Origin of the sequence: Microbacterium sp. B35-30 (assembly GCF_010634855.1) — a bacterium.
Taxonomy (GTDB): Bacteria; Actinomycetota; Actinomycetes; order Actinomycetales; family Microbacteriaceae; genus Microbacterium.
In genome coordinates, this window is record NZ_MWLQ01000012.1 from 1 (window position 1) to 57,105 (window position 57,105).

Consider the following 57,105-nt stretch of genomic DNA (forward strand, 5'->3'; position numbering starts at 1 on the left):
AAGAGGAGGCGTTCGCCGGCGTCGCTCCTCGCAAAGACCCGGATGCCCCGGCCCACCTGTCCACACAGGGCCGGGGCATCCGCTGTTCCATGAGCCGCCCGCACAGTGCTGCTGCGCGGAATGCGTCAGACCTGCGCGACCGAGACCGCGTGGGCGAGCGGATGCCGCGCCTCGAGGCCCGCGAGAGCGACGGCGCCGTCGATGCCGAGGCCGAGGGGCTCGACGAGCGTGACGTCGAGTTCGCTCGCCCGGATGTGCGAGGCGAACGCCTCGTACAGCTGCGGGGAGCGGAACACGCCGCCGATCGCGCACGCCGCGAAGTGCTCGTCAGGGTCGTCGGAGCGCACCCGCCGCAACGCCGTCTCGACGCTGTGCGCGAGCTCGCCACCGGCGCGCACAGTGATGTGCTGCGACACGGCGTCGCCGTCGGACGCCAGCCGGGCGACCTGCTCGGCGAACGAGGCGACGACGCTCACCCGGTCGTCGGCGGACTGCAGATGGATGTACGCCTGCCCGAGGTCGGGCCACCGCTCCTGCGCCACGGCGCGCAGTCGCGTCGTCGGCCCGCGCCCGTCGAACTCGCGCATCACGGCGTCGAGCGCTTCGCGCCCGATCCAGTAGCCGCTGCCCGCATCGCCCATGAGGTAGCCCCATCCGTCGACGCGGGCCACGCGCTCGGCGCCGACGGCGAGGGTCACGACCCCGGTGCCTGCGGCGACGACCGCTCCGCGGGTATCTCCGAGCGCGCCGAGGAACGACGTCGTCGAGTCGTGGGCGAGGATGACCTCGCGCACCGCGGGATCGTCGATGCGGGCGAGGAACTCGGCGGCATCCGCTTCCTGGGTGGTGAGCCCCGACACCCCGGCGCTCACGACGGACACCTCGGCGCCCGTGCGCTCGATCGCGGCGCGCGCGACCGCCGTGAGCTGCGGCAGCAGCGGCTCGTGGGTGCGGATGCCCGGGAAGACCATGTCATGCCCCCGGAGGCGCACCTTGATGCCGGTCTGCCCGGCATCGATCGCCAGTACTGTGCTCATGCGGCTGTCGCCCCTTCTTCCCGCAGAGTCGGTCGTGCCCGTGGACACCGCTGTCACCGTGTGCTCGGTCATGGCAGCTGCGGCATCCTTGCCTGGCCCGCGCGGAGACGGTACGCCTCGCGGAGGAACTCACCGGCCGGCTTGCCGTAGGGGCAGTAGTCGTCGTTGCCCGCCGCGGCATCGGCGCCGTAGAGCCGGGGCGGCCAGTCCCACAGCATGAAGCCGGCCACCCAGGGGCGCCCGTCGCACGCGGCGAACATCGCCTCGTAGTAGCGCAGCTGCTCGTCGCCCGAAGGGGCACCGGGCAGCGACCAGTCGTTCGGGCGGTCGGGCGACCCCTCGCGCGACGGACATCCGGCCTCCATGAAGAAGAACGGCTTGCCCGTCGCGGCCACGGCCCGCTCGATCCGGTCGAGCTCGGCATCCCAGCGGCCGATCGGGTAGTAGCCGCTGGACGTGACGACGTCCACCGCGTCCCACCAGCCGAGGCGGTCCTCCTGATACTTGTCGCAGTTGTACGTCACGATTCCCGAGTAGACGGTGCGCACGGCGGCGACGAGCTCGCGCCACTCCGCCTCGCGGGCGTCGGCGCGCACCATCTCGCAGCCGATGCAGAGCATCTCGCAGCCCTCGGCCTCGGCGATGCGGGCCGCGTGCAGGATGAACTCGCGGTACGAGGCGAACCACTCGCCCCAGGTCGGCTCACCCGGCACGTCCTGGTCGAAGAACCCGATGTGGGCGCGCCATGTTCCGTCGGCCACGTTGACGACCGGCTTGAGGCACACCTTCAGCCCGAGCGCCTGCGCTTGCCGGATCGCCCACACGATCTCGTCGTCGGTGACCGTCGGCTCGTCGCGGAACCGCACCTCGGTCGACTGCGCGGTCTCCTGCAGGGCGGAGTACGCGATCGCCGTCCAGTTCACACCGTGGTCGGCCATCGCACGGAGGGAGTCGGATGCCTCGGCCGTCGCCCAGGTGCCGCGCACGCCCGTCCATCCCCAGGTCATTCCGGCCACGTAGGGCTCGAGGGCATGGGCGGCCTCGGCGGTCACGAGGCGACCAGTTCGTTGGCGGTGCGCAGGACCCGCGGATCCGAGAGCGCGGATGCCGCGAGCGGATCGCCGTCGTGGCGCACGAGCACCGTCGTGCTCTCGCCGGGCAGCAGGGTCATGAGCGCATCGGAGGCCACGGCGTCGGGGTCGACCTTGTCGACGAGCAGGGTGAGGTCGCGCACCAGGGAGCCGGCGGTGAGCGAGACGAGCGTGCCGTCCGCGGCCGGCTCCGTGCGGACCTCCACCTGCGCCGCGCCGAGTGCCGATTCGCGAGGCTCCGCGAAGAACCAGTGGCCACGCACCTCGTCGACGCCGGCGACGACGAGCTCGCTCGCCGCGGCGTCCGCCGCAGCGACCTCGGCGGGAAGGGGCACGGTGATCGTCTCCCGCGGTGCGAGCGAGACCGGTGAGGTGAACCGGGCGAGCTCGTCGCCCGCGAAGCCGACGCGGCGCGCCACGAACTCGCCGTCCCAGGTGTCGGCGGTGTCGTTCACGAGCACGGCGGCGAGACCGCCCTCACGGGGCTGGATGGTCACCAGTCGCGGGGCGAACGCGTTCTTCAGCCCGTAGTACAGCGGCTTCGGGCGCTCGTCTCCGTCGATGGCCGCCCAGGAGGTGACCGGCCAGCAGTCGTTGAGCTGCCAGACGATGGCGCCCTGCGTGTGCGGCGCCCACGAGCGGAAATGCTCGAGCGCGGTGCGCACGGCCACCGCCTGGTTGAGCTGCATCGCCCAGTGCCAGTCCTCCATGGCCTCCGGCATCCGGAAATGCGGGATCAGCCCGTTCGTGAGCTTGGTGTTGCCCTCCATCGCCTTCTGGTGCACGATCATGCCGGGCGATTCGGGGGTGAGCGGGGCGTCCGAGACGGAGCGGACGAGGGTGCTCCACGCGGGCGGTCCCTGCCAGCCGAACTCGGCGACGAACCGCGGCCGGTGGTCGCGGTAGGTCGGCCAGTCGAGCCGGTTCCACTGCTCCCAGAGGTGCATCGAGCCGTGCTGCTCGTCGTTGGGGTGGGGGCCGGTCTGCCCCTCGCCGTCCCAGCCGGCACCGGGGCTGAACGGGCTGCCGGGGGCGTATGGCACGTGCGGTGCGAGCTCGGCCACGAGGGCCGGGAACAGCTCGTAGTAGTAGTGCGCACCCCACGTCTTGCCGTCCAGGCGCAGCTTCCAACCCCAGTCCTCGTAGCCCCACAGGTTCTCGTTGTTCCCCGTGAGCAGCACGAGCGAGGCGTGGTGGCCGAGTCGCACGATGTTCTCGCGCGCCTCGGCCTCGATCTCGGAGCGCAGCGGCTCCTCCTCGGCGTACGCGGCGCACGCGAACAGGAAGTCCTGCCACACCAGCAGGCCCATCTCGTCGGCAAGCTCGTAGAAGTCGTCCGATTCGTACAGTCCGCCGCCCCACACGCGGATGAGGTTGAGGTTCGCGTCGAGCGCCTGTTCGAACCGGCGGCGCAGCCGGTCGCGTGTGACGCGGACCGTGAGGGCGTCGTCGGGGATCCAGTTCACGCCCTTCACGAAGACCGGCTGGTCGTTGACGACGAGCGTGAACGGCGTGCCGGCCTCGTCGGGCGTCATGTCCCAGCGCACGTCGCGGAAGCCGACCTTGCGGGTCGCACGGTCGAGGACGGAACCGTCGGATGCCGCGAGCTCGACCTCGACCTCGTACAGCGGCTGCGAGCCATAGCCGACAGGCCACCAGCGCTCGACGTTCGCGAGCGACACCACGAGCGTCGCGGTCGTGTCCCCGGCGGCGACATCGACCGCCCCCACGACCCCGCCCGCGCGCACCGTCAGCGTCACTGCGTCCTCGCGTGCGCGTTCGAGTTCCACATCGACGGTGATCGTGCCCCCGCCGCCCGCCGCCGTCGCAACCACGTGCGTCTGCTCGAGGCGAGTGGCCGACCACGACTCGAGCCCGACGGGCTTGACGATGCCGCTGGTGTAGGTCGCAATGCCCCAGTCCCACCCGAAGCTGCACGCCGACTTGCGGATGGCGTCGTAGGGGAGGGGGTAGGGGCGCTGGCGTGCGCCCAGCGCGACGCTCTGCTCGTTGGCGTACTTGACGGGAGAGCGGAACCGCACCACGAGCTCGTTCTCGCCGTTGACGAGCGCATCACGCACATCGAACCGGTACGAGCGGTGCTGGTTCGCCGTCGCGCCGATCTCGCTCCCGTTGAGGAGGATCGTGGTCACCGTGTCGAGGCCCTCGAACACCAGGTCGGTGCGATCGGTGTCATCCGGTGCCCAGGTGAACGAGGTCGTGTAGGTCCAGTCCACGAGGCCGATCCACGCCAGCGCCGACTCGTTGTCGTCGAGGAACGGGTCGGGGATGAGGCCGGCGGCGAGAAGGTCGGTGTGCACGCAGCCGGGGACGACGGCATCCATCGGCGCGTCGAAGCCGTCCGGCGCGGGCCCGGCTGCAGCCCGGAGGGTCCAGCCCGAGTCGAGGGGACGGAACGAGAGGGCGGTGGTCACTTGACGGCTCCTGCGGTGAGGCCCTTGTAGATCCATCGCTGCAGCAGCAGGAAGGCGACGAGGGTCGGGATGATGACGAGGACGGTGCCGGCCGAGATGACCTCCCACTGCGCGCCGAACGGTCCCTTGAACCGGAACAGCGACGTGGAGATGAGTCCTTCGGACGGCAGATAGAGGAACGGGGCGTAGAACTCGTTGTACACCGCGATGCCCTTGATGATGACGACGGTCGCGATCGCGGGTCGCAGCAGCGGCAGCACGATGCGCCAGTAGATCGTCCAGCGGTTCGCGCCGTCGATCATGGCCGCCTCGTCGAGGGAGACCGGGATCGACTGCATGAACTGGATGAACAGGTAGATCGCGATGATGTCCGTGCCCATGAACAGCAGGATCAGCGCGGCCTTCGTGTCGTACAGCCCCAGCCCGTTGATGAGCTGGAAGGTCGCGACCTGGCTCGTGACGCTCGGGATGAGCGTCGCCACGAGGAAGAGCGCGAACACGAGCTTCTTGCCACGGAACGCGAACCGGTCGAGCGCGTACGCGGCCATCGTGCCGATGAAGATCGTGCCGGCGAGCGACACGACGAGCACGATGGAGGTGTTGACGAAGCCCTCGAGCATCTTGCCGCTCGTGAACGCGGTCACGAAGTTGTCGAAGTTGAACCAGTTCTCGGGCGGGTCGAACGGTCCGGTCTGCGCGTACTCGGGTGCGGTCTTCAGGCTCGCGAACAGGAGCACCGACAGCGGGAGCAGGGTGAGGATCGACGCGATGATCAGGCTGAGGTACTTCGCGGTCGTCGCACTGACGCCTCGGAGGCGCTCGCGTGCCGTCCGGCCCCGGATCGTGCGCGGCGGGGTCGTGCGCAACGGCATCGTCTGCAGCGGTTCGGTGGTGGTCATGTCAGGTCGACCTTCTCGTCGGGGAACACCTTGCGCTGGATCCACGTGATCACCAGCACGATCGCCAGCAGCACCACGGCCATGGCGGACGCGAGACCCACTTGCCGGAAGGTGAACGCGGTCTGCAGCGTCTGGATGACGAACGTGGCGGATCCGTTGGCGCCGCCGGTCATGATGAACGGGATCTCGAAGACGCTGAGGCTGCCGGCGATCGCCAGGATGAACGACAGGCCCACTACGCGGCGGATGCCCGGGAAGATGATCGCCCAGAACTGCTGCCAGCGGCTCGCGCCGTCCAGGTCCGCCGCTTCGTAGAGCTCGTGCGGGATCGACTGGATCGCGCCGAGGAAGAGCACGAAGTTCATGCCGGTGTAGCGCCAGACCGACGTGCCCGCGAGCGACCAGTTGACGACGTCGGGGTTGCCGAGCCACTGCGGGGGATCCGCGACGCCGAACCAGCTCAGCACCGTGTCGAGCGTGCCGCCGGGCTGGAAGAGGTAGAGGAACACGAACCCGATCGCGACCCCGTTGATGAGATAGGGGAAGAACAGGATGCCGCGGAACAGGTTCGAGAAGCGCGTCGAGAAGCTGAGCAGCGTGGCGAAGTACAGCGCGATCGCCATCTGCGCGAACGACGCGAAGAAGTAGTAGAGGCTGACGCCGAACACCGAGAAGATCCGCGGGTCGGTGAAGACCTGCACGTAGTTGTCGAGGCCGACGAAGTTCTTCTCGAGGTCGATGCCGTCCCAGTCGGTGACGCTGAAGTAGAACAGGTTCAGCGCCGGCCAGTAGGTGAACAGCAGCAGCAGTCCCACTGCCGCGGCCAGGAAGAACCAGGGGGTGAGGTGCTGCAGGACATTGCGTCCCGCGGAGCCGCCCCGCCGGCGGTCGGTCCGGCGGGACGACCCGCCGAACCGACGCGCCCGCGCGGGGGCCGAGAGGACGGCAGGGGCATCCGCCGGTGCCGCACCCGGAGTTGCGATGGCCATGTCTCTGCCGTCCTCCCGGTCAGCCTGCGAGCTTCTCGACCGAGGCGCCCCAGCGCTCGTTCAGCTCGGCGAAGTAGCTCTCCTTGTCGCCGTCGGCGGCGCCGCGCGCGATGTCGACGAGCTTCTGGCGGTAGATCGGGCCGTACAGGTCGATTTGCGAGTCATCGGCGATGTTGTTGATGAGGCCTTCCTTGCCCGCGGGGGCAGGGTTCATCTCCATCAGCTCGACGCCCGCCTCTTCGAAGCCCTGCAGGTTCTCGGGAAGCGGCTTGTCGAGCACCGGCGAGATCATGCCCTGCGCCTCGGTGTAGCCCGAGTCCTCGGCGACCCACTGGATCCACGCCCACGCGGCGGCCTTGGCCTTGGAGTGCTTGCTCACGGCCAGGTTGTAGTCGCCGCCGATGACGGCGAGCTGCGTGCCGTCCACGTTGGCGGGGAACGCCATGTAGCCGATGTCGTCCGCCGATGCGCCGTTCTCCTCGGCGGCGGCCTGCATCTGCGAGATGGCCCACGAACCGAGCGGCATGGTGGCGATCTTGCCGGTGCCGAGGTCGACCTTCGACTGCTCCCAGTTGGTGGTGAGCGGGTCGTCCTCGGTCAAGCCGGCCGCGACCGTGTCGTACAGCAGACCGTCGATCGCGTAGACGTCCGTACCCTCAGTCCAGGGGGCCGGGTCTTCCGCCATCGTGATCGGCGCGTCGGGATCGTCGGTGATGGCGCCGAGGTTGCCGAAGCTCTGCGTGAGCGGCCAGCCGTCCTTGTAGTTGGTGTACATCGGGATGGCGTCGGTGTTGTCCTTGACCTTCTGCAGGGCGTCCAGCCACTGCTCGGGGGAGGTGGGAAGCTCCGTGACACCCGCCTCGTCGAAGATCTTCTTGTTGTAGACGACGCCGTTCGCGTTGCCGCCCCATGCGATGCCGTACTGCGTGCCGTCGTAGCTTGCGGCCGGAAGGAAGCGGTACGTGTCCTCGAAGTCGGCCGTCTCGCCGAGCGGCTCGAGGAACTGCTCGTACTGGTCGGGCTTGATGGCCGGGATGCCGATGACGTCCCCGTAGTTCGTCGTGCTCATGCGGGTGAGCATCTCGCCCGCGTAGTCGGTGATGCCCTCGAACGTGACCTTGACGTCGGGGTACTCCTTGTTGAACTCCTCGGCGTACTTCTCGAACGTGCCGTCCTCGACGAGGTCGGTGCGCCAGGTGACGACCTTGATGTCGCCCTTGACCTCGCCGTCGATCGTGTTGTCCGCGTCGTTCGCGCCGCCGCCGGCGCAGCCGCTGATCGCGACCGCGGCCGTGGCCAGCAGCGCGATGCCCGCGAATGCCTTCTTCGCCATGTGATGTCTCCTTGTCAGGTTCGCCCTTGAACTGCCGGTGCGCGTCGTCGCACCGTTGCGTGGTTCGTCGCGCCGTCAGATTAGACACACTCGAAACGGTTCCGCAAGCGTTCGATGTCAGCGCTGTCTTGTCGTGTCCGATTCGAATCCATGAACCGTAAAGGCCGCACAACCAGGTCTAAATATGACGCTGTGAACGGCTAGCGCGTGGCAATGTCCGCTGAATGTCCCACGTGGACATTGCGGGCGATCCAGTGCTACCGTGAACCCCGGCACGGCAAGGAGGCCCACCGATGACGGTTCAGCAGCGCGCGACACTCGAAGACGTCGCCCGGCTCGCCGGCGTGAGCTCGAAGACGGTATCCCGCGTCTTCACGCACCGAGACCTCGTCGCGCCCGACACCGTAGACCGGGTGCTCGCGGCGGCCAAGCGGCTCCGCTTCCGGCCCAACCCGCTCGCGCGGAACCTGCGCCGCGGGGGGCCGACGAACACGATCGGCTTCATCATGGGCGAGCTGAGCAACCCGTTCTACTACAAGCTCGCCGCCGGCATCGAGCGCGAGCTGGCGGCGAGCGGGTACTCGCTCGTCGTCGCGACCACCGACGACACGGCGGAGGGCGAGGAGCGTGTCGCCGACGCGCTCCTCAGTCAGCGCCTGGGGGCGCTCCTGCTGATCCCCGTGGCCGAGGACCAGTCCTACCTCGAGGGCGAGCGGCATCTCGGCACGCCGATCATCGCGATCGACCGTCCGGCGCGCAACCTCGTCGCCGACTCGATCGTCCTCGAGAACCACAAGGGCGTCTTCGAGGCGACGACGCGCCTGCTCGAGCGGGGCCATCGCCGTATCGGCTACGTCTGCAACCCGGCATCCGTCTACACGCAGGCCGAGCGTCTGCGTGGCTACCGCGACGCGCTCGCCGCCTACGGCATCGCCGACTCGTCGAGGTGGGAGCGGCTCGCCGACGATCTCGCGCGGCCTGCCGACGGCTTCATCGCCGACCTGCTCGACCAGCACGACGCGCCGACGGCGATCATCACCGGCAACAACCGGGTGACCGTCGCCGCGCTCCGAGTGCTGCGGGATCGGCACGACGCCGAGACGGCACTGATCGGCTTCGATGACTTCGACACCGCCGATGTGCTCGGCGTGACCGTCATCAACTACGACCCGCTGGCGCTCGGTCGCGCCGCTGCGACGCTCGCCATCGAGCGTATGCAGGACCCGGCCGGCTTCACGCGTCAGCTCGAGATGCCGACGTGGCTGGTGCCGCGCGGCACCGGCGAACGACCGCCCGCTGAGAGGACCACCGCATGACTTCCGGCTTCATCCGTCTCGAGAAGGAGGGCATCAGCGTGATCGTCGACGCCCGCGGTGCGGGTCTGCCGCGCGTGCTGCACTGGGGCGCGCCGGTCGGTGCGATCACGTATGCCGATGCCGAGGCGCTCGCCCACGCGCTGAGCCGGCAGACCTCGCCGGGCAGCCTGGATGGCGCGTGGCAGCTGTCGCTCTCGCCGCAGGAGGGCGACGGATGGACCGGCCGCCCGGGCATGCAGCTGCGCCATGACGGCGTTCTGCACCACGCGCGCTGGAGCGTCGACGGGATCGACGCCGACGACGCCGCGCTGACGATCAGGGCGCGGGATGAGGCATCCGCTCTGCGTCTGTCGATCACGATCGGCATCGAAGCGGGCGGGGTCGTGTGGGTGGGACACACGCTGGCTCACCAGGGTGGAGCCGAGGCTGCGCCCATCGACGTCGACTGGCTCGAGGCGACACTGCCGGTGCCGTCGACGACCGACACGCTGCTGACCTTCGACGGTCGCTGGACGCGCGAGAAGCGCCCGGTCGCGACCCCGATGCCCGCCGGCGCCACGGTGCGGCAGTCACGGCGGGGTCGCCCGGGGCACGACAGCCCCGTCGCCGCGATCGCCGCCATCGGGGCGCCGCGCTGGCAGGACGGCGCCCTGTGGGGCGTGCACCTCGCATGGTCGAGCGATCTCACGACCCGCGTCGACCGCGTCACCGATGCGGTGACCCTGATCGGCGCCGGCGAGCTGCTGCGTCCGGGAGAGGTCCGGCTCGCTCCGGGCGACGAGTACCGCGCGCCGCGAGCGGCGTTCGTGCACAGCAGCGCCGGGCTCGACGGTTTCGCGCACCGCGTCCACACGTGGCTGCGGGCCCGGCCGCAGCATCCGTCGTCTCCGCGGCCCCTCGTGCTCAACACCTGGGAGGCCGTGTACTTCGGCCACGATCCCGCCCGTCTCGCCGCGCTCGCCGACCGCGCGGCCGAGGTGGGGATCGAGCGGTTCGTGCTCGACGACGGCTGGTTCCAGGGGCGCCGTGACGACTCGACCAGTCTCGGCGACTGGACCGTCGACCGATCTGTCTGGCCGGATGGCCTGGGCCCGCTCGCCGAGCGGGTGCACGGGCACGGCATGCAGTTCGGGCTGTGGTTCGAGCCCGAGATGATCAGCCTCGACTCGGACGTCGCCCGCGCGCACCCCGACTGGCTGCTCCACGACCCCGGCCATCTCGCTCACGACGAGCAGGTGTCGTGGCGGGGGCAGTACGTCATGGATCTGGCGAACCCGGATGCCTACGCCCACGTCTTCGGCCAGATCGACGCGCTCGTGACCGAGCTCGGCATCGACTTCATCAAATGGGACCACAACCGAGATCTCGTCGAGAGCGTCCACGCCGGACGCCCCGGCGGGCACGCGCAGATGACGGCGGTGTACGCGCTGCTGGCAGAGCTGAAGGCGGCGCACCCGGCGCTCGAGATCGAGTCCTGCTCCAGCGGCGGCGCGCGCACCGACCTCGGGATCCTCGACGTCACCGACCGCGTGTGGGCGAGCGACTCCAACGACCCGGTGGAGCGGCAGGACATCCAGCGGTGGACGGGCCTGCTGCTGCCGCCCGAACTCGTCGGCGCCCACGTGGGCCCGACGACCTCGCACTCGTCGGGCCGCACCACGGCGCTGTCCTACCGCATGGCCACGAGCCTCATGGGATCCGCGGGCTTCGAGTGGGACATCCTGTCGTGCGACGAGACGGAGACCGAGGCGATCGCGCGCTTCGCGGCGCTCTACAAAGAGCTGCGGCTCGTCGTCCACGGCGGGCGCGTGCTGCACCCGGAACTGCGGGATCCGGCCTGGCGCGCGACGGCGTTCGTGGGCGCAACGGCAGCCGTCGTCGTCGTGGCGACGGTGGCCAGTCTCGAGGACGCCCGGGCCGAGCGGCTGCGGCTACCCGGCCTCGACCCCGACCGCCGCTACCGCGTGCGGGTGCGGCGGGAGATCGGCGCGGCCGAGTACGGGTGGATCGCACCCGAGTGGTTCACCGTCGGCGAGATCGAGCTGCCGGGGTCGCTCCTCGCCGAGGTAGGCCTGCAGCTGCCGACGCTCTGGCCCGTGCAGGCCTTCGTCCTCCACCTCGAGGCGGTGTGACGCAGCGCGCCGCTCGGAAACGTACCCTTTCGCGAATCCGCTGACCGGGAATCGCGAAAGGGTACGTTTCCGCTCGCGTCAGGCGAGCGATGCGAGGAAGGCGGCCTGCTTCGGGAACTGGAACGCCTGGCCGCCCTCGTGGCCGTTGTGGGTGTAGACCTCGATGCGCTTGTCGGCCGTCTCGTGGCGGTTGAACGCGGCGTAGACGGTCGACGGCGGGCAGATGGTGTCCATGAGCGCGACGGAGTACAGGGCTGCGGCATCCGCCCGCTTCGCCATGTTCACGCCGTCGAAGTACGACAGGGTCTCGAACACCCGCTCGTCGGCGCCGCGGTGCACCGCCAGGTAGCGCACGACCTCCTGGTAGGGGTCGTCGCCGGTAAGGCCGACCGCGCGCTCGAAGTGGCAGAGGAACGGCACATCGGGCATGACGGCCACGAGACCGTCGGAGAGACCCGCCGCCGCGATCGCGATGCCGCCGCCCTGGCTGGCGCCGCAGACGGCCACACGGTCGGCGTCGACCTGCGGGAGCGTGCGGACGGCGTCGACCGCGCGCACGGCGTCCGTGAAGACCCGGCGGTAGTAGTACGTCGCGGGGTCCTCAATACCGCGGGTCATGAAGCCGGACGACGACGGGCCGGTGCCGTGCGGGTCGAGCGTGTCGCCGCCCGAACCCCACATCGATCCCTGGCCGCGCGTGTCCATGAAGAGGTGGGCGTAGCCGGCGGCGGCCCAGCCGATCCGCTCGCCGGGAAGGCCGCGGCCGCCACCGTAGCCCTGGAACTCGACGACGGCCGGCAGCGGACCCTCGGCGCCGGCGGGCAGGGTGAGCCACGCCTTGACCGGGTCGCCGTCGAAGCCGGGGAACGTGACGTCGAAGACGTCGATCAGCGTGTACGGCGTGTCGAGGAGCGTGACCTCGGGTGCGGAATCCCACTGTCGCGACATGGCGATCGTGGCGGTCCAGAAGTCGTCGAAATCAGCGGGCTCGCGGACCTCGGGAGCGTAGGTCGCGAGGTCGGCGGGGGACAGGTCGAATCTCGGCACGGCCTCACACTAGCGGTTCACCCGCAAGCGTTTCGACGACGGAACGAGAAGGCGACGAGGCCTCGATGGGGGAGGGGTATTCGAGGCCCCGCCGCCGGTCTCTGGGGCGCCCGAGGGCGCTGCGTGGGGAAAGCTGTCGGTAATGGTGCGGGTAGGCGTCAGAGACGGATCTCTGCGATGACTTCACCGTACTCGGTCTCGCCGACCGGTGTGAAGCCTACGCGCTCGAAGAACTGCTGCGGGCCGCCTTCTCCGGCTTCGTAGATGACGCAGAGGTGGTCCATCCCACGGTTGCGCGCCTCTTCGATGAGCCCCTTCACGGCGAAGCGGCCGACGCCGCGGCCCTGGTCATCGGCGTCGACGTTGATGCGCCACAGCACCGAGCGGAAATGATCCACCGGGTTGTCGGGGTCGAAGTTGGCGCTGACGAAGGCGACCACCTCCTCGCCGTCGAGCACGACGCGCTGCCACGTCGTCTGCGGGTTGACCACGGTCGCCGCGATGCCGTAGCTGACGGGGGAGAGGTACTCCTCCTGGCCGGGCTTGAGCGACAGATTGTTGACCGCCACGATGGTCGCGGCGGACAGTTCGACGAGTCGCAGATCACCCATGGGGCCCAGGCTAGCCCGGATGACGACATCCAGCACTCTGCGGGTTCGGGATTTACACGGTGTTCACGCGTGACGTCGTCTCGATCTCGCGTGGTGACATCGGGCAGGAACCGCAGAAACACGGCCCTACCAGGAGCAGAGATCTCTTGACGTCGAGATATCTCGGGTGCTTGCGATAGGCTGATGGCCGACCCGCAAGAAGGACGTGACAGGTGACCGACTCCACCATCATCTACACCTACACCGACGAGGCTCCGGCCCTCGCGACCGCATCGTTCCTGCCGATCGTGCAGGCCGTGACCCGCCAGGCGGGGGTGGATGTCGAGACACGAGACATCTCGCTCGCCGGCCGCATCCTCGCGGCGTTCCCGCAGAACCTGACGCCTGAGCAGCAGGTCGGCGACGCGCTCGCCGAGCTCGGCGGCCTGGCGACGCTGCCCGAGGCGAACATCATCAAGCTGCCGAACATCTCGGCATCGATCCCCCAGCTGAAGGCCGCGATCGCCGAGCTGCAGTCGCAGGGCTACGACATCCCGGACTATCCGGACGAAGCGCAGTCCCTCGAAGACAAGGACGTCCGCGCGCGGTACGACCGCATCAAGGGCTCGGCTGTCAACCCCGTGCTGCGCGAGGGCAACAGCGACCGTCGTGCGCCGCTCTCGGTGAAGAACTACGCCCGCAAGCACCCGCACCGCAACAAGCCGTTCCCGCAGGGGTCGAAGACCCGTGTCGCGACCATGGGGCACGACGACTTCCGCTCGAACGAGAAGTCCTTCGTCTCCTCCGGCGACGACGTGCTCACCATCCAGCACGTGGGCGCCGACGGCACGGTCACCGAGCTCAAGACCGGCCTGAAGGTGCTGCCTGGCGAGATCATCGACGCGACCTTCCTCTCGGCCGCCGAGCTCGACGCGTTCCTGGCGCAGACGCTGAAGGATGCCGCGGCCGACGACGTGCTCTACTCGGTGCACCTCAAGGCGACCATGATGAAGGTCAGCGACCCGATCATCTTCGGCCACGTCGTCAAGGCGTACTTCGCCGACGTGTTCGAGAAGTACGGCGACAAGATCGCCGAGGCGGGCCTGACCCCCAACGACGGCCTCGGCGCGATCCTCGCCGGTCTTGCGTCGATCGAGGGCGGCGAAGAGATCGCGGCGGCCATCACGGCCGACCTCGAGCGCGGGCCCCGCCTCTCGTACACGAACTCCGACAAGGGCCTCACGAACCTGCACGTGCCGTCCGACGTGATCGTGGATGCCTCGATGCCGGCGCTCATCCGCAACGGCGGCAAGCTCTGGGGCGTCGACGGCGGCGAGGACGACACCCTTGCCGTCATCCCGGACTCCTCGTACGCGAGCGTCTTCCAGACGGTCATCGACGACGTCAACGCGCACGGTCCGCTGGACCCCGCGACGATCGGCTCGGTGCCGAACGTCGGCCTCATGGCCCAGGCGGCCGAGGAGTACGGCAGCCACGACAAGACGTTCGAGATCGCCGCCCCCGGCGTCGTGCAGGTGCGCAACGCCGCCGGCGACGTGCTGCTCGAGCACGACGTGCAGCCGGGTGACATCTGGCGCGCCACGCAGACCAAGGACGTCGCCATCCGCGACTGGGTGAAGCTCGCCGTCACGCGCGCCCGCGCGAGCGGCGCCCCTGCGGTGTTCTGGCTCGACGAGACGCGCGCGCATGACGCGGAGCTCATCGCCAAGGTGAAGACCTACCTCGCCGACCACGACACCGAGGGCCTCACGATCGAGATCCTCGCCCCGGCGGCGGCGACGCAGTACTCGCTCGATCGCCTGCGCAAGGGCGAGGACACGATCTCGGTGACCGGCAACGTGCTGCGCGACTACAACACCGACCTCTTCCCGATCCTCGAGGTGGGCACGAGCGCCAAGATGCTCTCAATCGTCCCGCTGCTGTCCGGCGGTGGACTGTTCGAGACCGGCGCCGGGGGATCGGCGCCGAAGCACGTCCAGCAGCTCGTCGCCGAGAACTACCTGCGCTGGGACTCGCTCGGCGAGTTCTTCGCGCTCGCCGCCTCGCTCGAGCATCTCGCCGACGACACCGGCAACGTCAAGGCGCAGGTGCTGGCCGACACGCTGGATGCCGCGACCGGCACGTTCCTCGAGAACGACAAGTCGCCGGGGCGCGCGCTCGGCACGATCGACAACCGCGGCAGCCACTTCTACCTGACCCTGTACTGGACCCAGGAGCTGGCCAAGCAGCAGGCCGACCCCGAGCTCGCGGCGGCCTTCGCCCCCGTGGCCGAGGCGCTGGCCGCGGCCGAGGAGCAGATCGTCCAGGAGCTCGTCGCGGTGCAGGGCGCGCCCGTCGACATCGGCGGGTACTACCGCCCCGATGCCGAGCTCGTGACCGGCGTGATGCGTCCGTCTGCCACGTTCAACGCGGTGATCGACGGTCTCTGACCCGCACGCAGATGAGAAGAGCGGATGCCCCGTCCCGGGGCATCCGCTCTTCTCATCTGTTCAGGGTGTGGGTCAGTTATGCACCGACACCTCCGTGCCGACGCGCGACCAGTCGTAGATGAACTTCGCGGCGTCGTCCCACATGTTGACGCAACCGTGGCTCTGCGGGAATCCGAGGGAGGAACGGAAGGCGCTGGCTCCGTGGAAGGCGATGTCCGGATAGAACCAGGTGACCCACGGCACGTCCTCGGTGCAGTAGCTGTTCACCGCGTTCGGGTTGTAGCACAGGGCGCCCATGTCGGTGATGGACGTGTACGCGTAGACGGTGAAGTTCCCGGTCGGGGTCCCGGTGCTGGCGGCCCCCGACGAGATCACGAACGACTGGACGACCTGATCGTTCTCGAAGAGCGTCGCCCGCTGCGTGCTGAGGTTGACATCGATCCGCCGGGCGAGGTTCGTCGTCGTGAACGGGGTCGCGGTGACCGGCAGCTGGTAGACGCCGTCACCGCCGGCGAGCTGGTCGGCGAACGCGGCCGCGATGCCGTCGGTGCTGTCGAGGCTGCGGCCCTCGACGCCGCTGGAAACCGGGTTGGGCAGCGCCTTGCCTGCGCTGTTCGTCACGACTGTCGCGTTGACGGCGTCGCGGTTCACGAGGCCAGGCAGGGTGTCGACGACGCTCTGGATCTTCTGCTCGTCGACATCGACGATGATCGCGCCGTCGTCGCCCTGGTCGAGCGTGATCCACGATGCCGCCACCGCGGGATCCACGGGCACGGTGCGCTCGTCGCCGACGTAGAAGCCGATGTTCGAGAGCACGCCGTTGAGCTTCGTCGCCGTGTCGGCGGCGGTCTCGGTCGAGATCGCCGCAGGGATCTCAGCGATGACAGGGTCGACGTTCACGCTCGCCTTGCCGGCTTCGAACGCGGCCTGAAGCGCCTGCTGCACGGTGGCGACATCGACGCCGCTGCCGGACGCGGCGGGCGTCGAGACATACGACGTCGACGCGGTGTCGAATGCGACCGTCGCGTCGATCGGGTCCGTGAAGAGGTCGGGCGCGGCATTCTGCAATGACTCGACCGCGGTGGGCGTGTCGATCTCGACCTCGGCGCCGGTCTGAGCGAACCACGCCGTCGGGTTCCACATCGGGTGCTCGGCGAAGGCCGCGTCGGCGAGGGCCTGGGCGTCGACCGACGCTCCCAGCTCGGCGCCTGTGAGCTCGACGTCGCCGCCGTCGCCGGTGAGCACCACCGTGGTCTCGGCCAGCCGCTGCTCGATCGCGCCGGCGGCGGCACCGGGTGTCATCCAGCCGACCGCGACGCCGGCGACCGTGGTGCCCGGGGCGATCAGCAGCAGCGAGGTGACGACGAGGCCGAGGACGGCGACGCCGGCTGCCGCGCTGATCCAGATTGCGGTGTGCTTCTTCTTGGGCTTCGGCTCCGCGGGAGCCCAGGAGTACACGGTTCCATCCGCCGCGGTTTCGGCGGGAGCTGTCGAGGGAGCGAAGTCGGTTGTGGGTGCGGGTGCCACGGCCGGAGCGGGCGCGACGTCGAGGGATGCGGCCGGTGCCAGCACGGCGGTCGCCACGGCGACGGTCTCGAGGTCGGCGTCGGGCGCGTTCTCGGACGCGACCTCTGCGACGTCGGAGTCGACCTCGGCCTCCGGCCCGTCGGCGTCGTCCGTCTCGACCTCCGACTCCGGCTCATCGGCGTCAGGCTCTTCGGCCGCGGGCTGCTCGGCGTCGGAATCCTCCGCCTCGGGCTCCGTGGCCGCGGTCTCTTCGGCCTCGGGCTCCGTGGCCGCGGTCTCGTCGGCCTCGGGCTCCGTAGCCTCGGGCTCTTCGACCTTCGCCTCGGGCTCTTCGGTCTCGGGGTCCGTGGCCTCGGTCTCTTCGGCCTCCGCCTCGGGCTCCGTGGCCTCGGGATCGGTAGCCTCGGGCTCCGCTGCGGATTCAGGCTCCGCAGTGTCGGCTTCGGCCTCGACGGCGGGGGAGACCTCAGTGCCCGCCGAGGGCACGTCGGAGTCCGCCGTGACGGCGTCCGCCTGAGTCACGGCATCCTGTTCGTCCGAAGCGTCCGAAGCGTCCGACGGCTCGAAATCGGCCGTGGCGGTCGCCTCGGTGTCGACGTCCTGCTCAGTGTCGACGGCGTCATCCCCGGACGCCTTTCCGGCATGTGACTGGGTCGCCAGATCTGTCACGCCTCACCCCCGAATGTGATCAACGCGTTCCCTCATGGTAAGGGACGCGAACCGGTCGCGAGGTCACGTCCTCATCACAGACGAATCGCCGGTCACGCACGGAAACCGACGCACCGCGCCGCAATTGCCGTGGACACGCAGGTCACGGTTTTGTAAAGCATCCGTTCAAATATCGCCGAAGACTTGCGAAAAGGCGGTTCGTAAGGTCTACTAACAAACATGTCACCCACGGAAGCGCAACGCGGACCTTCCCTCGTCGACGCGCCGCACACCGCGAATGCTCGAGCGTTCGCCCCCGGACGCACGCTGCGTCAGGGGACCAAAGTACTCCCCGAGCACGCCCGCGGTCACAACCGCGCTCTCGTCCTGCAGACGCTGTTCCATCAGGGAGCGATGAGCCGGGCCGACCTCTCCCGCGAGACCGGGCTGACACGCGTCACCATCTCGGATCTGGTCGCAGAGCTCATCGCCGACGGCTTCGTCGCAGAGATGGGCGTGCGCGAGGCCTCCGGCCCCGGCAAGCCGGCGATCCTCGTCGACCTCGACCACGCCGGGCACCGCATCATCGGGCTCGACCTGTCGGGCAGCGACACCTTCATCGGCGCGGTGCTGACGCTCGACGGCAGCATCGTCGCCCGGCGCGAAGTCGCGCTTCCCGCCGACGAGGACGTCGTCTCGACCGTGGTCGAGCTCGCTCGTGGACTCGTCGCGGACTCCCACGCGCCCGTGCTCGGCATCGGCGTCGGCACGCCCGGTGTCGTCGACGACCGCGGTGTGATCCTCACTGCGCCGAACTTCGGCTGGGCGGGCTTCGATCTCGAAGGGGCGCTGCGCAGTGCTCTCGGGGTGCCCGTCCTGGTCGCCAACGACGCCAATGCGGCGGTGCTGGCGGAGTACACGTTCGGCGGCGCTCCGGACGACGTGCTGCTGGTCAAGGTCGGGCGCGGCGTCGGCTCGGGGCTGCTGCTCGCCGGCCAGCCCATGCGCGGGAGCCGCTTCGCGGCGGGTGAGATCGGCCACGTCACCGTCGGCACCGACGGCGGTCCGCAATGCGCGTGCGGGAAGGTGGGATGCCTCGAAGCCTGGCTGTCGGTGCCCTCGCTGTCGTCGCGGCTGGGTGCGGCATCCGATTCCGAAGCCCGCGAGGGGATCCTCCGCGACGCGGGGGAGCGGCTCGGCATTGCGCTCGCCCCCGTGGTCGGCACCCTCGACGTTTCGGAGATCGTGCTCTCCGGCCCCCCTGAACTCCTCGGCGGCTCCCTCGCGGAGCAGACCGTCGAGACCCTCCGCGCGCGCACTCTCGCGCCGTCCGTCGACGAAGGCGTGCGCGTGCGGATGACGGAGCAAGGCCAGGACATCGTCCTGCGCGGCGCGGCCGTCATGGTCCTGTCAGGACAACTCGGGGTGTCCTGACGCAGCGCCATCGCTCCGGAGGCTCCCCAGGGAGCCGCTGGTCGCACCGTCCGGGCCGACGCCCGGAACCCCGGTTCCCCCCGGATGGGTCACCCGGCCCACCCGAACACCCACAGAAGACACGAAAGAAGACACCATGAAGAAGACGCTCGGAGCCGTAGCGCTCATCGGCGCCTCGGCACTGGTGCTCGCCGGCTGCGCCGGCGGGACCACCCCCGGTGGATCGGACGACGCCGCGGGGTTCGACCCCGAAGGCGCCGAGAACCAGAACATCACTTTCTGGGTCATGGGTGGCGACACCCCCGATGAACTGCGCGAGTACCTGAAGGACGAGTACAACGCGGCCACCGGCGGCACCCTCACGATCGAGGAGCAGTCGTGGGGCGATGCGCTGACCAAGCTGGCCAACCAGCTTCCCGATGCCAAGAACACCCCTGACGTCACCGAGATCGGCAACACCTGGTCGCCGACCTTCACCACCTCGGGTGCCTTCAGCGACCTGAGCGCCGTCTACGACGACCTGGGCGGCGACGACCTGCTCCAGTCGTTCGTCGACGTCGGCACGGTCGACGGCGCGCAGTACGCGCTGCCGTACTACTTCGGCTCGCGCTACATCACGTACCGCAAGGACATCTGGGAGGCCGCGGGCCTCGAGGTGCCCACGACGCTCGAAGAGTTCAACGAGGACGTCAAGACGCTCCGCACGGCCGACCAGTCGGGCTTCTACCTCGGCGGCGAGGACTGGCGCAACGGCGTCTCGTGGATCTTCGCCAACGGCGGCGAGCTCGCCACGAAGGACGGTGACAAGTGGGTCTCGACGCTGAGCGACGAGAAGACCATCACCGGCCTCGAGCAGTTCCAGGACCTGTTCCAGAACGCCTCGAACGCTCCGGCGACCGAGGACGACAGCACGCCGTGGGTCAACATCAACAACGACAAGACCGGCAACCCGCCGACGGCCGCCACGATCATCGCACCCGGCTGGGCGCACTGGTCGATCGGTGACTTCGTCGAGGAGAAGACGGCTGACGACGGCACCGTGTCGGAGGTCCGCGAGTGGAACGACGACACATTCGGCGTCTTCCCGCTCCCTGGCACGACCGCGGGTGAGGCGGCTCCCGTCTTCGCCGGCGGCTCGAACGTCGGAGTCTCGGCGAAGAGCGAGAAGCAGGCGGGCGCCAAGGAGCTGCTGCGCATCATCTTCTCCGACGAGTACCAGCAGATGCTCGGCGAGAACGGCCTGGGCCCGGCGAACACGAAGTTCGTCGACTCGCTCGGCGACGACATCTTCGCCACCGCGCTCATCGACTCGGCCCTGAACTCGAAGCTCACCCCGGCCGCGCCGGGCTGGGCCGCGGTCGAGGGCCAGAAGATCCTCGAGGAGTTCTTCGGCAAGGTCGCGGCGGGTGGCGACATCCCCGCGCTGGCTGAGGAGTACGACGAGAAGATCGACGCCATCATCAACGGCTGAGACCTTCAGCAATCCCGGGGTCGCGGACACGCGTCCGCGACCCCGGTCCCCTGCGACACCCCCTGAAGGAGGCGGGCATGGCGGTTCCTGCCCCCACCACACTGAAGCCGAAAGGCAAGCTCCGCGCCGGCAGCGCCGAGCGCGGCGGTCGCTCCGACGAATCCGTCGGAGCCCGACGCCGCACACCGGTTCCCCTCTTCCTGCTGATCCCCGCGATCGCCATCCTGCTGTTCGGCATGGGCTATCCCGTCGTCTGGCAGATCATCACGTCCTTCCAGAAGTACGGCGCCTTGCAGCAGCTCGGCGGCAAGGCCCCCGACTTCGTCGGCCTCGACAACTACATCGCGGTCGCCACGAGCCCCACGTTCTGGGAAGTCGCGATCCGTTCGGTGCTCTTCTGCCTCGTCACGGCACTGATCACGGTCGTCGTCGGCATGGCACTCGCCCTGCTGATGACCCGCGTCCCCTCGGGCGTGCGCATCACCCTGCAGATCGCGCTGCTGCTCGCCTGGGCCATGCCCGTCGTCGCGGCGATGACGGTCTGGATCTGGCTCTTCGACCGCCGTCGCGGCGTCGTCAACTACCTGCTCGACCTCATCCCGGGCGTCGACATGAACCAGTTCAACTGGATCGGCGGCGAGCCGTTCGTCTTCTTCCTCGTCGCCTCGATCATCGTGGTGTGGATGTCGGTGCCCTTCGTCGCGTTCTCGGCCTACGCCGGCCTCACGCAGGTCTCGACCGAGATGGTCGAGGCCAGCCAGCTGGACGGCGCGACCGGCTGGCAGCGGCTGCGCTTCATCGTCTTGCCCATCATCCGCCCGGTCATCATGATCGTGCTGCTCCTCAACCTGATCTGGGATCTGCGTGTGTTCACGCAGATCACGATGCTCCAGGACGCCGGGTCGAACTCCAGCGACTACGACCTGCTGGGCACCTACATCTACAAGATGGGCGTCGCCGGCCTGAACTTCGGTCAGGGCGCGGCGATGGCGATCTTCGTGCTCGCGCTGACGATCGTCCTCAGCTGGTTCTACATCCGCAGTCTCTTGAAGGAGGACCAGGTCTGATGTCCGCGTCCGCACAACTCGCGTCTCCGCCGGCGCCGACCCGGCCGGCAGCCATCCGGACTTCCGCACCGGCGGCGAAGCGCCGGCGCCGCGGCTCGGCCGCGACCTGGGGCTGGAGCATCCTCGCGATCATCGCCGCCCTCATCTGGGTGTTCCCCGTCTACTGGATGGTCAACTCGTCGATGCTGTCGTCGGCCACCCTGGAGTCGTTCACCCCCACGTTCCTGCCGTTCGGCGGCTCGTTCGCCAACTACCGCGGCGTCGTCGACGGCTCGTTCTTCAGCGCGCTCGGCATCAGCGTCGCCGTCACGCTGATCGCGGTGTTCTTCTGCCTGCTGTTCGCCTTCCTCGCGTCGGTCGCGATCAGCCGGTTCCGCTTCCGCGGCCGCACCACCTTCGTGCTCGCGATCCTGATCATCCAGATGCTGCCGGCCGAGGGCCTGTTCATCGCGCAGTACAAGATGATGAGCGAGCTCGGGCTGCTGTCCAACGTCTTCGGCCTGAGCCTGCTCTACATCGCTGCCGTCGTGCCGTTCACGGTGTGGATGCTCCGCGGCTTCGTCACGGGTGTTCCGGTCGAGCTGGAGGAGGCGGCGATGGTCGACGGCCTCAGCCGCACCCAGGCCTTCATGCGCATCACGCTGCCGCTGCTCGCACCGGGGCTCGTGGCATCCGGCGTCTTCGCCTTCCTGCAGTGCTGGAACGAGTTCACGGTCGCGCTGGTGATCATGAACGCCGAGAACCAGACCCTGCCGTTGTGGCTGCGCGGCTTCGTGCAGCAGAGCTCGAGCCGCGCGATCGACTGGGGCGAGGTGATGGCCGCATCGACCATCGTCGCGATCCCGGTCATCGTGTTCTTCGTGATCGTCCAGGGCCGCATGACCAGCGGACTCGTCGCGGGGGCGGTCAAGGGCTGATGCGCGCGCAGCAAGACACGGCCTTCCTCCGTGGGGAGGCCGGCCGATGAAGGTCGGGCTGGACATCGGCGGCACCAAGACCGACGCGGTCGCGGTCGACGACACGGGGGCGATCGCCGGGCGAATCCGCATGGCGACCGGCTGGGGCCCGGATGCCGTGGGCCAGACGGTCGTCGACGCGGTGCGCTCACTCGGGGCCGAGGCAGGTGTGGACCTGTCGGCCGTGCGGTCGGTGGGGGTCGGCATCCCGGGTCAGATCGAGCCCGGTTCCGGTCGCGTCGTGCACGCGGTGAACCTCGGCGTCGACGAGATGGACCTGGCGGCGATGGTCGCACCGAAGCTGCGCGTCGTCGCCCCGGGACTGCGGCTGCCCGTGCAGGTCGAGAACGACGTCAAGGCGGCGGCGCTCGGCGCGCAGGCGCTGCACACCCGCAACGGCTCGCCGGCGCCCGGTTCGATGGCGTACCTGAACCTCGGCACGGGCATCGCGGCGGGAATCGTGTCGGACGGCGTGCTGTGGCGCGGCGCGCGCGGCACCGCCGGCGAGGTCGGGCATATCTCCGTGGACCCGAACGGCCCGCTGTGCCGCTGCGGTCAGCGCGGCTGCATCGAGGCGTTCGCGGGCGGGGGAGCGATCGCCGAGCGGTGGGCGAAGCGCTCGGCGCTGCCGGTGCGCGGCGTCTTCGACGCCGCCGATGAGGGCGATCCGTCGGCTCGGCAGCTGCGAGCCGGACTCGCGCGCGGTGTGGCGGCCGCGGTCCGGGTACTGGTGCTGACGGCGGACGTCGATATCGTGGTCCTCGGAGGGGGTGTGACGGCCTTGGGCGATCGACTGATGACGGATGTCGCAGCCGAGCTGTCGGCCAGTGCCGAGGCATCCCCGTTCATGCGCTCGCTGCACCTGACCGACCGGGTCGAGCTGCTGCCGCCGGGTTCACCGGCCGCCGCTCTCGGCGCGGCGCTGGTGGGTGCCGAGGGCGACGCCGCACACGACGCCCAGGAGGCATTGGTTCATGGCTGAGATCGTCATCGTCCGAGACAAGGCAGCCGCGGGTGCCCTCGTCGCCGACCACATCGCGGGTCTGCTCCGCGCGAACCCCGAGACGGTGCTGGGCCTTGCCACCGGCTCGACGCCGGTGCCCGTCTACGAGGCGCTGCGCTCGCGCCTCGACGGCGTCGACGTGTCACGTGTGCGCGGGTTCGCGCTCGACGAGTACGTCGGCATCGACCCGGCGCACCCTGAGAGCTACCGCTCGGTCATCACGCGCGAGGTCGTCGAGCCACTCGGCCTCGATCCGTCGCGCATCCGCACGCCGGACGGCACCCCCGAGGGCATCGAGCACCACGGCGAGGAGTACGAGGCCGCCATCCGCGAGGCGGGCGGCATCGACCTGCAGATCCTCGGCATCGGCACCGACGGCCACATCGGGTTCAACGAGCCCGGTTCGTCGTTCGCGTCGCACACCCGCGTGAAGACCCTGACCGAGCAGACCCGCCGCGACAACGCCCGCTTCTTCGACTCGATCAACGATGTGCCCATGCACTGCATCACGCAGGGCCTCGGCACCATCCTCCGTGCACGGCACCTCGTGCTGCTGGCCTTCGGCGAGGGCAAGGCCGCCGCCGTCGCGGGCGCCGTGGAGGGGCCGCTGTCAGCGTCGCTGCCCGGTTCGGCGATCCAGCTGCACCCCCGCGCGACCGTGGTCGTCGACGAGGCTGCGGCGTCGCAGCTCGCCCGCGCCGACTACTACCGCTACGCCTACGACAACAAGCCCGACTGGCAGGGCATCTGAGCCGTAGTCTGACGGCATGACGGATGCCGCCGACGGCGTGACGGTCCCCCCACCCGTTCCACCGGGCACCGGCGCGCCGCGCGACGTCGCCGGGGCGGCAGGCCCGGCGCGGGCCCGCGCGGGCGGGCTGGCGCGGACCCTCATGCTCGGCGGTGTGCTCCTCATCGTGAGTGCTGTCGCCGCGTTCGCGGCGCCGAACGCGTTCGGCGCGAGTCTGCCGTTCCACACTGCCCTCTACTGGGGTTCGGTCGCCGCGTTCTCGACGAGCGTGCTCGTCTTCGCCTTCGGAGTGGGGCGCGGCGGCAGCATCATCGAGCGACGCCCGTTGGGCGTGACGGCTGCGCTCGTCCTCGCGCTGTGGCCGTTCGCGGAGCGCGTGCTGACGTGGGCGATGCCCTTCGGCGACGGCACCGCGGAGTTTTATCAGGTCTGGGGGTACGTCTCACTGACCGTGGAGATCGCGGCGGCGGTCGTGCTCGTCGTGCAGATCGCGCGCGCCGGGGTCGTGTCCGGACGGCTGCGCTGGGCACCCGCGTGGGCGCTCGCCGCCGTCGTCGTGCCGCAGATCCTCGCCCAGGTGCTGCTGATCGCGATGGGGATCGACCAGAGCAGGACCGAGGTCGACGGGCTGATCCTGCTCTTCGGGCTGGGACAGCTTGCGTCTTTCGCGGCGCCGGTGACCCTCGGCATCCTGGCCATCGTCCTCGCGCAACGTCCCCCTGCACCCTACGGCGACCCCGTGCAGATCTATCCGCCCGCCGCCTGACAGAGCCCTTGGGCCGACGTGCCCGTGCCGAGATCAGGTGATTTCGCCGGGGTAGGGCGTTTCGGCGCGAATTGTCCTACCTCCGCGAAGTCACCTGATCCGGCGACGCGACGGGCGGATTCAGGGGGCGAAGACCTTGCCGGGGTTGAGGATGCCCTGCGGGTCGAAGACGCGCGCGATCTGCCGCTGCAGCTCCCATTGATCGTCGCCGAGCTCGTCGGCGAGCCAGCGGCGCTTCAGCACGCCCACGCCGTGCTCGCCGGTGAGGGTGCCGCCCAGACGCAGGGCGGCGCGGAAAAGGTCGTCGGCCGCCGCCCAGATGTGCTCGGGCGCCTCGACCACGCCGAACTCGTCGGGCTCGCCCGCGAAGATGAAGTTCGGGTGCAGGTTGCCGTCGCCCGCATGGGCGACGGTCGGGATGACGATGCCGTGCTCGCGCTCGACGCGCGCGATCTCGTCGAACATCGCGGGAAGGGCGCTGCGAGGCACCGAGACGTCTTCGATGAGCGCCGTGCCGAGCGCCTCCATGGCCGGGTGCATCGCGCGGCGGATCGCGAGGAGCCGCTCGCCCTCCGCCGGGTCGTGCGACACCGCCACGTTCCCGCCGGCGACGCGCAGCACCGCGGCGATCGCGTCGGCCTCGGCGACGGCCGTCGCCCCGTCCGTCTGAATCGTGAGCTGGGCGGCGCCCGGCGTGGGCGCGTCGAGGGACAGCAGAGCGTGCACGGCCGCGAGGGAAGCGGCATCCATCAGCTCCATGATCGCGGGCTGCGCACCGGACGCGGTGACGGCGGCGGATGCCTCGGCCGCTGTCCGCACGTCGGCGAAGGTGGCGGCGATCGTGCAGACCTGGCCGGGCACCAGCCGGCGCAGCTTCAGCGTCGCGCCGACGACGACGCCGAGCGTCCCCTCTGAGCCGATGACGAGCGACGTCAGATCGAGACCGGTCACGCCTTTCACGGTGCGGTGCCCGAGACGCAGCAGGCGTCCGTCTGCGAGCACGACATCGACGCCGAGCACCGCATCACGCACCGCGCCGTACTTCGCGCAGAGCAGGCCCCCGGCGCCGGTCGCGATGTTGCCGCCGACCGTGGAGATGGCACGGCTCGCGGGATCAGGCGCCCACCAGAGTCCATAGGGCTGGAGTGCGGCGTTCAGGTCGGCGTTCAGGATGCCGGGCTCGACCACGGCGAGGAGATCGTCGGGACGCACCTCGAGGATGCGGTCCATCCCGCGCACCGAGAGGGCGATCTCGCCGTGGCCCGCGTTCGCGCCGCCCGCGAGCCCGGTGCCGGCGCCACGCGTGACGACCGGGGTGCCGGTGCGGCTCGCGATGCGGAGGGTCTGCTGGACATCCGCGACACTGCGCGCGTGGACGACGGCGATCGGCTGACCGGATGCCGCATGCCCCGACTTGTCGGCGCGTGCGGCGGCGAGTGACTCCGGCGAGGTGTCGACGCGGTCGCCGAGTTCCGCGCGCAGCAGGGTGAGCGCGTCCGCGCCCGGGTTCACGACAGACGCCGGCGGCCGGCGATGACTCCCGCGGTGACCGCGACGACGCCGAAGGCGAGCCCGATCCAGGCGTTGCCCATCGACCACCATGCGATGGTCGCCGACGCGTACACGAGCAGCTCGACGATCGCCCGCACGAACGGGTGCACCGCGAGCACCGCGCGCGGCGACACGAACAATGCCCAGAGCAGGATCGCGACCGCCGGTGCCGCGATTCCGGCGACGATGTTCCACGGGAACGGCCACATCGTGAAGCCCCACAGCGCGAGGGTGCCGAAGGCGAGGATCTCGCAGACGAAGGCGACCAGGTCGATCGCCGAGAGCGGCGCGCGGGTTCCCGGTGCCGGTTCGGCAGGGGGGACGGGCGTGACGTTCGGCGTGTCGGACATGGCCTCCAGTCTACGGCGGGGTGCTAGGACATCGCGGCCGCAGGAAGGGCGGGCGACGCTGCCGTGACCGGTTCCGCGTCGTCGGCGAGCGGCGCCGCGGCCGTCGGCAGAACCGGCGACGCAGCGGTCGGAGCCTCGGGAGTGGCGGGTTCGGAGGCCCGCGTTCGGGATGCTGCCACGGACGCGGTTGCGGAAGCTCCCCGCTCCGACGGGGTCGGACCGGCCGGTGCGGTGGATGCGCCCGCGGCGGCGGGGGTCGCCGGGGTGGCGGGGGTCGCCGGGGTGGCGGGCTCCGCCGGTTCGGCGGGGTCGGCCGGGGTTGCGGCTGCGCCGGGGGTCGCCGGGCGGGCCGGGGTTGCGGCTGCGCCGGGGGCCGCCGCGCGGGCCGGGGTCGCGGGTGTGGCGGGAACGGCGGGTGTCGTCGCGGTCGCCGGGCTTGCCGGAGTCGCCGGAGAGGCCGCGGCCGCGCCGGCGGGCGTCGAGACGCGGCCTGGGGTGAGGGATGCCGAGCGGGTCGCGGAGCGGCTCGCCGCGGCATCCGTCCCTGCGTCGTCCTGAGAAAGGCCGACCGGCGCTGGCGTCGTCGCCGCTGCTGACGCCGGCGCGTCGGTACGGGTGGAGCGCAGGCTCTGTCCGGAACGCAACGCGCGCGGCGTGGTCCGGGTGCCGATGGCGAGGATCACGGTGTCGGTGTCGGTGTCTTCCGTCTGCGCGCCGAGCACGGCAGCGATCCCGTCGGCGTTCGCGTTGCCGTTGCTCATCCGCGAGGCGTGGACCTTGCCGTTCGCCGCGCCGTTGCCGGTGCCGGTCGGAGTGCCGTTGCCTGTCGTGCCGTCGTTGCCGGTGGTCCCGCCGTTGCCGTTGCCGGTGCCGGTCGGAGTGCCGTTGCCGGTGCCGGTCGGAGTGCCGTTGCCCGTCGTGCCGTCGTCGCCGGTGGTCCCGCCGTTGCCGTTGCCGGTCCCGTTGGTCGGAGTGCCGTTGCCTGTCGTGCCGTCGTTGCCGGTGGTCCCGCCGTTGCCGTTGCCGGTCCCGTTGGTCGGAGTGCCGTTGCCTGTCGTGCCGTCGTTGCCGGTGGTCGCGCCCTCGCCCTCGCCGCTCCCAGGTCCGGGGTCGGTGCCGACGTCGCCACCGGCACCGCCGGCGCTGCCGTCGCCGTTCTCCGCCGCCGACCCCTCGCCACCGGCCTGCTGGTCGCCGGAGCCATCGCTCGTGCCGCTCCCGGTGCCCGCTCCGCCCGCGGTGCCGACGTCGGTCACCACCGGGATGTCAGCAGGGCCGGGCCCGGGCTCGGAGAGCTCGAGGGGTGTGTCGGAAGTGTCGTCGGTGATCCCGGGCACTCCGGCCTGTGTGGGCGCGGTGATGTCGACCTTGCTCGTCGGCGCGGGCTCCGGGGTCGTCGGGGGGAGTGCCACGGCTGCCGCGACGACGCCGCCGACCACGACGAGGCTCGCCGCCGCCAGCCCTGATGCCGCACCGATCCCCGCGAACGCTGCTCCGCCCGCCGCCGCGGTCACCGCCGTCGTACCGGCCGCCGTCGCGGCCGCTCCGGCTCCGGCGGCAGCGCCGCCGGCGCCGGCGCTCGAGCCGATCGCAGCCGCACCTCCACCCAGGCCGGAGCCCACGGTGAACGTGCCGCCTGCGGTGGCACCCGTGCCCACGACGGTCGTCGATCCTGCGGCGCCGGCCATGCCCACCGGGCTGCCCGCAGCCGCGCCCTGCACGACGGCCGACGGCATCGCCGGCATCGACGCCAGCGCGACCAGCGGGGCGCCGCCGCCTTGCACGCTCGCCAGGTAGCCGGCCGTGCCGGCAGCGCCCAGGGCGAGGGGCAGCAGCACCAGCGCCAGGCGGCCCGACACCTCCTTGGCCTCGCTCGCGACGATCGAGCAGCGGGCGCAGCCGGCGAGGTGGTGCTCGAGCTTCGCGTGGTCGCGGCGACCGAGATTGCGGCGGGCGTAGGCGCCCAGGTGCTCGATCGTCCATTGGCAATCCGACCCGTCCGCCACCGAGCGCAGGTGCGCCTGGATCCACGCTTCGCGCAGTCCCTCGCGCGCGCGGAAGGTGAGCTGGGCGACCGCGGTCGGCTTCATCCCCAGGAGCGGGGCGATCTCGGCGGGCTTCATCCGCTCGATCTCGGAGTACCAGAGCACCTCCTGCCACCGGGTCGGCAGGCTCCGGAACGCCTGATGCGTGAGGCTGCGGTCGAGCGCGGCCTCGCTCTCGTGCTCGGCGGCCGACAGATCCTCGACGCCGTCGAGCTCGTCGTACGGCGTCTCGCGTCGCGCGCGGCCCCAGGCCGCGGCGGTGTTGCGGATGCTGGTGAAGAGGTACGCGCGGAACGACCCGGTCGGCCCGCCGCCGTTGACGATGGAGTGGTAGATGCGCGTGTACGCCTCTTGCACGAGGTCGTCGGCATCGAGGCTCGAGGTCATGTTGCGGGCCACGGTGACACCGGCGCGATAGTGGCGCCGCCACAGCTCGCCGAATGCGGCAGTGTCGCCCAAGCGCGTGCGCAGCACCAGGTCGGCGTCTGCGACGACGTCGGGATCGTGCTCGCGCACTTCCTCGTGATCCATGGGTCCCCCAGCTCCGCGGGCGCTCGCCATCGGCGGGCGTACCGCGTTCGCAGCGCGATGCGGCGCGATCGTTCCATTGTGGTCGCCACTGCGCGATTTGACCAGTGCTCCGCGGCGTCGGCAGCCCTGCGGTCGGAACGCCGCGCAGGAAGGGCCCGCGGCCTCGGCGCCAGAAATTCTCGTGAACTCGCGTAATAGAACGGGGGTGGCGCGGTCTCTTTGGTCAGAGTGGCTGGCCGCCCTTGTGTGGGGCACGTCGGCGGCCGCCCTACCGCGTTGAATTCGCGGGCTTGGCGGGGCTCGAAGGTATCTCGGGGGAGGGACCTTCGGCCCCGCCTTCACGTGTCCGCCGGGCGATGACACCGCCCGCACTCCGCGGTGCCGCATCGCGCGGTCCGGCGGCGGGGACGCGGTCGTCAGGCGTCGCGGCCGGCGACCCACACCCGACGCACGGTCAGGTCATCGTTCAGCAGCACCGCGTCCGCCAGTGCGCCGACGTCGAGGTGCCCGAGGTCGTCTCGCCCGATCGCGTGCGCAGGCTGGGCGCCGAGCGCATGCGCGACGACGTCGAGGGGCACTCCCGCGCTTGCCACGTTGCGCAGCGCCACGTCCTGCGTGAGGGTCGAGCCCGCGATCGCGCCGCCCTGCTCCAGTCGTGCCACGCCGTCGGTCACCTGTACGGCGAGACCGCCGAGGTCGTAGCGGCCGTCCTGTGACCCGGCGGCCGCCATCGCATCCGTGATGAGGGCGATCCGGTCGCCGGCGACGGCGAAGAGCGTCGCGATCAGCTCGAGGTCGACGTGCACGCCGTCGGCGATGACCTCGAGCGTCACGCGGTGGTCGCGCAGGGCCGGGACGACCGGACCCGGAGCGCGGTGATGGATGCCGGGCATCGCGTTGAACGCGTGCGTGATCAGCGTCGCGCCGGCGTCGAATGCCCGGCGCGTGGTCGCGGCATCCGCGTCGGTGTGTCCGACGGCGACCTTCACACCGGCCTCGACGAAGCGCTGGATCGCCTCGAACGCACCCGGTCGTTCCGGTGCCAGGGTGACCTGGCGGATCGTGCCGCGTCCGGCCTCGATGAGTCGGTCGACGGATGCCTCATCCGGCGCCCGCAGCAGGGACTCGGTGTGCGCACCCTTGTGTACGGGGTCGAGGAAGGGCCCTTCGAGGTGCGAGCCGAGGATGGTGGGATCGGCGTCGCTGAGATCGGCGACCATGGCCACGCGCGCCGCGAGCACGTCGATCGGCGCGGTGATGAGCGACAGCACGGCGCGCGTGGTGCCGTGCGAACGATGGATGGCGCGCGCGGCGGCGATGGCTTCCGGGCCGTCGTCGAAACTCGCGCCACCACCGCCGTGCCCATGGATGTCGATGAAACCGGGGACGAGGCATCCGCCCGCGCCGTCCACCGTGTCGTCGCCGCGCGGCGGTGTGCCGCCGATGCCCGTCGCCGCGACTCGGCCGTCGTCGAACAGCGCCCACGCATCGCGCCGATCGCTGTCGACCGACGCGGAGCCGAGCAGGCGGATGGAGTGGACGAGGGTGCTCATGGGGTGCTCCAGGTCACTCGGTGGTGGTGGTGGCGGTGGCGGTGAACGTCATTCGGTGACCCAGGGGATCTCGTCGGACGGGTGGAAGCCGATGCCCATGCTGGTCCACAGCGGGCCGAGTGCGCCCACGCGTTCACGGAAGGATGCCCAGGTGCGCAGGTCGCTGGCGCCGGTCGCCGGCGACCAGGCGGCCTCCGCCGCAGCGGCGGCACGGGGGAAGGCCATGGTGTCGATGTCGGCCGCGGTGCGGATCGTCTCGGTCCACAGCGGCGCCTCGACGCCGAGGATGCCCGAGTCGTCGATGCCGTCGACGATGTCGGACGGCTCCCACGTATAGGCGCGCTCGATGCTCGTCGGGCCGTTGGCCCACGTGAGGCCCAGTTCCGGACCGTTCGGGTACTTCATGTCGAGGTAGATCGCGTCGGCGGGGGAGAGGATCAGCTGCCCGCCGTTGTCGACGAACGCGCGGGCCCTGTCGGACACGCCCTCCTGCGGGGTGAGGTAGCCCCAGTACTGCCCGATCGTGGTGTCGGCGAGGCCTGCCGCGGCCCCGGCCTCGTGCCACGCCACCGGCGTCTTGCCGAGGTCGGCGATAATGTCGCTGGCCCGCGCGACGAAGACCGCGAAGTCCTCGTCGGTCGTCGAGAGCGACTCATCGCCGCCGAAGTGCAGGTACGGTCCCGGCGTCATCGCGGCGAGCTCACCGAACACGTCCGCGACGAAGTCGTACGTCGCCTCGTCGCGCGTCTTCAGCGACGAGAAGCCGACAGCCATGCCCTGGTACGGAACGCCGGGGCGCGGCTCCTCGCCGCCGTAGTCGCGGATGATCTCGCGCATGTGGTCGCTGATGGTCGGCTCTTCGGCGAGTTCGGGGTAGGCGAGGCCGACCGCGTGGGTGTGGCCCGGCATGTCGATCTCGGGCACCACGATCATGTGACGGGATGCCGCGTACTCGACGATCTCGCGATAGTCCGCCTTCGTGAAGAAGCCGCCGGGCGTGCCCTGGCCCTCGGTGCTGTCGCCGCCCACCGACGTGCCCGAGGCTCGCTCGGTCAGCTCCGGCCGCGAGTCGAGCTGGATGCGCCATCCCTGATCGTCGGTGAGGTGCAGGTGCAGCGCGTTCAGCTTCAGTGACGCCGCGCGGTCGATGTATCCCTTGACCGTCTCGAGCGGGTGGAAGTGGCGCGCGACGTCGAGCATGGCGCCGCGGTAGGCGAAGCGCGGCGCGTCTTCGATCGTGACCGCCGGCACCGTCCATTCGGCATCCTCGCCCTCCTGCTGGCCGCCGGCGCTGTTGCGGGCGATCAGCTGGCCGAGCGTCTGCACGCCGTAGAACAGGCCGGCCGCGTCGGCGCCGGTGACGACGACGGATGCCTCATCCACGGCGATCCGGTAGGACTCAGGGGAACCGGACCCCGGGTCGATCCGGAGGTCGATGCCGGACTCCACTGCGCCCTTCGCCGGCGTGAAGCCCGCGCGGGCCTCGACGATCGCCGCGAGGGTGGCCGCGGCATCCGCTTCTCCGGTCACCGTCGTGTCGGGCGTGAGCCGGAACGGCGCACCGGAACCCGCCTCGATCGAGGCGGGAGCGGGGACGACGGCAGGAAGCGACACAGTGTCTCCATTCTGTGCGACCGGAGCGCAGCCGGCCAGCAGCGAGGCGGCGAGGAGCGCCGCGGCGGCGGTGCGTCCTCGTCGACGTTTCATGTAAAGAGTCCTAACAAAAGGAATGTGACTCAGCCTAGCGGGTCGGGTTCGGTTATGCTCGGGTTGTCGCGACTGGCGTTGAGGTGGGTCACCACCGGGGAGCGACGGACTACGGCATTCGACCGCACGCCTGGGCCGATGTGATTCCCGGCACCCCGTGCCGCGCACCCCGAAAGCCGCAGTCAAGGAGATCGTCATGACCGATCAGTACTTCAATGCCCCGCTCGCCGAGGTCGACCCCGAGATCGCGCAGGTGCTCGAGCGTGAACTCGAGCGTCAGCGCGGCTACCTCGAGATGATCGCCTCCGAGAACTTCGTGCCGGTCTCGGTGCTGCAGTCGCAGGGCTCGGTGCTCACCAACAAGTACGCCGAGGGCTACCCGGGCCGTCGCTACTACGGCGGGTGCGAAGAGGTCGACGTGGCGGAAGAGCTGGCGATCGAGCGCGCGAAGTCGCTGTTCGGCTCGGAGTTCGCCAACGTCCAGCCGCACTCCGGCGCCTCTGCCAACGCCGCCGTGCTGCACGCGATCGCGCGCCCCGGCGACACGCTGCTCGGCCTGTCGCTCGACCAGGGCGGTCACCTGACGCACGGCATGAAGATCAACTTCTCGGGCCGTCTCTACAACATCGTCGCCTACGGCGTGAATCCCGAGACGAGCACGATCGACATGGACGAGGTGCGCCGTCTCGCCGTCGAGCACCAGCCCAAGGTCATCATCGCGGGATGGTCGGCGTACCCGCGTCAGCTCGACTTCGCCGCGTTCCGCGCGATCGCCGACGAGGTCGGCGCGCTGCTCTGGGTCGACATGGCCCACTTCGCCGGCCTCGTCGCGGCCGGGCTGCACCCGAACCCGGTGCCCCACGCCCACGTCGTCTCGTCGACCGTGCACAAGACGATCGGCGGCCCCCGCTCGGGCTTCATCCTCACGAACGACGCCGACGTCGCGAAGAAGATCAACTCGGCGGTGTTCCCGGGCCAGCAGGGTGGCCCGCTGATGCACGTGATCGCCGCCAAGGCGACCGCGTTCAAGCTCGCGGCGACGCCGGAGTTCAAGGAGCGCCAGGAGCGGGTGCTCAGCGGTGCGCACATCATCGCCGAGCGGCTGTCCCAGCAGGACGTGAAGGATGCCGGCATCTCGATCCGCTCCGGCGGCACCGATGTGCACCTCGTGCTCGTCGACCTCCGCAACGCCGCGATCGACGGCAAGCAGGCCGAGGACCTCCTGCACGAGATCCACATCACCGTGAACCGCAACGCGGTGCCGAACGATCCGCGGCCGCCCATGGTCACCTCGGGCCTGCGCATCGGCACCCCGGCCCTGGCGACGCGCGGCTTCGGCGACGGCGAGTTCACGGAGGTCGCAGACGTGATCGCGCTGGCGCTCCTTCCCGGCGCCGATGTCGAGGCACTGCGCGCCCGCGTTGCCGCGCTGACCGCCGCCTTCCCGCTCTACCCGGGACTGCAGCAGTGACCGCGCAGAAGCTCGACGGGCGCGCCGCTGCGGCCCGGATCAAGGAGGAGCTGCGCGAACGCGTCGCAGCGCTGAAGGCTCAGGGCATCACGCCGGGCATCGCGACGGTGCTCGTCGGCGCCGACCCGGCCTCGCAGCTGTACGTGGGGATGAAGCATCGCGAGTCCGAGTCCATCGGCATGAACTCGATCCAGCGCGAGCTGCCCGCCGACGCCACGCAGGCCGACGTGGAGGCGCTGATCGACGAGCTCAACGCCGACCCGGAGTGCCACGGCTACATCGTGCAGCTGCCGCTGCCGAAGCACATCGACACCGACGCGATCCTCGAGCGCATCGACCCCGCGAAGGACGCCGACGGGCTGCACCCGACCAACCTCGGGCGGCTCGTGCTCAACGTCAACGGCCCGATCACGACGCCGCTGCCGTGCACGCCGCGTGGTGTGATCGAGCTGCTGCTGCGCAACGACTACGACCTCAAGGGCAAGGACGTCGTCGTCGTCGGCCGCGGCGTCACGATCGGCCGTTCGATCGGGCTCCTGCTGACCCGCCGCGAGATCAACGCGACCGTGACGCTGACCCACACGGGCACGACCGATCTGTCGCACCACCTGCGTCAGGCCGACGTGATCGTGGCGGCCGCGGGCGTCAAGCACATCGTGCGCGCCGAGGACGTCAAGCCGGGGGCCGCCGTGCTCGACGTCGGCGTCACGCGCGAGGAAGACCCCGAGACCGGCAAGTCCAAGGTGTACGGCGACGTGCATCCCGACGTCGCCGAGGTCGCGGGCTACCTGTCACCGAACCCGGGTGGAGTCGGGCCCATGACGGTGGCTCTCCTCATGACGAACGTGGTCGAGGCCGCCGAGCGCGCATGACGCCTCGTGCGCGCGCCTGTATGGTGAGCGCGTGCGCGCGATGGTGTACGAACGATACGGCGGCCCCGAGGTTCTCACGCTGCGAGAAGTCCCCAGACCGATTCCGTCGCGCGGTGAGGTGCTCGTCGAAGTCGTGGCGACTTCGGTCAATCTCTCGGATTGGGAGGGACTGCGCGGCCGTCCCGGCTATGCGCGCTTCGGCGGACTCATCCGGCCCGCGCGCCAGACTCTGGGCTCCGACATCGCCGGTCGAATCGTCGCCATCGGCGAGGGCGTGAGCCGTTTCGTCGTCGGTGACGAGGTGTTCGGCGACAACCTCACACGCAAAGGGGGATTCGCCGAGTACGCGGTGGCGCCGGAGTCTGCGCTGACACACAAGCCGAAGGAGCTCTCGTTCGCCGAGGCCTCGACGATCCCTCAGGCGGGGGCGATCGCGTCGCAGGCCGTTGCCCTTGCGACTCCCGGGTCGCGGATGCTGATCAACGGCGCCGGCGGCGGGTCGGGCTCGTTCATGGTTCAGCTGGCGAGCGCGAAGGGAGTGCACGTCACGGCGGTCGACAATGCCGGCAAGCAGGACTTCCTGAGGGTGCTCGGCGCCGACGCGACCCTCGACTACCGACGCGACGACTTCACACGCACGGGTCCGTACGACCTGATCGTGGACCTCGTCGCCAGTCGGTCGATCTTCGCTTTTCGGCGCGCGCTCGCGAAGGGCGGGCGCTGCGTCGTGATCGGCGGCACCAGCCGGGCCGTTCTCCGGATGGTCACGGTCGGGCGGCTGCTCGGCGTGCTGACCCGCGCGCACCTCGGCCTGCTCATCGTTCGGCAGGGTCCCGCAGGCTTCGCTTCGGTGGCGAGATCATGCGCGAGCGGTGACCTCGACATCCACATCGATCGGGTCTTCAGCTTGAGCGAGGTGCCTGCTGCGCTGGCCTGGCACGGAGAAGGGCGAGCACGCGGCAAGGTCGTCGTAGCCGTGCGAGAAGGCTGAGACCCCCGGGAGGCTCGTCCGGCGCACGTCACGCCGGGACGAGCTCCTCGCTCTCGCGCGCGACGACGGATTCGGCATCCGTCGCCCCGAACGATGCCATGCCGCGCACCCAGCGCTCGCGGTCGGCGTCGCTGCGGTGGCGTACCTCTGCGAGCCGCGTGACGCCGCGCACGCGGATGCCGCAGAATCCCAGCGTCGCGTTGCGCAGCGAGCGGATGGCGGCGTTGCGGTAGACCCAGGCGTTCCAGATCTTGGGGGAGTCCATCGTCATCACGATGCGCGCCGTGCGGCCGGTGAGGAGCTTGTCCCACCAGCGGCCCGTGGGGCGGTAGCGGTAGGCGAAGCCCGACAGGAAGACCCGGTCGATCCAGGTCTTGAGCGCTGCCGGGTACGACCCCCACCACTGCGGGAAGAAGAAGACCAGGTGGTCCGCCCAGTCGACGTCGGCGATGTAGGCCGCGACCTCGGGGGCGAGCGGAACGTCGGAATCGGTGCGGGGGAGGCGGACCTCGTTGCGCTCTGACGGATGCTGAGGCACCGCGTCGCGGGCGAGGTCGATGAGGCGCACCTCGGCGCCGGCGGCGTGCGCGGCGTCGGCGTACGCGTGTGCGAGCGCGTGGTTGAGGCTGCCGGCGAGCGGCGTGCCGATCACCACGAGGATGCGGGGGGCGTTCATGACTGGATCTCCTCGGGGATGGCCGTGCGCCCGCGGGGCGACGGCTGCTGCTTGATGAAGGCGGTGAGCGCGACGAGCTGTGCGTTCAGGCGCGGCGCGTCGATCGGGTCGTCGCCGAGGGCCGGGTCAGTGAGCATCGCGGCGAAATGCTGCTCGAGCATGGCACCGGCGTCGCGCACGAGCTCGGTGCTCTGGGGTGTGAGCGAGAGCAGGACGCTGCGGCCCGCGCCGCGCGGGGACCGCGCGGTGATCCACCCGTCCTCGACGAGGGCGGGGACGCGTTTGCTGACCGCCGCCTTGGTGACTCCCAGGCAGTGCGCCAGCGTCGTCATGTCGGCGGGCTCCGCGTCGTACAGCACCGCGAGGAACTGGAAGTGGCTGAAGGTGACGCCGTAGCCGGACCGCAGCGCGGCGTCCGCGAAGGCGTCGAGCTCGGCGAGCAGCTCGTGAAGGGTGAAGGTGAGTCGGTCGGACACATGCTGAGTAAACCAGTTGACTCGCCGTGAGTCAACATGTTTACTCGTCGCCGCGCGTCAGACCAGGCGAGCCTCTGCCGCAGCGAGCGCGGCCCGTGCGCCGTCGGTCGGTGCGATGGCGAGGAGGCCCCGATAGAGCTTTACGAGCGTCTCGAGGTCGAGCGCGCCGGTGCGGGCGCGGTCGCAGTGCACCGCCTGGATCGCCGCTTCGAGCTGGAAGCGGCCGAGCGGGCGTCCGAGAGCGGAGGCCCGCCGCAGCAGTGCGGCGCCCTCGGCGATGAGCGCGCGGTCCCAGAGCGCCGGATCCTGCTGATCGAGCGGTGGCCAGGGCGCCTCGGCCCGCGCGGGCGCCCGGGACTGCGCGTAGGTGAGAAGCGCGGCGAGTCCCCATGCCTCCGGCTCGTCGCCGAGGAGGGTCGCCGTGAGCACTGCGAGCCAGCGCGCCTCGTCGGCGAGCGACTCCCGAGGCTCGTCGCCCTGGTCGAGCCAGCCGATCGCGTAGGCGCCGTAGATCGCCTCCAGCACCGCGGGCAGCCGTGCGGGCATGTCAGCCCGCGTCGGAACGCGGAACGGGATGCCGGCGTCGCGGATGCGGCGCTTCGCCCGCACCAGGCGCTGCGCCATCGCCCCCTGCTCGACCCCGAAGGCGCCCGCGATGGCGGCGGCGTCGAAGCCGAGCACGGACTGCAGCATGAGCGGAGTGCGGACGGCGGGGTCGATCGCCGGGTGCGCGCACGCGAAGAGCAGCTCCAGCCGCTTGTCGGGGATCGCCTCGCCCTGCTCGAGCGCCGTGAGCGCGTCGACGGCGTGCTCGTCGGCACGAGCTGCGGCGATCCCCTCGTCGAGCGGAACGCCGCGGCGGTGCGACGCGGAGCCCAGAGCGTCGCGCAGGCGGTTGCGAGCCACGGTGACCAGCCACCCTTCGGGATTGGCGGGGATGCCGGCATCCGGCCACGTGCGCAGCGCCCGCTCGAACGCGTCGGCCAAGGCATCCTCGGCGAGCGTGAGGTCGTTCGTGGAGGCGGCGAGGATCGACAGGATGCGGCCGTACGACGCCCGCGCGGCGCGCTCGGCGGCTGCGCGGGCGTCGTCCTGGCGTGCGGCGTCGTCGGGGTCCCCGCTCCCGGGTGCTCCGTGCAGCGCGCCGGCGCTGTGCGGAGGGGGCGCGGGGTCCGTCGGCATCAGCGCGCGAAGGTCGTCCAGGCGCCGTCGCGGAAGTGCGTCGCGCTCGGACGCACCTCGACGGCACCCCAGCCCGCCGACGGCGCCTTGCCGGCCCATTCGATCGCGGCATCGAGGTCGGGCACCTCGATGACGAAGCTGCCTCCGAGCTGCTCCTTGGTGTCGGCGAAGGGGCCGTCCTGCACACGGAGCGAGCCGTCGGCCGCGGTCACGGTCGTCGTGACCGCTGAGGGCTGAAGCACCTCGGCGGAGATGAGCACACCGGCGTCGTCGAGCGCCTTGGCGTACTCGTCGAACTCGCGCATGCCTTCGGCCAGCGCGTCGGGGCCGAGCTCCTCGGGGGTCATCTCGGGGTAGTGCAGAAGCAGTGCGTACCGCATGGCGTCGTCCTTTCTGGTGGGATCACGACACCCCTATGACGATCTCCGCCGTCTCCGATCGACAGGTCTGATCGAATCAGCCCTTGCCGAGTTCGTCCAGCATGCGGCGCTGCTCGTCGGTGAGGCCGTCGTCGAGCTCTCGCCGACCTGCGTCGGTCGCCGGCGCCGCGCCCGGATAGGCGCGGGACGTGCCGGCCGGGGAAGCCGAGGTCGCGGCATCCGCGGTCACGGTCTTCGTCCCCGTCGCCCGGTCATAGAGGGCGCCCGCGTGCCCTTCGACCTTGTCGTCGATGGCGCCGTAGATCGCCCAGCCGATGAGGAGGATGACGGGGGGCAGCACCCATCCCCAGAAGGCGCCGAAGATGCCGCCGCCGATCGAGACGCCCGTGAAGACGACGGTGGCGATCCACACGAGGAAGGCGACGGCGAAGGCGAGGAAGAACTCCACCAGCTTCTCGCCGGCCTTGGTGCGCTGCGCGGACGACTTGGACGCCATCGAGCGGAACCACTTCTCGACGAGCGGCTTGATCCAGATGACGAGCGCGGTCAGGACGATGCCGGCCCACACCGCGGCCCAGCCCACGCGGGCGGGGGTGAGCCAGCCGACGACCAGCAGCACGAGGATGTTGAACACCAGCAGCGACGCGAACCGCACGACCCACTTCTTCATGCGTTCACTGTGCCATGTTCCGTCGGCAGGACGGAAACGCCAGGGTGCGGATGCGCGAAAGGGTAGATCTCCGCCGCTCCAGTGTGCGGAAATCCACCCTTTCGCGATTCCCGGGGGCGGTCAGTACGACGAGCGCTTGTCGTTGTCGGATGCCGCGACCCAGCGGGCAGCGAGGGCTTCGGACCCGCGGGCGAGGAGCGCGACGTCGGCGCCGACGAGGACGAAGTCCGCACCGGCCCCGAGGTACGCGTCGGCGGCGGTGGGATCGAACGCGTTGACGCCCACCTTCTTTCCGGCGGCGTGCACGGCCTCGAACGTCCGGAGCGCGGCCGCGACGACATCCGGATGCGTCTGCTGACCGAGGACTCCCATCGACGCGGCGAGATCCGACGGACCGACGAAGACGCCGTCGACGCCGTCGACCGCGGCGATCTCGGCGGCAGCCTCGACCCCGGCAGCGGTCTCGATCTGGACGAAGAGCGACACGTGCGCGTCGGCATCGGCCAGGTACCCGTCGACGCGGTTCCACCGCGCCGACCTTGCGAGGGCCGATCCCACGCCCCTCGTGCCCCGCGGGGGATAGCGCACGGCGGCGACGGCGGCCTCGGCATCCGTCTTCGACGACACCATGGGCACGAGCAGATTCTGGGCCCCGAGATCGAGCACCTGCTTGATCGTCACGACGTCGCCGATCGGCACGCGCACCACCGGCGTCACCGGGTAGGCGGCGACCGCCTGCAGCTGCGCGAGGACGGACTCGAGGCCGTTGGGGGAGTGCTCCATGTCGATGAGCAACCAGTCCAGACGCGACCCCGCGCAGATCTCGGCGACGAGCGGCGAGCCCGAGCACACCCACATGCCCGCAAGGGGACGGGATGCCTCGGCCAGCGTCGCGCGGAAGGTCGGGCTCAGACGAAGCGACATGTGATGGTTCCCATCGGTCCGTAGTCGCACAGCACGCTATCGCCTCGCGCCACCCACATGGGGCGGGTGAACGAACCGGCGAGGATGATCTCGCCCGCCTCGAGCCGCCCGCCGTGCTGATGGAGCTTGTTCGCGAGCCACGCCACGCCGGTCGCCGGATGGCCGAGCACGCCCGCGGCGACCCCGGTCTCTTCGATCTCGCCGTTGCGGCTCAGGACGCCGGGGACCCAGCGCAGGTCGATCTCGTCGGGGCGCTTCCGCACCTCGCCGAGCACCATCGCACCGTACGCGGCGTTGTCGGCGATCGTGTCGACGATGGTGCGGCCCTCGAGCTCGATGTGGGAGTTCAGCACCTCGAGAGCCGGAACGGCGTAGTCGATAGCGGCGAGGGCGTCGTCGAGCGTGCAGTCCGGACCCTCGAGCGGCGCCTTCAGCACGAACGCGAGCTCGACCTCGATGCGCACGTTCGAGAACTGCGCGACCGCGATCTCGGCGCCCGACTGGTACACGGTGTCGTCGAACATCACGCCGTAGTCCGGCTCGGTGATGCCCGTCGCCTGCTGCATCGCCTTGGACGTCAGACCGATCTTGCGCCCGACGAGCCGGCGGCCCGCGGCGACGTTCGCATCGCGCCAGACGCCCTGGATCGCGTAGGAGTCCTCCACTGTCGCGTCGGGGTACCGCGCCGTGATGCGCGGGATCACGCCGTGCGTGCGGTCGGCCTCGGCCAGCTCATCCGCGAGCTGCCGGATCACCTCGGGTGGAAGCATCCGTCTCCCTTTCGTCTTCTCTGCGTGCCTTGTGGTCTGCATGTCCCACTTTCGGTCGTTCCCAGCCGCGGTAGCGACGGGAATTGGGACATGATCGAGCGGAATCGGGACATGCGCGCTCTGCGGCGGGGCGAAGAGCGCACGGATGCCGCGGCTAGAGCTGGTGGCCGAGCTTGTACTCGCCCTGCTTCCAGCTGGGCAGCTCCTCGGCCTTGTCGTCGGGGCGGGTGTATGAGAAGCCGTCGGCGCCGATCGTCACGGCCATCTCGGACGCGTCGGTGCGCGCCACGACGGGCTGCGGGTTGCCGTCGAGGTCGAGCACGAGGGATGCCTCGGTGTACCACGACGGCACCACGGGGTTGCCCCACCAATCGCGGCGCTGGTTGTCGTGCACGTCCCACGTGACCACGGGGTTGTCGGGGTCGCCGGTGTAGTAGTCCTGCGTGTAGATCTCGACGCGGTGTCCGTCGGGGTCGCGCAGGTACAGGTAGAACGCGTTCGAGACGCCGTGGCGGCCGGGGCCGCGCTCGATCGCGTCGGAGCGGCGGAGAGCACCGAGCTTGTCGCAGATCGCGAGGATGTTGTGCTTCTCGTGGGTGGCGAACGCGACGTGGTGCATGCGCGGGCCGTCGCCGCCGGTCATCGCCGTGTCGTGCACGGTGGGCTTGCGGCGCATCCAGGCGGCGTAGACGATGCCCTCCTCGTCCTGGATGTCCTCGGTGACGCGGAAGCCCAGCGACTGCATGAAGTTCACCGCGCGCGGCACGTCGGGGGTGACCTGGTTGAAGTGGTCCAGCCGCACCAGCTCACCCGGCGTGTGCAGGTCGTAGCGCCACGACAGCCGCTCGACGTGGTCGGTCTGGTGGAAGAACTCGTAGGGGAAGCCGAGTGGATCCGTCACACGCACCGCGTCGCCGATGCCCTTCACGAACCCGTCGGCACGGCGCTCGACCCGGCACCCGAGCTCCTCGTAGAACGCGACTGCCTTGTCGAGGTCTTCGGGCGTCCGCACGCGGTACGAGAACGCGGCGACGGCGGCCACCGGCCCCTGCCGCAGGACGAGGTTGTGGTGGATGAACTCCTCCGTCGAGCGCAGGTAGATCGCCTCGCCGTCCTCCTCGGTGACGTACAGGCCGAGCACGTCCACGTAGAACGTGCGCGACGCGGCGAGATCGGTGACCACGAGCTCCATGTACGCGCAGCGCAGGATGTCGGGGGCCGGGCTCGTCGGCGTGGGCACCGGATCGTCGGTGTGGATGGGCGCCTCCTGGCTCACGTAGAAGCCCGAGGAGGTGAGGGTCATGTCGTCACGGTGGGTCATGTCGCGTCCTTGCGTTACTCGGATGGTCGGGGCGTTTCGTCTCGCTCGTTCCTCACTCGCTCAACGACCGGGATCGTGGTCGTCGAGCGGGGGAGCGAAGCGACCGGGACGAAACGTCAGCGCGGGTCGGGATCGTCGAGGTCGGTCGGCTCGTGCGCGTCGGCTTTGCCGAAGGTCGGGTTGTGCGCCGGGCCGAGCGTGATGTGCACCGCCTGCTGGTCGGTGTAGAAGTCGATCGAGCGGTAGCCGCCCTCGTGGCCGAGGCCGGAGGCCTTCACCCCGCCGAACGGCGTTCGCAGGTCGCGGACGTTGTTCGAGTTGAGCCACACCATGCCGGCCTCGATCGCCTGCGAGAAGTTGTGGGCGCGCTTGAGGTCGTTCGTCCAGACGTAGGCCGCGAGCCCGTACTTGACGCCGTTGGCGAGCTCGAGCGCCTCTTCGTCGGTGTCGAAGGGCGTGATGGCGACGACCGGGCCGAAGATCTCCTCCTGGAAGATGCGCGCGTCGGGCGCGACATCGGCGAACACCGTCGGGCGCACGAAGTTGCCGCCGTCGAACCCCTCGGGGCGGCCGCCCCCGGCGACGAGGCGCGCCTCGCGCTTGCCGATCTCGATGTAGCTCATCACCTTGTCGTAGTGCTCGGGGTGCACGAGCGCCCCGACCTCGGTCTTCGGGTCGTGCGGGTAGCCGACCACGACGCGCTCGGCCTGCGCCGCATAGCGCTCGACGAACTCGTCGTACACCGACCGCTCCACGAGGATGCGCGAGCCCGCGGTGCAGCGCTCGCCGTTGAGCGAGAAGACGCCGAAGATCGTGGCGTCGATCGCCGCCTCGAGGTCCGCGTCGGCGAAGACCACGGCGGGCGACTTGCCGCCAAGCTCCATCGACAGGCCTTTCAGGAACGGCGCGGCGTTGCCGAAGATCAGCTGGCCGGTGCGGCTCTCGCCCGTGAACGAGATGAGCGGGACGTCGGGATGCTTCACCAGCGCGTCGCCGGCATCCTCTCCCAGTCCGTTCACGAGATTGAACACGCCCTGCGGCAGCCCCGCCTCTTCGAAGATGCCGGCCCAGAGCGACGCCGACAGCGGCGTGAACTCGGCGGGCTTGAGCACGACGGTGTTTCCGGTCGCGAGGGCCGGGCCGAGCTTCCACGACTCGAGCATGAACGGCGTGTTCCACGGCGTGATGAGCCCGGCGACGCCGATCGGCTTGCGGTTGACGTAGTTCATCTGGCGGCCCGGCACCTTATAGGCGTCATCGGCCTGCGCGACGATCAGGTCGGCGAAGAACCGGAAGTTCTCGGCCGCGCGGCGTGCTTGACCGAGGGCCTGCGTGATCGGCAGCCCCGAGTCGAAGGACTCGAGCTCGGCGAGCCGCGCGTCGCGGGACTCGACGATGTCGGCGATGCGGTGCAGCACGCGCGAGCGCTCGCGCGGCAGCATCCGTGGCCAGGGCCCGTCGGTGAAGGCGCGCCGCGCGGCGGCCACGGCCCGGTCGATGTCGGCCTTCTTGCCGGCCGCGGCCCGCACGTAGGTCTCGTTCGTCACCGGGTCGAGCACGTCGAACGTGTCGCCGTCGGCCGAGTCGACGAACGCGCCGTCGATGTAGTGCTGGATGCGCTCGGGCAGGCCCTCGGGCACGTGGCGCGTCTCCGTGGTGGTTGCGGTGTCGGTCATTGCTGCTCCTTCGTCGGAGGTCGTGATCCGGATGCCGGTGGTTCCGGCATCCGGAAGCTTCAGAACGCCGGGAGGCCCAGGGCCTCGTCGGGGTGCTCGTGGATCATGTACGCATCGAGCGTCGCCGAGCGATGCCGCCGCGCGGCCTTCTCGATCTCGCCGAGAGGTGCGCCGGTCTCGATCAGCTGCAGGATGTTCTCGTGCTCGCGCACGGACTCCGCCGCGCGGCCGGGGACGAAGCTGAACGTCGAATCGCGCAGGTGTCCCAGCCGCCCCCACTCCGCTTCGACGAGCTCGAGCATGCGCGGGTTGGCGCACTTCGAGTACAGCGCCGCGTGGAACTCCTGGTTCAGGCCGGTGAACGCCCGCGGGTCGAAGTGCTCGAGGGTCTCGATCATCAGCTCGTTGATCCGCCGTGCGGCGCGGATGTCGTCGGCCGTGAGCCGGCGCGCCGCCAGGGCGGTGGCGGCGCCCTCGAGGATCGACAGCGACTGCATGCTCGAGCGGTACTGCGAGTCGTCGACCATCGACACCCGCGCGCCGACGTTGCGCTCGAAGGTGACGAGCCCTTCGGCCTCGAGCTGGCGGATCGCCTCGCGCACCGGCACGACGCTCATGTCGAGATCGCCCGCGATGCTGCCCAGCACCAGCCGGTATCCCGGGGTGAACTCCTGGTTGGCGATCCGCTCTTTCACCCAGCGGTACGCGAGCTGCGACTTGCTGAAAGTCGTCGTCGTGTCGGGGGTCATCGTCCGGCCTCCCGGTCTTCGAGCGTTGCAGTTCCCTGCGGCCGCTGCGTCTGGGTCGCCGGGCGTTCGCCGGAAACTGCCGCGCTCGCCTCTCGCGCGGCTTCGAACCGCGCCCGCCACTCGGCGTTCATCGGGAAGAGCCCGTCGACCGGATGCCCCTCCGCGACGCGCTCGGCGATCCACGCGTCCTCGTCCTCCTGGGCGAGCGCGGCGTCGACGACCTCCTCGACGATGTCCGGCGGGATCACCACGACCCCGTCGGCGTCGCCGACGATGACGTCCCCCGGCTGGACCGTCGTGCCGCCGCACGCGATCGTGAGGTCGGCGTCCCACGGCACGTGCTTGCGGCCGAGGACGGCCGGGTGGGCGCCGGAGGAGTAGACCGGAATGCCGACGGCCGCGACGGCTGCGGCATCCCTGACTCCTCCGTCGGTGACGATGCCCGCGGCGCCGCGGGCGTGGGCGCGGATCGCGAGGATGTCGCCCAACGTGCCGGAGCCGGCGTCGCCGCGCGCCTCGATCACGACGACCTCGCCGTCGCCGACCGCGTCGAACACGCGCTTCTGCGCGTTGTAGCCGCCGCCGTGGGAGGCGAACAGGTCTTCGCGGTTGGGCACGAAGCGGAGCGTCCGCGCGGTGCCGACCAGCTTCGATTCCCTATCCGGCGAGTCGGCAGCGCGGAGCGGCCGCACGCCGTCGATGTGCACGTTGTTCAGCCCGCGCTTGCGCAGCTGCGCCGAGAGCCCCGCGACGGGCACGGCCTCGAGCTTCGCGCGGAGGGCGGCACTGATTCCGGTCGTTGAGCGAGCTTGCGAGTCGAAACGCGCTTCGCCGCCGTTGCTGGTCGGTTCGGCCCGTTTCGTCTCGCTCGTTCCTCGCTCGCTCAATGACCGCGTTCCTCGCTCGCTCAACGACCGGGAGGAGGCGGCCTCGCGGGACCCCCATGCCTCGGCGCGCTGCAGGTCGTCGGCTTCGGGAAGCGAGCCGAGGTCGGGGTCGAAGTCTGCGGCGCCCTGGACGACGGTGGTCACGAGTCGGCCGGAGGACGGCCCGCCGGGTACGTCGACCTCCACGTCGACCACATCGCCGGGCTGTGCCACGGAAGAGCCGGCCGGCGTCCCGGTGAGGATCACGTCGCCCGGCTCGAGGGTGAAGTGCTGCGACAGGTCGGCGACGAGCTGCGTGAGCGGGAAGATCATGCCCGCGGCCGTGTCGTCTTGGACCAGGGCGCCGTTCAGCCAGGCCCGCACGCGCAGCGCGTCGGGGTGGACGAGGGCGGCGTCGATGAGGGCGGGGCCGATGGGCGTGTAGCCGTCGCCGCCCTTCGACCGCACGTTCGATCCCTTGTCGTTCGCGCGCAGGTCGTACAGGCCGAAGTCGTTGGCCGCGGTGATCCCGGCCACATGCGACCAGGCGTCGGCGAGCGATACGCGTCGCGCAGTGCTGCCGATCACGAGCGCGATCTCACCCTCGAAGGCCAGCAGCTCGGTGCCCGCGGGCCGCTCGATGGTGCTTCCCGAGGCGGCGACAGAGCTCGACGGCTTGAAGAAGTACGACGGATGCTGCGGCCGGCGCCCGCGCTGATCCGCGCGGGACGCGTAGCTGAGGTGGACGGCGACGATCTTGCCGGGCCGGGCGGGGAGGGCCGCGAAGCGGGGATCGGCCGAGGATCCGGGATTCCCCGTGGCGACGGCATCCGTCTTCTCATCCATTCGAGCTCCCTCACTCTTGCGTCGTATGCGAAATCGTATATGATCGTCGCACATCCGGCAACCGCCCTCAGTTCGCCGCCGACGAAGACGTCACCCGACACAGGAGTCACGAATGAGCAGCTCACAGCCCCCACAGGGTTTCACGCCCACCGGAACCATCGCCAGCCCCGTCGATCGCCGCCGCGTCGTCTTCGCGACCGTCGTCGGCACCACCGTCGAGTGGTACGACTTCTTCATCTACGCCACAGCGGTCGGCCTGGTCTTCGGTCAGCTGTTCTTCGCGCCGCTCGGTGCGAACAGCGCGATCGTGGCCTTCGCCACCGTCGGCGTGAGCTTCCTGTTCCGCCCGCTCGGCGCCTTCCTGGCCGGCCACTTCGGCGACAAGTACGGCCGCAAGGTCGTGCTGATGTGGACGCTGATCCTGATGGGCGCCGCGACCGCGCTGATCGGCGTGCTGCCCACCTACGAGGCCATCGGCGTCTGGGCGCCGATCCTCCTGGTGCTGCTGCGCATCCTGCAGGGCATCTCGGCGGGCGGCGAGTGGGGCGGCGCGGTCCTGATGGCCGTCGAGCACGCCCCGCGCACCCGACGCGGCGCCTTCGGCGCCTCCCCGCAGATCGGCGTTCCCCTCGGCCTGCTGCTCGCCTCGGGCGTCATGGCCGTCATGGCGATGATCGCGCCCGGCGACGCCTTCCTGGTGTGGGGCTGGCGAGTGCCGTTCCTGCTCAGTGTGGTGCTGATCTTCATCGGCTACTACGTGCGCCGTCGCGTCGAGGAGAGCCCCGTGTTCACTGAGCTCGCAGCCCGCAAGGAGAAGGCCAAGACGCCGATCGTCCAGCTGTTCCGCAAGCACACGCTGCTGGTCTTCATCGCCGCGCTGGTCTTCGCCGGCAACAACGCCGTGGGCTACATGACGACCGGCGGCTACATCCAGGGCTACTCGACCAACCCCGAGGGTCCGCTCGCCCTCGAGCGAGGACCCGTGCTCTGGGCCGTCGCCGGCTCTGCGGTGACGTGGCTGCTGTCGACGCTCACGGCCGGCTTCGTGTCCGACCGCATCGGCCGCCGCACGACGTACATCATCGGCTGGATCCTGCAGCTCGTCGGCGTCTTCCTGCTGTTCCCGCTCGTGAACACGGGCAACATCTGGCTGCTGTTCCTCGGCCTCGCGATCCTCACGTTCGGCCTCGGCTTCACGTACGGGCCGCAGGCCGCGCTGTACTCCGAGCTGTTCCCGGCATCCATCCGCTTCTCGGGCGTCTCGATCTCGTACGCGATCGGCGCGATCCTCGGCGGCGCCTTCGCCCCGACCATCGCGACGGCGCTGGTGCAGGCGACCGGCTCGACGGTGTCGGTCACGTGGTACCTCGCCGGGATGACGGTCATCGGCCTCCTCGCGACGCTGCTGCTCCGCGACCGCTCCGGCATCCCGCTCGGCCCCGACCACGAAGCCGAGCAGTCCGTCAGCCCGATCTACGGGATGGCGAAGGCCTGACCTTCACGCGGACGGATGCCGCGCCCCGAGCGCCTGTGCATGCTCGGGGCGCGGCATCCGTCGTCCGGTCCGTGCGAAAAGTCGGGCCGGTGACGGCGGCGCCGATGATGGATGCCGCGACGCCACGTGTCGGGCGACCGGCCAGGCTTTTCGCAGCGGGCCGCGGGGGGAAGAGCGTCAACGGGTGCGCATGCCGTCGAGGACGACCGTGACGACGTCTTGCGCGAGGCGCTCGCGGTCGACCGGGCCCGCGGGCCGGTACCACTCGACGATCGAGTTGACCATGCCGAAGAGCAGGCGCGTGGCGACCGCACCGTCGACGTCGGTGCGCACCTGGCCGGCGCGCTGCGCCTCGACGACGAGAGCGGTGACGCGGTGGTCGAACGCGCGACGCCGCTCGAGGGCTGCCCGTTCGACGTCGCTGTTCCCGCGCACCCGCAAGAGGAGCGTGACGTAGGGAAGCTTGTCGACGAGCACCCGCACCGCACCGCGCAACACGGCGCCGAGCCGCTCGGCCGGGTCGTCGGCCGCGGCGTCGGAGGCGTCGAGCATTCCCTCGAGTTCCCCGAGAGCCTCGTCGAGCGCGAGCGCGAGCAGCTGCTCCTTCGAATCGAAGTGGTGGTAGAGCGCCGACTTGGTGAGACCGAGTCGCGAGGCGAGGTCGGCGACCGATGTGGCGTCGTAGCCTTGCTCGTTGAAGAGCGCCACCGCGACCGCGAGCACCTGGTCGCGGTCGTACCCCGGGCGTCCCCGCCGTGCGGGCGTCGGTTCGCCGTTCGCGGGGCTCGTCAGGGCGGACATGCGCCCCAGTCTGGCACCGCCGCCCGGGTCGGCGCCGCAGCGTCGTGGTCGTCAGCGCCGTTGGGATCGCGGGCTCTCAGCCGGGACACCCGTTGTGAGCGAGGAATATCGTGGGCTTTCGGCGACAGCCCGGGCTCCGACCGCGGGGTGCCAGGCGACGAGGCGGCGACCAGGATTACTGAACGATTGTTAGGTAATATGGGCGACGACCGCGAGGGAGCGGATCGAGAGGATGCCGATGCCAGGGTCGAGTGCCGGGTGGAGTGCGGGGTCGAGTGCGGGTTCGAGTGCAGGGCCGCTCCAGATCCAGCGCCGCGCGGATCGCGTCGTCGCGACTCTGACGCGTCCCGAGGTACGCAACGCCATCGATCAGGACATGATCGACCGGCTGCACGAGCTCTGCGAGGAGCTGGAGCGTGAGCCGCGCACCCTGATCCTGACCGGCTCCGACGGCGTGTTCGCCTCGGGTGCCGACATCGCGCAGCTGCGCGAGCGACGCGGCGCCGATGCCCGTCGCGGCATCAACACCCGCGCGTTTCAGCGGGTGCGGAGGCTCCCGATGCCGGTGATCGCGGCGATCGACGGGTACGCGCTCGGCGGCGGCGCCGAGCTCGCGTACGCGGCCGATATCCGCATCGGCACGCCCGCCCTGCAGATCGGCAACCCCGAGACCGGCCTCGGCATCATCGCGGCGGCCGGCGCCACGTGGCGACTGCCCGAGATCGTGGGGGAGGCGCGGGCCGCCGAGATGCTGCTGACGGGACGGATCCTGGATGCCGACACCGCCGTCGCCTGGGGCCTCGTGTCGTCGCTGTACGAGCCCGCCGACCTGCTCGCGGCGGCCCACGCGATCGCCGACCGCATCGCCCGGAACGATCCGCTCGCGACGCGCTACACGAAGGCCGCACTGCTGGCGCCGCGCACCGCGCACCCCGAGATCGAGCTCGAACTGCAGGCGAAGCTGTTCGAGAGCCCCGAGAAGGAGCGGCGCATGGCCGCGTTCCTCGAGAGCCGCAAGCGATGAGCGTGCCGGAGCGCGTCGGCGTGATCGGCGGTGGCCGCATGGGCGCGGGCATCGCGCACGCGTTCGTCCTCGCCGGCGCCGAGGTCGTCGTGGTCGAGCGTGACGCCGAGGCGGCGGCTGCGGCATCCGCTCGTCTGCTCGAGACCGTGCGGCGCAGCGTCGAGCGCGGCGCGACACCCCGCGGCTACGACGCGCTCGCCGCGGCGATCGAGACGGGGACGGATGCCGCGGCCCTCGCCGGCTGCGGGCTCGTGATCGAGGCGGTGCCGGAGGAGCGAGAGGCCAAGCTCGCGGCCCTCAGCCGAGCGGAACGGGTGCTCTCGCCCGACGCTGCGCTCGCCACCAACACCTCCTCGATCTCCATCGACGACCTGGCGTCGGCGCTGGCTCGGCCGCAGCGCTTTCTCGGGCTGCACTTCTTCAACCCCGTGCCCGCCTCGCAGCTCGTGGAGGTCGTGACCGGTGCCGCCACCGAGCCGGGGCTCGTGGACGACGCGCGGTCGTGGATCGAGGCGCTCGGCAAGACGCCGATCGTCGTCCGCGACAGCCCGGGCTTCGCATCGAGCCGCCTCGGCATCGCCCTCGGGCTGGAGGCCATCCGGATGCTCGAGGAGGGCGTCGCCTCGGCCGCCGACATCGACGCGGCGATGGAGCTCGGCTACCGGCATCCGATGGGTCCGCTGCGCACGACCGACCTGGTCGGACTCGACGTGCGCCTCGGGATCGCCGATGAACTGCACCGCAAGCTGGGGGAGCGGTTCGCGCCGCCGCCCCTGCTGCGGCGCCTCGTCGCCGAGGGACATCTGGGCCGCAAGTCCGGCCGCGGTTTCTACGAATGGAGTGATCAGCGATGATCGAGCAGACAGGGACCATCGAGCAGGCGGGGACGATCGAACCGCCCCGCACCGGCATCCTCCCCAGCTATCTGCGCGACGAGTGGTGGATCCCCGATACCGGCGACGACGCCGCCCCCGTGCTCGACGCGTCGACGGGCGAGGTGGTCACGTATCTCAGCACGCAGGGCGTCGATCTCGCCGCGGCGATCGCGCACGCCCGCACCGTGGGGCAGGCGGGCCTGGGCGCGCTCACGTTCCACCAGCGCGCGCTGCTGCTCAAGGAGTTCGGCAAGGCCCTCACCGCGCGCAAGGAGGAGCTGTACGAGCTGTCGAAGCGGGCCGGCGCCACGGTGCGCGACTCGCTGAACGACATCGACGGCGGCATCGGCGTGCTCTTCACCTACTCGTCGAAGGGGCGCCGAGAGCTGCCGAACGGGCAGGTGTACCTCGACGGGCCGGTCGAGTCGCTGTCGAAGGACGGCTCGTTCCTGGGCCGTCACGTGTACACGCGGCTGCCCGGCGTCGCCGTGCAAATCAACGCGTTCAACTTCCCGATGTGGGGCGCACTCGAGAAGTTCGCGCCGGCCTTCCTCGCCGGCGTGCCGACGATCGTGAAGCCGGCCTCACCGACCGCGTACGTCGCTGAGGCGTGGGTGCGCATCCTCGTCGAGACAGGGCTGCTTCCCGCCGGGTCGCTGCAGTTGGTGAGCGGCGCGGTGCCCGGTCTGTTCGAGCACCTCGGCCTCGGGGACCTGGTCGGCTTCACCGGCAGTGCGTCGACGGCGGAGCGCCTGCGCGCACAGGCAGCTCCGGCGGTGCGCTTCACGAGCGAGACCGACTCGATCAACGCGTCGGTGCTCGGGCCCGACGCGGGGCCGGGCACGCCCGAGTTCGATGCCTATGTGAAGCAGCTCATGGTCGAGCTGACGACGAAGGCGGGCCAGAAGTGCACCGCGATCCGCCGTGCCATCGTGCCCGCAGACTCCGTCGATCCGCTCGTCGAGGCGCTCCGGGCGAAGATCGCCGAGCGCGTCGTCGTCGGCGATCCGCGCGCCGAGAGCGTCACGATGGGCCCGCTCGTGTCGCTCGCGCAGCGCGATGAGGTGCTGAGGGCGGTGGGCGCTCTGGAGGCCGCCGGCGGCCGCATCCTGCTGGGGACAACGGGTGCCCCGGACGTGACGCATGCGGACGGCTCCACCGGCCCCGCGCCCGACGGGGCGTTCGTCGGCCCGATCCTGATCGGGTTCGACGGCGCGGCGGATGCCCTGCCCGACGCGGTGCACGACGTCGAGGTGTTCGGCCCGGTGGCCAGCGTGCTGGCGTACCGCACGGTGGACGAGGCCGCCGATCTCGTCGGCCGCGGTGGCGGGTCGCTCGTCACGAGCGTCGCCACCTCCGACCCCGCCGTCGCCGCGACCCTCCTGGCGCGTACCGCGGCCTACAACGGCCGGCTGCTGTTCCTCGACCGCGACGACGCCCGCACCTCGACCGGTCACGGCGCGCCGGTGCCCCACCTCGTCCACGGCGGTCCCGGCCGCGCCGGCGGCGGTGAGGAGCTAGGCGGCATCCGTGCGGTGCTGCACCACATGCAGCGCACCGCCGTGCAGGGCTCACCCGCGATGCTGACCGCCCTGACCGGCGTCTGGCACCAGGGTGCGGCATCCCGGTCCGACCGGCATCCGTTCCGCAAGTCGCTCGCCGAACTCGCCGTCGGCGACCAGCTCGCGTCGCCCTCGCGCGCGGTGACGCTCGCCGACATCGAGACGTTCGCGAACTTCACCGGCGACCTCTTCTACGCCCACATGAACGAGGAGGCCGCCGCCGCGAACCCGTTCTTCCCCGGCCGGGTCGCGCACGGCTACCTGCTCGTGTCGTGGGCCGCAGGGCTCTTCGTCGACCCCGATCCGGGTCCGGTGCTCGCGAACTACGGGCTCGAGAACCTGCGATTCGCGACCCCGGTGTCGCCCGACGACGAGATCCGTGTCGTGCTGACGGCGAAGCAGATCACCCCGCGCGAGACGGACGACTACGGCGAGGTGCGCTGGGACGCCGTCATCCTCAACCAGCGCGACGAGATCGTCGCGACCTACGACGTGCTCACGCTGGTGGCCAAGACTGCGGAGGCGCCGGACGCGCCAACGGGAGACCCCGTGTCGGCAGGGGTCGGGGCGTGACCGATCCTGCCGCGCATTTCGCCGGCCAGCGTCGCATGCTGCAACGCGATCGCGCGTCGGCGGCGCTGGGCATGGTCGTCGAACGCGACGAGCCGGGGGAGGCGGTCGTGTCGATGCGCGTGCGCGAGGACATGACCAACGGCTTCGCGATCACGCACGGGGGGATGGTGTTCGCCCTCGCCGACACAGCGTTCGCGATGGCTTGCAACGCCGTGGCCACGGCTGAAGCGGACACGGATGCCGATATCACGGTCGCGGCCGGCGCCGACATCTCGTTCCTCAAGGCGACGTACGCGGGTCAGACGCTCACGGCGCACGCACGACGCCGTGCCCTGACCGGCCGCAGCGGGCTGTACGACGTGACGGTGACCGACGAGACCGGAGACGTGGTGGCGGAGTTCCGCGGACGCTCGTTCACCACGCGCCGCGCCGACCCCGGCACCGCCGGTTGACGGTGGCTGCGGCATCCGTCCTGGGGTAGACTTACTGAACGAACGGTCTGTAAATGAGGAGTCGATGATGACGACCGATGTGCTGATCGACGAGGCTGCCGAGCAGGCGGCTTTCGACGCGATCATCGAGGCCGACTCGCGCATCGAGCCGCGGGATTGGATGCCGGCGGCCTATCGCAAGACGCTGATCCGGCAGATCTCGCAGCACGCGCACTCCGAGATCATCGGCATGCAGCCGGAGGGCAACTGGATCACGCGTGCGCCGAGCCTCAAACGCAAGGCGATTCTCATGGCGAAGGTGCAGGACGAGGCCGGGCACGGGCTGTACCTCTACTCCGCGGCGCAGACCCTCGGCATCACGCGCGACGAGATGACCGAGCAGCTCATCGCCGGCCGGGCGAAGTACTCGTCGATCTTCAACTACCCGACCCCCACCTGGGCCGACATGGGCGCGATCGGCTGGCTCGTCGACGGTGCCGCGATCTGCAACCAGGTGCCGCTCTGCCGTGCATCGTACGGGCCGTACGGCCGCGCGATGGTGCGCATCTGCAAGGAGGAGTCGTTCCACCAGCGGCAGGGCTTCGAGATCCTGCTGACCCTCATGCAGGGCACACCGGCCCAGCAGCGGATGGCGCAGGATGCCGTGGACCGCTGGTACTGGCCCTCGCTCATGATGTTCGGGCCCCCGGATGAGGCGTCGCCCAACTCGGCGCAGTCGATGGCGTGGAAGATCAAGCGCTTCTCGAACGACGACCTCCGGCAGCGGTTCATCGGGATGCTGGTGCCCCAGGCCGAGGTGCTGGGTGTGACGCTCCCCGACGCCGAGCTGCGCTGGGACGAAGAGGCGCAGCGGTGGCACACGAGTGACATCGACTGGACCGAGCTGCAGGAGGTGATCGCCGGCCGCGGCGCGATGAACGGCGAGCGCATCCGCAACCGGCGCAACGCGCATGAGGACGGCGCCTGGGTGCGCGAGGCCGCCGCCGAATACGCCCGCAAGCAGGCCGGCATCCGCTCGTTGGGCGATGAGCGCGGCGGTGGCGAGCGCCGTTCCCGGTCGTTGAGCGAGCGAGGAACGAGCGAGACGAAACGCAGTGAGTCCGCGGCGGACGTCGATCGCGTTTCGTCTCGCTTCGCTCGCTCAACGACCGGGAACGAGGTGGCGCGGTGACGACCTCAGGCGCTTCGCCGCGCGAGTCCTGGCCTCTTTGGGAGGTGTTCGTCCGCGCCGGGCGGGGCCTCAGCCACGTGCACGCCGGCTCGCTGCACGCCCCCGACGCGGAGTTCGCGCTGCGCAACGCCCGCGACGTCTACACGCGTCGCGGCGAGGGCACGTCGATCTGGGTGGTGCCCGCCGATGCGATCACCACGAGCGACCCCGATTCGAAGGGCGCGTTCTTCGAGAGCCCCGCGGGCAAGAACTACCGCCACGCCACGTACTACACGGCGTCGGAGGGGGTGCCGCACCTGTGATCCACGTGTATCCCGACGACCAGGGAGTTTCGTCTCTGCGTTTCGACTCGCAGGCTCGCTCAACGACCGCAACACCGCCTGTCGTTGAGCGACCGAGGAACGAGGGAGACGAAACGTCGCGACCCGATCTCCGAGACGATCCGCACGGCGAGGTGACCGTCGAGCGGGTCGCGCTGTCGGCCGAGCTCGCGGGTGGGGAGGGGCGTGCCGCATCCGCGGACGTCGCGGAGTACGCCCTGTGGCTCGGCGACGACGCGCTGATCCTCTCCCAGCAGCTCGGGGCGTGGATCGCGCGCGCCCCCGAACTCGAGGAGGACGTCGCGCTCGCCAACATCGCGCTCGACCTTCTCGGGCATGCGCGCTCGTTCCTCCGCTACGCGGGCACCTACGACGACCGCAGCGAGGACGACCTCGCCTACTGGCGCGACGAGCCGGAGTTTCGCTGCGCCTGGCTCTTCCAGCAGCCCGACGGAGACTTCGCGCAGACGATCGTGCGCCAGCTGGCGGCATCCGTCTACCTCTTCGAGCTGTACACGGCACTGCAGGATTCTTCCGACGTGACGCTGGCCGCGATCGCGGCGAAGGCCGTCAAGGAGGTCGAGTACCACCGCGACCACGCCGTGCAGTGGACGCTGCGGCTCGCCGGCGGCACCGACGAATCGCGCCGTCGGATGATCCGGGCGGTGGGCGACGTCTGGCCCTACGTGGCGGAGCTGTTCCGCGACGAGCCGCTCATCGACCGGCTCGACGGCGTGGCCGTGCGGCCGTCGACGCTGCAGCCGGCGTTCGATGCGGTCATCGCCGCCGTGTTCGCCGAGGCGGAGGTGGAGCTTCCGACCGGGCCGATGTCGTCGGCCGGTGGTCGGAACGGGCACCATTTCTCGACCCTGGGCTTTCTCCTCGCCGAGATGCAGGTGCTCGCGCGGCAGCATCCGGGGGCGACGTGGTGATGACCCAGCAAGGCACCCGGTCGTTGAGCGAGCGAGGAACGCGGTCGTTGAGCGAGCTTGCGAGTCGAAACGCAGAGACGAAACGCCTCGAGCCTCCGGGCAGCGCCGATCCGCAGTCGGCGGCCGTCGTCAGCGCCGCCGCACGGGCGTGGCAGGCCGCGGCATCCGTTCTCGATCCGGAGGTGCCCGTGCTCACGATCGAGGATCTCGGCGTACTGCGCGACGTCCAGGTCGTCGCCGACGACTCCGGCGCCCCCGGGCGCGTCACGGTGACGATCACGCCGACCTATTCGGGATGCCCCGCGATGGATGCGATCCGCGACGACGTCGTGCTCGCCCTCACGGCCGCCGGATTCGACGACGTCGACGTGCGTCTCGTGCTCGCGCCCGCATGGACGACGGACTGGATGACGGATGCCGGCAAGCGCAAGCTCGTCGACTACGGCATCGCGCCGCCGAACGGGCGTGCAGCGGTCGCGGGTCCGATCCGCGTGCAGCTGTCGGTGCGGTGCCCGCGCTGCGGGTCGCTCGACACCCGTGAGCTCGCACGGTTCGGGTCGACGTCGTGCAAGGCGCTGTACGAGTGCCGCGCCTGTCTCGAGCCGTTCGACCACTTCAAGGTGCACTGATGGAGCCCGACGCCCTTCGACAGGCCCAGGGACCGGGAAAACCGGATCAGGAGAACCAGCGCATCGCCGAGACGCTGCTCACCACCTCGGTGGGTGGACCGCGGGGCAGCCGGCATCGCGCGCGCTTCCACACGCTCCGGGTCGCAGCGGTCCGGCCGCTGACGGACGCCGCGGTCGAGGTGACGTTCGCGATCCCCGAAGAGGTGCGCGGCGAGTTCGACTACCTCGCCGGCCAGCATGTGGCACTGCGGACGGTGCTCGACGGGCAGGAGCTGCGCCGCTCGTACTCGCTGTGCCGCGCGGAGGACGCGGGCGGTGGCGGCGATGGTCCGCGCACCATCAGCGTCGCCATCAAGCGCGACCAGGGCGGCCGGTTCTCGACGTGGGCGCAGACCGAGCTGCGCGCGGGCGACCAGCTCGACGTCATGAGTCCGCAGGGCACTTTCACCTCGAAGCTCGCCGACCTCGACGGCTCGCACGTCGCGGGCATCGCGGCAGGCTCCGGCATCACGCCGCTCATGGCGCTCGCCGCCACCGTGCTGGCGCGGTCCGCCACGTCGCGATTCACGCTCGTGTACACGAACCGTTCGAGCCTCGACGTGATGTTCCTCGACGAGCTCTCCGATCTGAAGGACCGGTATCCGACGCGGCTCGCCCTGCACCACGTGCTGTCGCGCGAGCAGCGCACTGCTCCGCTGCTGTCGGGGCGCATCGACGAGCCG

General features: G+C 70.4%; 49 protein-coding genes and 1 riboswitch (1 of these 50 only partly in view). Of the genes, 23 read left to right on the forward strand and 26 right to left on the reverse strand.

Annotated elements, in window-relative coordinates; translation table 11 throughout:
• Positions 1-125: 125 nt before the first annotated feature.
• The 6 genes from B2K11_RS06990 to B2K11_RS07015 form a co-directional block, all read right to left on the reverse strand.
• Positions 126-1,037, reverse strand: coding sequence for a BadF/BadG/BcrA/BcrD ATPase family protein (locus B2K11_RS06990; protein WP_163617553.1), 912 nt, complete (start codon positions 1,035-1,037; stop codon positions 126-128).
• Positions 1,038-1,105: 68 nt separating this feature from the next.
• The gene (locus tag B2K11_RS06995) at positions 1,106-2,044 is read right to left on the reverse strand and encodes a 1,4-beta-xylanase (RefSeq protein WP_163617647.1); all 939 of its coding nucleotides are present in this window, start codon (positions 2,042-2,044) and stop codon (positions 1,106-1,108) included.
• Between the two features lie 41 nt (positions 2,045-2,085).
• On the reverse strand, positions 2,086-4,563 hold the full coding sequence (locus B2K11_RS07000) for a glycoside hydrolase family 2 protein (RefSeq protein ID WP_239525810.1): 2,478 nt from the start codon (positions 4,561-4,563) through the stop codon (positions 2,086-2,088).
• Positions 4,560-5,462, reverse strand: a complete 903-nt coding sequence (locus tag B2K11_RS07005) for a carbohydrate ABC transporter permease (RefSeq protein ID WP_239525812.1) — start codon at positions 5,460-5,462, stop codon at positions 4,560-4,562. The genes B2K11_RS07000 and B2K11_RS07005 overlap by 4 nt, the downstream gene beginning before the upstream one ends.
• Entirely contained in the window at positions 5,459-6,451 is a 993-nt protein-coding gene (locus tag B2K11_RS07010) for a sugar ABC transporter permease (RefSeq protein WP_163617555.1), read from the reverse strand. The genes B2K11_RS07005 and B2K11_RS07010 overlap by 4 nt, the downstream gene beginning before the upstream one ends.
• A gap of 19 nt (positions 6,452-6,470) precedes the next feature.
• On the reverse strand, positions 6,471-7,784 hold the full coding sequence (locus tag B2K11_RS07015; RefSeq protein WP_163617556.1) for an ABC transporter substrate-binding protein: 1,314 nt from the start codon (positions 7,782-7,784) through the stop codon (positions 6,471-6,473).
• A gap of 293 nt (positions 7,785-8,077) precedes the next feature.
• Between B2K11_RS07015 and B2K11_RS07020 the strand changes: the two genes are divergently transcribed.
• Positions 8,078-9,100 carry a LacI family DNA-binding transcriptional regulator gene (locus B2K11_RS07020; protein WP_163617557.1) on the forward strand — a complete coding sequence of 341 codons (1,023 nt, stop codon included), beginning with the start codon at positions 8,078-8,080 and terminating at the stop codon, positions 9,098-9,100.
• Complete coding sequence (locus tag B2K11_RS07025; RefSeq protein WP_163617558.1) at positions 9,097-11,232, forward strand: alpha-galactosidase; 2,136 nt, start codon at positions 9,097-9,099, stop codon at positions 11,230-11,232. Before B2K11_RS07020 ends, B2K11_RS07025 begins: the two co-directional genes overlap by 4 nt.
• A 78-nt stretch (positions 11,233-11,310) precedes the next feature.
• Here B2K11_RS07025 and B2K11_RS07030 read toward each other — a convergent pair whose 3' ends face one another.
• Both B2K11_RS07030 and B2K11_RS07035 read right to left on the reverse strand, forming a co-directional pair.
• On the reverse strand, positions 11,311-12,279 hold the full coding sequence (locus B2K11_RS07030) for an acetylxylan esterase (protein WP_163617559.1): 969 nt from the start codon (positions 12,277-12,279) through the stop codon (positions 11,311-11,313).
• A gap of 158 nt (positions 12,280-12,437) precedes the next feature.
• Positions 12,438-12,890, reverse strand: coding sequence for a GNAT family N-acetyltransferase (locus tag B2K11_RS07035; protein WP_163617560.1), 453 nt, complete (start codon positions 12,888-12,890; stop codon positions 12,438-12,440).
• Positions 12,891-13,102: 212 nt separating this feature from the next.
• Here B2K11_RS07035 and B2K11_RS07040 point away from each other — a divergent pair, with 212 nt between their 5' ends.
• On the forward strand, positions 13,103-15,319 hold the full coding sequence (locus tag B2K11_RS07040; protein ID WP_163617561.1) for an NADP-dependent isocitrate dehydrogenase: 2,217 nt from the start codon (positions 13,103-13,105) through the stop codon (positions 15,317-15,319).
• Positions 15,320-15,391: 72 nt separating this feature from the next.
• On the opposite strand, the gene B2K11_RS07045 is transcribed toward B2K11_RS07040, so the two are convergent.
• Complete coding sequence (locus B2K11_RS07045; protein ID WP_239525814.1) at positions 15,392-17,515, reverse strand: L,D-transpeptidase; 2,124 nt, start codon at positions 17,513-17,515, stop codon at positions 15,392-15,394.
• Positions 17,516-17,734: 219 nt separating this feature from the next.
• Here B2K11_RS07045 and B2K11_RS07050 point away from each other — a divergent pair, with 219 nt between their 5' ends.
• The 7 genes from B2K11_RS07050 to B2K11_RS07080 all read left to right on the forward strand — a co-directional run bounded on the left by B2K11_RS07050 (position 17,735) and on the right by B2K11_RS07080 (position 24,942).
• Positions 17,735-18,928: an ROK family transcriptional regulator gene (locus tag B2K11_RS07050; protein ID WP_163617562.1), complete on the forward strand. Its 1,194-nt coding sequence runs from the start codon at positions 17,735-17,737 to the stop codon at positions 18,926-18,928.
• A gap of 136 nt (positions 18,929-19,064) precedes the next feature.
• A complete protein-coding gene (locus tag B2K11_RS07055; RefSeq protein WP_163617563.1) occupies positions 19,065-20,399 on the forward strand; it encodes an extracellular solute-binding protein in 1,335 nt (444 codons plus the stop codon).
• A 77-nt stretch (positions 20,400-20,476) separates the two neighbouring features.
• Positions 20,477-21,466, forward strand: a complete 990-nt coding sequence (locus tag B2K11_RS07060; protein ID WP_239525817.1) for a sugar ABC transporter permease — start codon at positions 20,477-20,479, stop codon at positions 21,464-21,466.
• Positions 21,466-22,383, forward strand: a complete 918-nt coding sequence (locus tag B2K11_RS07065; RefSeq protein ID WP_163617564.1) for a carbohydrate ABC transporter permease — start codon at positions 21,466-21,468, stop codon at positions 22,381-22,383. Before B2K11_RS07060 ends, B2K11_RS07065 begins: the two co-directional genes overlap by 1 nt.
• Positions 22,384-22,429: 46 nt before the next feature.
• Positions 22,430-23,404 carry an ROK family protein gene (locus B2K11_RS07070; RefSeq protein ID WP_163617565.1) on the forward strand — a complete coding sequence of 325 codons (975 nt, stop codon included), beginning with the start codon at positions 22,430-22,432 and terminating at the stop codon, positions 23,402-23,404.
• On the forward strand, positions 23,397-24,176 hold the full coding sequence (locus tag B2K11_RS07075) for a glucosamine-6-phosphate deaminase (protein ID WP_163617566.1): 780 nt from the start codon (positions 23,397-23,399) through the stop codon (positions 24,174-24,176). Before B2K11_RS07070 ends, B2K11_RS07075 begins: the two co-directional genes overlap by 8 nt.
• Before the next feature lie 16 nt (positions 24,177-24,192).
• Positions 24,193-24,942, forward strand: coding sequence for a hypothetical protein (locus B2K11_RS07080; protein ID WP_163617567.1), 750 nt, complete (start codon positions 24,193-24,195; stop codon positions 24,940-24,942).
• Positions 24,943-25,062: 120 nt separating this feature from the next.
• Here the strand turns inward: B2K11_RS07080 and B2K11_RS07085 are convergent, their stop codons facing one another.
• From B2K11_RS07085 to B2K11_RS07105, 5 genes are all read right to left on the reverse strand, one after another.
• Positions 25,063-26,454, reverse strand: coding sequence for an FAD-linked oxidase C-terminal domain-containing protein (locus tag B2K11_RS07085; protein ID WP_163617568.1), 1,392 nt, complete (start codon positions 26,452-26,454; stop codon positions 25,063-25,065).
• Positions 26,451-26,843 carry a YrdB family protein gene (locus tag B2K11_RS07090; RefSeq protein ID WP_163617569.1) on the reverse strand — a complete coding sequence of 131 codons (393 nt, stop codon included), beginning with the start codon at positions 26,841-26,843 and terminating at the stop codon, positions 26,451-26,453. Before B2K11_RS07090 ends, B2K11_RS07085 begins: the two co-directional genes overlap by 4 nt.
• A 23-nt stretch (positions 26,844-26,866) precedes the next feature.
• Positions 26,867-29,419 (reverse strand): sigma-70 family RNA polymerase sigma factor, encoded by a 2,553-nt coding sequence (locus B2K11_RS07095; protein WP_163617570.1) that lies wholly within the window; start codon positions 29,417-29,419, stop codon positions 26,867-26,869.
• A 416-nt stretch (positions 29,420-29,835) separates the two neighbouring features.
• A complete protein-coding gene (nagA, locus tag B2K11_RS07100; RefSeq protein WP_163617571.1) occupies positions 29,836-30,972 on the reverse strand; it encodes an N-acetylglucosamine-6-phosphate deacetylase in 1,137 nt (378 codons plus the stop codon).
• A 48-nt stretch (positions 30,973-31,020) separates the two neighbouring features.
• Entirely contained in the window at positions 31,021-32,679 is a 1,659-nt protein-coding gene (locus B2K11_RS07105; protein ID WP_163617572.1) for a beta-N-acetylhexosaminidase, read from the reverse strand.
• Between the two features lie 58 nt (positions 32,680-32,737).
• A riboswitch (ZMP/ZTP riboswitch) is annotated at positions 32,738-32,822 on the forward strand.
• Positions 32,823-32,875: 53 nt separating this feature from the next.
• Between B2K11_RS07105 and glyA the strand changes: the two genes are divergently transcribed.
• From glyA to B2K11_RS07120, 3 genes are read left to right on the forward strand one after another with little or no spacing between them, the layout of a single operon-like run.
• On the forward strand, positions 32,876-34,150 hold the full coding sequence (glyA, locus tag B2K11_RS07110) for a serine hydroxymethyltransferase (protein WP_163617573.1): 1,275 nt from the start codon (positions 32,876-32,878) through the stop codon (positions 34,148-34,150).
• Positions 34,147-35,022, forward strand: coding sequence for a bifunctional methylenetetrahydrofolate dehydrogenase/methenyltetrahydrofolate cyclohydrolase (locus B2K11_RS07115; protein ID WP_163617574.1), 876 nt, complete (start codon positions 34,147-34,149; stop codon positions 35,020-35,022). Before glyA ends, B2K11_RS07115 begins: the two co-directional genes overlap by 4 nt.
• A gap of 40 nt (positions 35,023-35,062) precedes the next feature.
• The gene (locus tag B2K11_RS07120) at positions 35,063-36,013 is read left to right on the forward strand and encodes an NAD(P)-dependent alcohol dehydrogenase (RefSeq protein WP_239525830.1); all 951 of its coding nucleotides are present in this window, start codon (positions 35,063-35,065) and stop codon (positions 36,011-36,013) included.
• A 28-nt stretch (positions 36,014-36,041) separates the two neighbouring features.
• Here B2K11_RS07120 and B2K11_RS07125 read toward each other — a convergent pair whose 3' ends face one another.
• The 11 genes from B2K11_RS07125 to B2K11_RS07175 all read right to left on the reverse strand — a co-directional run bounded on the left by B2K11_RS07125 (position 36,042) and on the right by B2K11_RS07175 (position 46,549).
• Positions 36,042-36,689 carry an NAD(P)H-dependent oxidoreductase gene (locus B2K11_RS07125; protein ID WP_163617576.1) on the reverse strand — a complete coding sequence of 216 codons (648 nt, stop codon included), beginning with the start codon at positions 36,687-36,689 and terminating at the stop codon, positions 36,042-36,044.
• On the reverse strand, positions 36,686-37,165 hold the full coding sequence (locus B2K11_RS07130; protein WP_163617577.1) for a MarR family transcriptional regulator: 480 nt from the start codon (positions 37,163-37,165) through the stop codon (positions 36,686-36,688). Before B2K11_RS07130 ends, B2K11_RS07125 begins: the two co-directional genes overlap by 4 nt.
• A gap of 57 nt (positions 37,166-37,222) precedes the next feature.
• Positions 37,223-38,347, reverse strand: coding sequence for a DUF6596 domain-containing protein (locus B2K11_RS07135; RefSeq protein ID WP_163617578.1), 1,125 nt, complete (start codon positions 38,345-38,347; stop codon positions 37,223-37,225).
• Positions 38,347-38,727, reverse strand: coding sequence for a YciI family protein (locus B2K11_RS07140; RefSeq protein WP_163617579.1), 381 nt, complete (start codon positions 38,725-38,727; stop codon positions 38,347-38,349). The genes B2K11_RS07135 and B2K11_RS07140 overlap by 1 nt, the downstream gene beginning before the upstream one ends.
• Positions 38,728-38,803: 76 nt before the next feature.
• On the reverse strand, positions 38,804-39,397 hold the full coding sequence (locus B2K11_RS07145; protein ID WP_163617580.1) for a hypothetical protein: 594 nt from the start codon (positions 39,395-39,397) through the stop codon (positions 38,804-38,806).
• A gap of 120 nt (positions 39,398-39,517) precedes the next feature.
• Positions 39,518-40,321 (reverse strand): aldolase/citrate lyase family protein, encoded by an 804-nt coding sequence (locus B2K11_RS07150; protein ID WP_163617581.1) that lies wholly within the window; start codon positions 40,319-40,321, stop codon positions 39,518-39,520.
• Entirely contained in the window at positions 40,306-41,091 is a 786-nt protein-coding gene (locus B2K11_RS07155) for a fumarylacetoacetate hydrolase family protein (protein ID WP_163617582.1), read from the reverse strand. Before B2K11_RS07155 ends, B2K11_RS07150 begins: the two co-directional genes overlap by 16 nt.
• Positions 41,092-41,245: 154 nt before the next feature.
• A complete protein-coding gene (gene hpaD / locus B2K11_RS07160) occupies positions 41,246-42,412 on the reverse strand; it encodes a 3,4-dihydroxyphenylacetate 2,3-dioxygenase (RefSeq protein WP_163617583.1) in 1,167 nt (388 codons plus the stop codon).
• Positions 42,413-42,528: 116 nt separating this feature from the next.
• Positions 42,529-44,088: a 5-carboxymethyl-2-hydroxymuconate semialdehyde dehydrogenase gene (gene hpaE, locus B2K11_RS07165; RefSeq protein WP_163617584.1), complete on the reverse strand. Its 1,560-nt coding sequence runs from the start codon at positions 44,086-44,088 to the stop codon at positions 42,529-42,531.
• 59 nt (positions 44,089-44,147) lie between these two features.
• The gene (locus tag B2K11_RS07170; protein ID WP_163617585.1) at positions 44,148-44,837 is read right to left on the reverse strand and encodes a GntR family transcriptional regulator; all 690 of its coding nucleotides are present in this window, start codon (positions 44,835-44,837) and stop codon (positions 44,148-44,150) included.
• Complete coding sequence (locus B2K11_RS07175) at positions 44,834-46,549, reverse strand: fumarylacetoacetate hydrolase family protein (protein WP_163617586.1); 1,716 nt, start codon at positions 46,547-46,549, stop codon at positions 44,834-44,836. Before B2K11_RS07175 ends, B2K11_RS07170 begins: the two co-directional genes overlap by 4 nt.
• Before the next feature lie 112 nt (positions 46,550-46,661).
• Here B2K11_RS07175 and B2K11_RS07180 point away from each other — a divergent pair, with 112 nt between their 5' ends.
• Entirely contained in the window at positions 46,662-48,044 is a 1,383-nt protein-coding gene (locus B2K11_RS07180) for an MFS transporter (protein WP_163617587.1), read from the forward strand.
• A gap of 177 nt (positions 48,045-48,221) precedes the next feature.
• Here the strand turns inward: B2K11_RS07180 and B2K11_RS07185 are convergent, their stop codons facing one another.
• Positions 48,222-48,845 carry a TetR/AcrR family transcriptional regulator gene (locus B2K11_RS07185; protein ID WP_163617588.1) on the reverse strand — a complete coding sequence of 208 codons (624 nt, stop codon included), beginning with the start codon at positions 48,843-48,845 and terminating at the stop codon, positions 48,222-48,224.
• Between the two features lie 238 nt (positions 48,846-49,083).
• Between B2K11_RS07185 and B2K11_RS07190 the strand changes: the two genes are divergently transcribed.
• The 9 genes from B2K11_RS07190 to paaE form a co-directional block, all read left to right on the forward strand.
• Positions 49,084-49,869 carry an enoyl-CoA hydratase/isomerase family protein gene (locus B2K11_RS07190; RefSeq protein ID WP_163617589.1) on the forward strand — a complete coding sequence of 262 codons (786 nt, stop codon included), beginning with the start codon at positions 49,084-49,086 and terminating at the stop codon, positions 49,867-49,869.
• The gene (locus B2K11_RS07195; RefSeq protein ID WP_163617590.1) at positions 49,866-50,723 is read left to right on the forward strand and encodes a 3-hydroxyacyl-CoA dehydrogenase family protein; all 858 of its coding nucleotides are present in this window, start codon (positions 49,866-49,868) and stop codon (positions 50,721-50,723) included. Before B2K11_RS07190 ends, B2K11_RS07195 begins: the two co-directional genes overlap by 4 nt.
• Positions 50,720-52,879 carry a phenylacetic acid degradation bifunctional protein PaaZ gene (gene paaZ / locus B2K11_RS07200; protein ID WP_163617591.1) on the forward strand — a complete coding sequence of 720 codons (2,160 nt, stop codon included), beginning with the start codon at positions 50,720-50,722 and terminating at the stop codon, positions 52,877-52,879. The genes B2K11_RS07195 and paaZ overlap by 4 nt, the downstream gene beginning before the upstream one ends.
• A 35-nt stretch (positions 52,880-52,914) precedes the next feature.
• Positions 52,915-53,331: a hydroxyphenylacetyl-CoA thioesterase PaaI gene (paaI, locus tag B2K11_RS07205; RefSeq protein ID WP_163617651.1), complete on the forward strand. Its 417-nt coding sequence runs from the start codon at positions 52,915-52,917 to the stop codon at positions 53,329-53,331.
• Between the two features lie 67 nt (positions 53,332-53,398).
• Positions 53,399-54,502 (forward strand): 1,2-phenylacetyl-CoA epoxidase subunit PaaA, encoded by a 1,104-nt coding sequence (paaA, locus tag B2K11_RS07210; protein ID WP_239525832.1) that lies wholly within the window; start codon positions 53,399-53,401, stop codon positions 54,500-54,502.
• Entirely contained in the window at positions 54,499-54,804 is a 306-nt protein-coding gene (gene paaB / locus B2K11_RS07215; RefSeq protein WP_163617592.1) for a 1,2-phenylacetyl-CoA epoxidase subunit PaaB, read from the forward strand. The genes paaA and paaB overlap by 4 nt, the downstream gene beginning before the upstream one ends.
• Before the next feature lie 152 nt (positions 54,805-54,956).
• Entirely contained in the window at positions 54,957-55,754 is a 798-nt protein-coding gene (gene paaC / locus B2K11_RS07220; RefSeq protein WP_163617593.1) for a 1,2-phenylacetyl-CoA epoxidase subunit PaaC, read from the forward strand.
• Between the two features lie 47 nt (positions 55,755-55,801).
• A complete protein-coding gene (gene paaD / locus B2K11_RS07225) occupies positions 55,802-56,383 on the forward strand; it encodes a 1,2-phenylacetyl-CoA epoxidase subunit PaaD (RefSeq protein ID WP_275576750.1) in 582 nt (193 codons plus the stop codon).
• A protein-coding gene (paaE, locus tag B2K11_RS07230; protein WP_163617595.1) for a 1,2-phenylacetyl-CoA epoxidase subunit PaaE crosses the window boundary here: on the forward strand, positions 56,383-57,105 show its 5' portion. 498 nt of this gene lie beyond the right edge of the window; 723 of the gene's 1,221 nt are visible here — the first part of the coding sequence; the start codon lies at positions 56,383-56,385; its stop codon lies beyond the right edge, outside the window. The genes paaD and paaE overlap by 1 nt, the downstream gene beginning before the upstream one ends.

Bases quoted from the DNA above. Each gene is read 5' to 3' on its own strand.
- B2K11_RS06990 (WP_163617553.1), bottom strand. From the start codon at position 1,037: ATGAGCACAGTACTGGCGATCGATGCCGGGCAGACCGGCATCAAGGTG.
- B2K11_RS06995 (WP_163617647.1), bottom strand. From the start codon at position 2,044: ATGACCTGGGGATGGACGGGCGTGCGCGGCACCTGGGCGACGGCCGAG.
- B2K11_RS07005 (WP_239525812.1), bottom strand. From the start codon at position 5,462: ATGACCACCACCGAACCGCTGCAGACGATGCCGTTGCGCACGACCCCG.
- B2K11_RS07010 (WP_163617555.1), bottom strand. From the start codon at position 6,451: ATGGCCATCGCAACTCCGGGTGCGGCACCGGCGGATGCCCCTGCCGTC.
- B2K11_RS07015 (WP_163617556.1), bottom strand. From the start codon at position 7,784: ATGGCGAAGAAGGCATTCGCGGGCATCGCGCTGCTGGCCACGGCCGCG.
- B2K11_RS07020 (WP_163617557.1), top strand. From the start codon at position 8,078: ATGACGGTTCAGCAGCGCGCGACACTCGAAGACGTCGCCCGGCTCGCC.
- B2K11_RS07025 (WP_163617558.1), top strand. From the start codon at position 9,097: ATGACTTCCGGCTTCATCCGTCTCGAGAAGGAGGGCATCAGCGTGATC.
- B2K11_RS07035 (WP_163617560.1), bottom strand. From the start codon at position 12,890: ATGGGTGATCTGCGACTCGTCGAACTGTCCGCCGCGACCATCGTGGCG.
- B2K11_RS07050 (WP_163617562.1), top strand. From the start codon at position 17,735: ATGTCACCCACGGAAGCGCAACGCGGACCTTCCCTCGTCGACGCGCCG.
- B2K11_RS07055 (WP_163617563.1), top strand. From the start codon at position 19,065: ATGAAGAAGACGCTCGGAGCCGTAGCGCTCATCGGCGCCTCGGCACTG.
- B2K11_RS07060 (WP_239525817.1), top strand. From the start codon at position 20,477: ATGGCGGTTCCTGCCCCCACCACACTGAAGCCGAAAGGCAAGCTCCGC.
- B2K11_RS07065 (WP_163617564.1), top strand. From the start codon at position 21,466: ATGTCCGCGTCCGCACAACTCGCGTCTCCGCCGGCGCCGACCCGGCCG.
- B2K11_RS07070 (WP_163617565.1), top strand. From the start codon at position 22,430: ATGAAGGTCGGGCTGGACATCGGCGGCACCAAGACCGACGCGGTCGCG.
- B2K11_RS07075 (WP_163617566.1), top strand. From the start codon at position 23,397: ATGGCTGAGATCGTCATCGTCCGAGACAAGGCAGCCGCGGGTGCCCTC.
- B2K11_RS07080 (WP_163617567.1), top strand. From the start codon at position 24,193: ATGACGGATGCCGCCGACGGCGTGACGGTCCCCCCACCCGTTCCACCG.
- B2K11_RS07090 (WP_163617569.1), bottom strand. From the start codon at position 26,843: ATGTCCGACACGCCGAACGTCACGCCCGTCCCCCCTGCCGAACCGGCA.
- B2K11_RS07095 (WP_163617570.1), bottom strand. From the start codon at position 29,419: ATGGATCACGAGGAAGTGCGCGAGCACGATCCCGACGTCGTCGCAGAC.
- nagA (WP_163617571.1), bottom strand. From the start codon at position 30,972: ATGAGCACCCTCGTCCACTCCATCCGCCTGCTCGGCTCCGCGTCGGTC.
- B2K11_RS07105 (WP_163617572.1), bottom strand. From the start codon at position 32,679: ATGAAACGTCGACGAGGACGCACCGCCGCCGCGGCGCTCCTCGCCGCC.
- glyA (WP_163617573.1), top strand. From the start codon at position 32,876: ATGACCGATCAGTACTTCAATGCCCCGCTCGCCGAGGTCGACCCCGAG.
- B2K11_RS07120 (WP_239525830.1), top strand. From the start codon at position 35,063: ATGGTGTACGAACGATACGGCGGCCCCGAGGTTCTCACGCTGCGAGAA.
- B2K11_RS07125 (WP_163617576.1), bottom strand. From the start codon at position 36,689: ATGAACGCCCCCCGCATCCTCGTGGTGATCGGCACGCCGCTCGCCGGC.
- B2K11_RS07135 (WP_163617578.1), bottom strand. From the start codon at position 38,347: ATGCCGACGGACCCCGCGCCCCCTCCGCACAGCGCCGGCGCGCTGCAC.
- B2K11_RS07140 (WP_163617579.1), bottom strand. From the start codon at position 38,727: ATGCGGTACGCACTGCTTCTGCACTACCCCGAGATGACCCCCGAGGAG.
- B2K11_RS07145 (WP_163617580.1), bottom strand. From the start codon at position 39,397: ATGAAGAAGTGGGTCGTGCGGTTCGCGTCGCTGCTGGTGTTCAACATC.
- B2K11_RS07150 (WP_163617581.1), bottom strand. From the start codon at position 40,321: ATGTCGCTTCGTCTGAGCCCGACCTTCCGCGCGACGCTGGCCGAGGCA.
- B2K11_RS07155 (WP_163617582.1), bottom strand. From the start codon at position 41,091: ATGCTTCCACCCGAGGTGATCCGGCAGCTCGCGGATGAGCTGGCCGAG.
- hpaD (WP_163617583.1), bottom strand. From the start codon at position 42,412: ATGACCCACCGTGACGACATGACCCTCACCTCCTCGGGCTTCTACGTG.
- hpaE (WP_163617584.1), bottom strand. From the start codon at position 44,088: ATGACCGACACCGCAACCACCACGGAGACGCGCCACGTGCCCGAGGGC.
- B2K11_RS07170 (WP_163617585.1), bottom strand. From the start codon at position 44,837: ATGACCCCCGACACGACGACGACTTTCAGCAAGTCGCAGCTCGCGTAC.
- B2K11_RS07175 (WP_163617586.1), bottom strand. From the start codon at position 46,549: ATGGATGAGAAGACGGATGCCGTCGCCACGGGGAATCCCGGATCCTCG.
- B2K11_RS07180 (WP_163617587.1), top strand. From the start codon at position 46,662: ATGAGCAGCTCACAGCCCCCACAGGGTTTCACGCCCACCGGAACCATC.
- B2K11_RS07185 (WP_163617588.1), bottom strand. From the start codon at position 48,845: ATGTCCGCCCTGACGAGCCCCGCGAACGGCGAACCGACGCCCGCACGG.
- B2K11_RS07190 (WP_163617589.1), top strand. From the start codon at position 49,084: ATGCCAGGGTCGAGTGCCGGGTGGAGTGCGGGGTCGAGTGCGGGTTCG.
- B2K11_RS07195 (WP_163617590.1), top strand. From the start codon at position 49,866: ATGAGCGTGCCGGAGCGCGTCGGCGTGATCGGCGGTGGCCGCATGGGC.
- paaZ (WP_163617591.1), top strand. From the start codon at position 50,720: ATGATCGAGCAGACAGGGACCATCGAGCAGGCGGGGACGATCGAACCG.
- paaI (WP_163617651.1), top strand. From the start codon at position 52,915: ATGCTGCAACGCGATCGCGCGTCGGCGGCGCTGGGCATGGTCGTCGAA.
- paaA (WP_239525832.1), top strand. From the start codon at position 53,399: ATGACGACCGATGTGCTGATCGACGAGGCTGCCGAGCAGGCGGCTTTC.